Annotated in this window: 51 protein-coding genes and 1 pseudogene; 30 read left to right on the top strand and 22 right to left on the bottom strand. The window is 63.3% G+C overall.

Annotated features, from left to right (window positions below; all coding sequences use genetic code 11):
• Positions 1-119: 119 nt before the first annotated feature.
• Genes UF78_RS00820 through flhA form a run of 4 tightly spaced genes read left to right on the top strand, consistent with a single transcriptional unit; the run spans position 120 to position 4,417 of the window.
• On the top strand, positions 120-392 hold the full coding sequence (locus UF78_RS00820) for a flagellar biosynthetic protein FliQ (protein ID WP_045160116.1): 273 nt from the start codon (positions 120-122) through the stop codon (positions 390-392).
• 20 nt (positions 393-412) lie between these two features.
• Complete coding sequence (fliR, locus tag UF78_RS00815) at positions 413-1,192, top strand: flagellar biosynthetic protein FliR (RefSeq protein WP_045160115.1); 780 nt, start codon at positions 413-415, stop codon at positions 1,190-1,192.
• Positions 1,185-2,324: a flagellar biosynthesis protein FlhB gene (gene flhB, locus UF78_RS00810; RefSeq protein ID WP_045160114.1), complete on the top strand. Its 1,140-nt coding sequence runs from the start codon at positions 1,185-1,187 to the stop codon at positions 2,322-2,324. The genes fliR and flhB overlap by 8 nt, the downstream gene beginning before the upstream one ends.
• A complete protein-coding gene (flhA, locus tag UF78_RS00805) occupies positions 2,321-4,417 on the top strand; it encodes a flagellar biosynthesis protein FlhA (protein WP_045160113.1) in 2,097 nt (698 codons plus the stop codon). Before flhB ends, flhA begins: the two co-directional genes overlap by 4 nt.
• A gap of 48 nt (positions 4,418-4,465) precedes the next feature.
• Here flhA and UF78_RS00800 read toward each other — a convergent pair whose 3' ends face one another.
• From UF78_RS00800 to UF78_RS00790, 3 genes are all read right to left on the bottom strand, one after another.
• Complete coding sequence (locus UF78_RS00800) at positions 4,466-5,155, bottom strand: dienelactone hydrolase family protein (RefSeq protein WP_045160112.1); 690 nt, start codon at positions 5,153-5,155, stop codon at positions 4,466-4,468.
• Between the two features lie 131 nt (positions 5,156-5,286).
• On the bottom strand, positions 5,287-5,619 hold the full coding sequence (locus UF78_RS00795) for a PilZ domain-containing protein (RefSeq protein ID WP_045160111.1): 333 nt from the start codon (positions 5,617-5,619) through the stop codon (positions 5,287-5,289).
• Positions 5,620-5,787: 168 nt separating this feature from the next.
• Positions 5,788-6,006: a hypothetical protein gene (locus UF78_RS00790; RefSeq protein WP_045160110.1), complete on the bottom strand. Its 219-nt coding sequence runs from the start codon at positions 6,004-6,006 to the stop codon at positions 5,788-5,790.
• A gap of 190 nt (positions 6,007-6,196) precedes the next feature.
• On the opposite strand from UF78_RS00790, the gene UF78_RS00785 reads away from it, so the two are divergent.
• Entirely contained in the window at positions 6,197-7,648 is a 1,452-nt protein-coding gene (locus UF78_RS00785; protein WP_045160122.1) for an iron-containing redox enzyme family protein, read from the top strand.
• A gap of 25 nt (positions 7,649-7,673) precedes the next feature.
• Positions 7,674-8,621, top strand: a complete 948-nt coding sequence (locus UF78_RS00780) for a methyltransferase (protein WP_045160109.1) — start codon at positions 7,674-7,676, stop codon at positions 8,619-8,621.
• A gap of 56 nt (positions 8,622-8,677) precedes the next feature.
• Here the strand turns inward: UF78_RS00780 and UF78_RS00775 are convergent, their stop codons facing one another.
• The 4 genes from UF78_RS00775 to UF78_RS00760 form a co-directional block, all read right to left on the bottom strand.
• Positions 8,678-9,610 carry an AEC family transporter gene (locus UF78_RS00775; RefSeq protein ID WP_045160108.1) on the bottom strand — a complete coding sequence of 311 codons (933 nt, stop codon included), beginning with the start codon at positions 9,608-9,610 and terminating at the stop codon, positions 8,678-8,680.
• A gap of 327 nt (positions 9,611-9,937) precedes the next feature.
• Positions 9,938-10,462, bottom strand: coding sequence for a hypothetical protein (locus UF78_RS00770; protein ID WP_045160107.1), 525 nt, complete (start codon positions 10,460-10,462; stop codon positions 9,938-9,940).
• Positions 10,463-10,533: 71 nt separating this feature from the next.
• Positions 10,534-11,706 (bottom strand): zinc-dependent alcohol dehydrogenase, encoded by a 1,173-nt coding sequence (locus tag UF78_RS00765; RefSeq protein ID WP_045160106.1) that lies wholly within the window; start codon positions 11,704-11,706, stop codon positions 10,534-10,536.
• A gap of 303 nt (positions 11,707-12,009) precedes the next feature.
• Entirely contained in the window at positions 12,010-12,870 is an 861-nt protein-coding gene (locus UF78_RS00760) for an oxidoreductase (RefSeq protein ID WP_045160105.1), read from the bottom strand.
• Positions 12,871-13,038: 168 nt separating this feature from the next.
• Here UF78_RS00760 and UF78_RS00755 point away from each other — a divergent pair, with 168 nt between their 5' ends.
• From UF78_RS00755 to UF78_RS00745, 3 genes are all read left to right on the top strand, one after another.
• On the top strand, positions 13,039-13,959 hold the full coding sequence (locus UF78_RS00755; RefSeq protein WP_045160104.1) for a hydrogen peroxide-inducible genes activator: 921 nt from the start codon (positions 13,039-13,041) through the stop codon (positions 13,957-13,959).
• A gap of 3 nt (positions 13,960-13,962) precedes the next feature.
• Positions 13,963-16,038, top strand: a complete 2,076-nt coding sequence (recG, locus tag UF78_RS00750; RefSeq protein ID WP_045160103.1) for an ATP-dependent DNA helicase RecG — start codon at positions 13,963-13,965, stop codon at positions 16,036-16,038.
• Positions 16,039-16,115: 77 nt separating this feature from the next.
• The gene (locus UF78_RS00745; protein ID WP_045160102.1) at positions 16,116-17,519 is read left to right on the top strand and encodes an aminoacyl-tRNA deacylase and HDOD domain-containing protein; all 1,404 of its coding nucleotides are present in this window, start codon (positions 16,116-16,118) and stop codon (positions 17,517-17,519) included.
• A 55-nt stretch (positions 17,520-17,574) separates the two neighbouring features.
• On the opposite strand, the gene UF78_RS00740 is transcribed toward UF78_RS00745, so the two are convergent.
• The 9 genes from UF78_RS00740 to gspE form a co-directional block, all read right to left on the bottom strand.
• Positions 17,575-18,087, bottom strand: a complete 513-nt coding sequence (locus UF78_RS00740) for a type II secretion system protein M (RefSeq protein ID WP_045160101.1) — start codon at positions 18,085-18,087, stop codon at positions 17,575-17,577.
• Positions 18,084-19,226, bottom strand: coding sequence for a type II secretion system protein GspL (gspL, locus tag UF78_RS00735; RefSeq protein ID WP_045160100.1), 1,143 nt, complete (start codon positions 19,224-19,226; stop codon positions 18,084-18,086). Before gspL ends, UF78_RS00740 begins: the two co-directional genes overlap by 4 nt.
• A gap of 3 nt (positions 19,227-19,229) precedes the next feature.
• Entirely contained in the window at positions 19,230-20,213 is a 984-nt protein-coding gene (gene gspK, locus UF78_RS00730) for a type II secretion system minor pseudopilin GspK (RefSeq protein WP_045160099.1), read from the bottom strand.
• Positions 20,210-20,932 carry a type II secretion system minor pseudopilin GspJ gene (gene gspJ / locus UF78_RS00725; protein WP_045160097.1) on the bottom strand — a complete coding sequence of 241 codons (723 nt, stop codon included), beginning with the start codon at positions 20,930-20,932 and terminating at the stop codon, positions 20,210-20,212. Before gspJ ends, gspK begins: the two co-directional genes overlap by 4 nt.
• Positions 20,929-21,333 (bottom strand): type II secretion system minor pseudopilin GspI, encoded by a 405-nt coding sequence (gene gspI / locus UF78_RS00720; protein ID WP_045160096.1) that lies wholly within the window; start codon positions 21,331-21,333, stop codon positions 20,929-20,931. Before gspI ends, gspJ begins: the two co-directional genes overlap by 4 nt.
• Entirely contained in the window at positions 21,330-21,905 is a 576-nt protein-coding gene (gspH, locus tag UF78_RS00715; RefSeq protein ID WP_045160095.1) for a type II secretion system minor pseudopilin GspH, read from the bottom strand. Before gspH ends, gspI begins: the two co-directional genes overlap by 4 nt.
• A gap of 3 nt (positions 21,906-21,908) precedes the next feature.
• Complete coding sequence (gspG, locus tag UF78_RS00710) at positions 21,909-22,343, bottom strand: type II secretion system major pseudopilin GspG (protein ID WP_045160121.1); 435 nt, start codon at positions 22,341-22,343, stop codon at positions 21,909-21,911.
• 5 nt (positions 22,344-22,348) lie between these two features.
• Positions 22,349-23,563, bottom strand: coding sequence for a GspF family T2SS innner membrane protein variant XcpS (gene xcpS, locus UF78_RS00705; protein WP_045160094.1), 1,215 nt, complete (start codon positions 23,561-23,563; stop codon positions 22,349-22,351).
• Between the two features lie 71 nt (positions 23,564-23,634).
• Positions 23,635-25,149, bottom strand: coding sequence for a type II secretion system ATPase GspE (gspE, locus tag UF78_RS00700; RefSeq protein ID WP_045160093.1), 1,515 nt, complete (start codon positions 25,147-25,149; stop codon positions 23,635-23,637).
• A gap of 526 nt (positions 25,150-25,675) precedes the next feature.
• Here gspE and UF78_RS00695 point away from each other — a divergent pair.
• From UF78_RS00695 to UF78_RS00685, 3 genes are read left to right on the top strand one after another with little or no spacing between them, the layout of a single operon-like run.
• Positions 25,676-26,797, top strand: coding sequence for a Re/Si-specific NAD(P)(+) transhydrogenase subunit alpha (locus tag UF78_RS00695; protein ID WP_045160092.1), 1,122 nt, complete (start codon positions 25,676-25,678; stop codon positions 26,795-26,797).
• 14 nt (positions 26,798-26,811) lie between these two features.
• Positions 26,812-27,132: an NAD(P) transhydrogenase subunit alpha gene (locus UF78_RS00690; RefSeq protein ID WP_014851051.1), complete on the top strand. Its 321-nt coding sequence runs from the start codon at positions 26,812-26,814 to the stop codon at positions 27,130-27,132.
• Positions 27,129-28,580: an NAD(P)(+) transhydrogenase (Re/Si-specific) subunit beta gene (locus UF78_RS00685; RefSeq protein ID WP_045160090.1), complete on the top strand. Its 1,452-nt coding sequence runs from the start codon at positions 27,129-27,131 to the stop codon at positions 28,578-28,580. Before UF78_RS00690 ends, UF78_RS00685 begins: the two co-directional genes overlap by 4 nt.
• A gap of 60 nt (positions 28,581-28,640) precedes the next feature.
• Here UF78_RS00685 and UF78_RS00680 read toward each other — a convergent pair whose 3' ends face one another.
• On the bottom strand, positions 28,641-29,225 hold the full coding sequence (locus UF78_RS00680; protein WP_045160089.1) for an NAD(P)H-dependent oxidoreductase: 585 nt from the start codon (positions 29,223-29,225) through the stop codon (positions 28,641-28,643).
• A gap of 156 nt (positions 29,226-29,381) precedes the next feature.
• Here UF78_RS00680 and UF78_RS00675 point away from each other — a divergent pair, with 156 nt between their 5' ends.
• The 6 genes from UF78_RS00675 to UF78_RS00650 all read left to right on the top strand — a co-directional run bounded on the left by UF78_RS00675 (position 29,382) and on the right by UF78_RS00650 (position 33,162).
• Entirely contained in the window at positions 29,382-29,696 is a 315-nt protein-coding gene (locus tag UF78_RS00675; RefSeq protein ID WP_045160088.1) for a putative quinol monooxygenase, read from the top strand.
• A 163-nt stretch (positions 29,697-29,859) separates the two neighbouring features.
• The gene (locus UF78_RS00670; RefSeq protein WP_045160087.1) at positions 29,860-30,060 is read left to right on the top strand and encodes a DUF1127 domain-containing protein; all 201 of its coding nucleotides are present in this window, start codon (positions 29,860-29,862) and stop codon (positions 30,058-30,060) included.
• Between the two features lie 105 nt (positions 30,061-30,165).
• Positions 30,166-30,483, top strand: a complete 318-nt coding sequence (locus tag UF78_RS00665) for a DUF2388 domain-containing protein (protein ID WP_045160086.1) — start codon at positions 30,166-30,168, stop codon at positions 30,481-30,483.
• 88 nt (positions 30,484-30,571) lie between these two features.
• Positions 30,572-30,865: a DUF2388 domain-containing protein gene (locus UF78_RS00660; RefSeq protein ID WP_045160120.1), complete on the top strand. Its 294-nt coding sequence runs from the start codon at positions 30,572-30,574 to the stop codon at positions 30,863-30,865.
• Between the two features lie 24 nt (positions 30,866-30,889).
• Positions 30,890-31,210: a DUF2388 domain-containing protein gene (locus tag UF78_RS00655; protein ID WP_045160085.1), complete on the top strand. Its 321-nt coding sequence runs from the start codon at positions 30,890-30,892 to the stop codon at positions 31,208-31,210.
• Between the two features lie 35 nt (positions 31,211-31,245).
• Positions 31,246-33,162, top strand: a complete 1,917-nt coding sequence (locus UF78_RS00650; protein WP_045160119.1) for a DUF4105 domain-containing protein — start codon at positions 31,246-31,248, stop codon at positions 33,160-33,162.
• Positions 33,163-33,481: 319 nt separating this feature from the next.
• On the opposite strand, the gene polA is transcribed toward UF78_RS00650, so the two are convergent.
• The gene (gene polA / locus UF78_RS00645; RefSeq protein WP_045160084.1) at positions 33,482-36,226 is read right to left on the bottom strand and encodes a DNA polymerase I; all 2,745 of its coding nucleotides are present in this window, start codon (positions 36,224-36,226) and stop codon (positions 33,482-33,484) included.
• Between the two features lie 75 nt (positions 36,227-36,301).
• Between polA and UF78_RS00640 the strand changes: the two genes are divergently transcribed.
• The 3 genes from UF78_RS00640 to ppnN all read left to right on the top strand — a co-directional run bounded on the left by UF78_RS00640 (position 36,302) and on the right by ppnN (position 39,296).
• The gene (locus UF78_RS00640) at positions 36,302-36,583 is read left to right on the top strand and encodes a DUF2782 domain-containing protein (RefSeq protein WP_045160083.1); all 282 of its coding nucleotides are present in this window, start codon (positions 36,302-36,304) and stop codon (positions 36,581-36,583) included.
• A 31-nt stretch (positions 36,584-36,614) separates the two neighbouring features.
• Positions 36,615-37,565 (top strand): homoserine kinase, encoded by a 951-nt coding sequence (locus UF78_RS00635; RefSeq protein ID WP_045160082.1) that lies wholly within the window; start codon positions 36,615-36,617, stop codon positions 37,563-37,565.
• Between the two features lie 357 nt (positions 37,566-37,922).
• Entirely contained in the window at positions 37,923-39,296 is a 1,374-nt protein-coding gene (gene ppnN / locus UF78_RS00630) for a nucleotide 5'-monophosphate nucleosidase PpnN (RefSeq protein ID WP_045160081.1), read from the top strand.
• 60 nt (positions 39,297-39,356) lie between these two features.
• Here the strand turns inward: ppnN and UF78_RS00625 are convergent, their stop codons facing one another.
• The 3 genes from UF78_RS00625 to UF78_RS00615 all read right to left on the bottom strand — a co-directional run bounded on the left by UF78_RS00625 (position 39,357) and on the right by UF78_RS00615 (position 43,436).
• Positions 39,357-40,061: an NrdJb gene (locus UF78_RS00625; RefSeq protein WP_045160080.1), complete on the bottom strand. Its 705-nt coding sequence runs from the start codon at positions 40,059-40,061 to the stop codon at positions 39,357-39,359.
• 47 nt (positions 40,062-40,108) lie between these two features.
• Positions 40,109-42,259 carry an adenosylcobalamin-dependent ribonucleoside-diphosphate reductase gene (locus UF78_RS00620; RefSeq protein ID WP_045160079.1) on the bottom strand — a complete coding sequence of 717 codons (2,151 nt, stop codon included), beginning with the start codon at positions 42,257-42,259 and terminating at the stop codon, positions 40,109-40,111.
• A gap of 166 nt (positions 42,260-42,425) precedes the next feature.
• Entirely contained in the window at positions 42,426-43,436 is a 1,011-nt protein-coding gene (locus UF78_RS00615; RefSeq protein WP_045160118.1) for a zinc ABC transporter substrate-binding protein, read from the bottom strand.
• A 65-nt stretch (positions 43,437-43,501) separates the two neighbouring features.
• On the opposite strand from UF78_RS00615, the gene zur reads away from it, so the two are divergent.
• The 4 genes from zur to UF78_RS00595 all read left to right on the top strand — a co-directional run bounded on the left by zur (position 43,502) and on the right by UF78_RS00595 (position 46,127).
• Positions 43,502-43,987 (top strand): zinc uptake transcriptional repressor Zur, encoded by a 486-nt coding sequence (zur, locus tag UF78_RS00610; protein ID WP_045160078.1) that lies wholly within the window; start codon positions 43,502-43,504, stop codon positions 43,985-43,987.
• On the top strand, positions 43,984-44,754 hold the full coding sequence (znuC, locus tag UF78_RS00605; RefSeq protein WP_045160077.1) for a zinc ABC transporter ATP-binding protein ZnuC: 771 nt from the start codon (positions 43,984-43,986) through the stop codon (positions 44,752-44,754). Before zur ends, znuC begins: the two co-directional genes overlap by 4 nt.
• 6 nt (positions 44,755-44,760) lie before the next feature.
• On the top strand, positions 44,761-45,549 hold the full coding sequence (gene znuB / locus UF78_RS00600) for a zinc ABC transporter permease subunit ZnuB (protein ID WP_045160076.1): 789 nt from the start codon (positions 44,761-44,763) through the stop codon (positions 45,547-45,549).
• A 77-nt stretch (positions 45,550-45,626) separates the two neighbouring features.
• Positions 45,627-46,127, top strand: coding sequence for a M48 family metallopeptidase (locus tag UF78_RS00595; protein ID WP_045160075.1), 501 nt, complete (start codon positions 45,627-45,629; stop codon positions 46,125-46,127).
• 93 nt (positions 46,128-46,220) lie between these two features.
• Here the strand turns inward: UF78_RS00595 and katE are convergent, their stop codons facing one another.
• Complete coding sequence (katE, locus tag UF78_RS00590) at positions 46,221-48,416, bottom strand: catalase HPII (protein ID WP_268988799.1); 2,196 nt, start codon at positions 48,414-48,416, stop codon at positions 46,221-46,223.
• A 77-nt stretch (positions 48,417-48,493) separates the two neighbouring features.
• On the opposite strand from katE, the gene UF78_RS22790 reads away from it, so the two are divergent.
• The 5 genes and pseudogenes from UF78_RS22790 to UF78_RS00570 form a co-directional block, all read left to right on the top strand.
• Entirely contained in the window at positions 48,494-48,640 is a 147-nt protein-coding gene (locus tag UF78_RS22790) for a hypothetical protein (protein WP_155397578.1), read from the top strand.
• Positions 48,637-49,659: a methionine ABC transporter ATP-binding protein gene (locus UF78_RS00585; RefSeq protein WP_045160073.1), complete on the top strand. Its 1,023-nt coding sequence runs from the start codon at positions 48,637-48,639 to the stop codon at positions 49,657-49,659. The genes UF78_RS22790 and UF78_RS00585 overlap by 4 nt, the downstream gene beginning before the upstream one ends.
• Entirely contained in the window at positions 49,659-50,324 is a 666-nt protein-coding gene (locus UF78_RS00580; protein ID WP_045160072.1) for a methionine ABC transporter permease, read from the top strand. The genes UF78_RS00585 and UF78_RS00580 overlap by 1 nt, the downstream gene beginning before the upstream one ends.
• Positions 50,325-50,398: 74 nt before the next feature.
• Positions 50,399-51,172 carry a MetQ/NlpA family ABC transporter substrate-binding protein gene (locus UF78_RS00575; RefSeq protein WP_045160071.1) on the top strand — a complete coding sequence of 258 codons (774 nt, stop codon included), beginning with the start codon at positions 50,399-50,401 and terminating at the stop codon, positions 51,170-51,172.
• A 295-nt stretch (positions 51,173-51,467) separates the two neighbouring features.
• Positions 51,468-51,882, top strand: a pseudogene (locus tag UF78_RS00570) (hypothetical protein); the annotation flags it as partial.

Below are 51,882 nucleotides of genomic sequence, written 5' to 3'. Positions count from 1 at the left end.
TCGCCCAGCAGGGCGAAACCACTGCCTCAGCCAACCCGGCCAACGGCTGTAACCACACGAACCCAGAGCCTAAAAGCTTGGCGGCTAAGGCCGCTCCCACGAAAAGCGAAGGTGCTCCCATGCTAACCCCCGACACCGCCGTCAACATCATCTCCAACGCCATCCACGTCATCGTCCTGGTGGTCTGCGTGCTGGTGGTGCCGAGCCTGCTCGGCGGCCTGCTGATCAGCATTTTCCAGGCGGCCACCCAGATCAACGAACAAATGCTGAGCTTCCTGCCACGCCTGCTGATCACCCTCGGCATGCTGGTGTTCGCCGGCCACTGGATTCTGCGCACCTTCAGCGATCTATTCATCGAAACCTTCACCCAAGCCGGGCGGCTGGTCGGTTAGCCGTGGGCAACGAACCCATCATGCAGGTCGGTCAATACCTGCAATCGTTGCTGGGCTACTGGTGGCCGTTCTGCCGGATCATGGCCGTGTTCAGCCTGGCGCCGATGTTCAGCCACAAGTCTCTCAGCGTGCGGGTTCGCGTGCTGCTGGCGATTGCCCTGACCGTGGTGCTCACCGCCGCGCTTCCAGCCACGGCGCCCATCGACCCGCTATCCATGAAGGGCATTCTCACCGCTTTGGAGCAGATCGCCATGGGCCTGCTGCTGGGCGTGGCGCTGATGCTGGTGTTCACCGTGTTCACCCTGATCGGCGATATCGTCTCGACCCAGCTGGGTCTGTCCATGGCGGTGTTCAACGACCCCATGAACGGAGTGTCGTCGGCGTCGATCATCTATCAGCTGTATTTCATCCTGCTGGCGCTGCTGTTCTTCGCCACTGACGGCCACCTGGTGATCGTCACCATCATCTACCAGAGCTTCATTTTCTGGCCGGTCGGCAGCGGCATTCACTTCGACGGCCTGCAGACCATCGCCCTATCGCTGAGCTGGGTGATTTCCGCCGCGTTGCTGATCGCCCTGCCGATCGTCTTCTGCATGACCCTGGTTCAGTTCTGCTTCGGCCTGCTCAACCGCATCTCGCCGGCGATGAACCTGTTTTCCCTGGGCTTTCCCATGGCGATCATCGCCGGATTGGTATTGATCTTCCTAACGCTCCCCAACCTGTCGGAAGCCTACCTGCACCTGACCCGCGAGCTGCTGGGCAACATCGGCGAGATTCTGCGGAGCGGCCGCAATGTCTGAGCAGAACAGCAGCCAGGAAAAAACCGAAGAGGCCTCCGAGCAGAAACTCAAGAAGAGTCGCGACGATGGCCAAGTCACCCGCTCCAAGGACGTCGCTACCACCGTCTCGCTGCTGGCCACGTTGCTGGTACTCAAATTCAGCTTCGGCTTCTTTTTCGATGGCCTGCAGCAGACGTTCAGCTACTCGTACATCGACTTTCACAAGAGCGAAATCACCGTCGATGATCTGCAGCTGATCCTCACCCACAACCTGCTGGTGTTCATCAGCGTGTTGCTGCCGCTGCTGATCACGCCGATTCTGGTCATCGCCTTCGCCCTGGTGCCGGGTGGCTGGGTCTTCGCCTCAAAAAACTTCGCACCCAAATTCAGCAAGCTCAACCCCATTACCGGCCTGGGACGGATGGTGGGTGCGCAGAACTGGACCGAGCTGCTCAAGTCGCTGCTCAAGATCACCGCGCTGCTGGGCATCGCCGCCGGCCAGCTGTACTACGCCGCGCCCAAGCTGATCGCCCTGCAGCGCAGCGACATCACCAATGCCATCAGCAGTGCCTTTTCGCTGACCTTCGATCTGGCGATTTCGCTGCTGCTGGTGTTCGTGCTGTTCTCGTTCATCGATATCCCGCTGCAGCGCTTCTTCTTTCTGAAAAAGATGCGCATGACCAAGCAGGAGCGCAAGGAAGAGCACAAGAACCAGGAAGGCCGGCCGGAAGTGAAGGCGCGGATCAAGCAGCTGCAGCGCCAGCTGGCCCAACGGCAGATCAGCCGGGTGATCAAGGATGCCGATGTGGTGATCGTCAACCCGACCCACTACGCCGTGGCGCTCAAGTACGACCCGAAGAAGGCCGAAACACCCTTCGTCATCGCGCGCGGTGTGGATGAAACCGCGCTGTACATCCGCAAGCTGGCGCAGGCCAACGGGCTGGAAGTGGTCGAGCTGCCGCCGCTGGCGCGGGCCATCTACTTCAGTACCCAGGTCAACCAGCAGATTCCGGCGCCGCTCTACACCGCGGTCGCCCATGTGCTGACCTACATTCTCCAGCTCAAGGCCTGGAAACAGGGCCGGCGGAGCAAGCCGAAGCTGGCCAGCGACATCCACATTCCCGAAGAACTGTTCAACCGAGCCCGAGCATGAGCCTGATTCAGAAACTGACGCCGACCTTCAGCAGCGGAAGGATTGGGATCCCGCTGATCATCCTGTCGATTCTGGCGATGATCATTCTGCCGCTGCCGCCGCAGCTGCTGGACGTGCTGTTCACCTTCAACATCGCCATGTCGATTCTGGTGTTGCTGGTCAGCGTGTCGTCGAAAAGTCCGCTGGATTTCTCACTGTTCCCGACGGTAATCCTGATCACCACGCTAATGCGCCTGACGCTCAACGTCGCCTCCACACGGGTGGTGCTGCTCGAAGGTCATACTGGCACGGGCGCCGCGGGCAAGGTGATCGAAGCCTTCGGTGAGGTGGTGATCGGCGGCAACTTCATCGTCGGCCTGGTGGTGTTCATCATCCTGATGATCATCAACTTCATCGTGATCACCAAGGGCGGTGAGCGGATCTCGGAAGTAACCGCGCGCTTCACCCTGGACGCCCTGCCCGGCAAGCAGATGGCCATCGACGCTGACCTCAACGCGGGCCTGGTGAACAACGAAGAAGCCAAGGCACGGCGCCAGGAAGTGGCCAAGGAAGCCGACTTCTACGGCGCGATGGACGGCGCCTCGAAGTTCGTTCGCGGCGACGCCATCGCCGGCATCCTGATCCTCTTGATCAACCTCTTCGGCGGCTTTGCCATCGGCGTGTTCGTCCACGACCTGGCAGCCGGCGAAGCCTTCAAGCAGTACGCCCTGCTCACCATCGGTGACGGCCTGGTCGCGCAGATTCCGGCGCTGCTGCTGTCCACCGCGGCGGCGATCATCGTCACGCGGATCAACGAATCCAGCGACATCACCAGCCAGGTTCAGCGCCAGCTGCTGGCCAACCCGGCTTCGCTGTACACCGTGGCTGGCATCCTCTTCGTGCTCGGCCTGGTACCGGGCATGCCGCACCTGGCATTCATCGGCTTCGCCGCGCTGATTGGCTTCATCGGCTGGCGGGTATCACTGCATGAGCCACCGGCCGCTGGCGCCGATCTCAAGGAAATCCAGGCCATCGGGCAGGCGATGGACAAGGAAAAGGCCCAATCGCTAGCCTGGGAAGACATCCCGCTGGTCGAGCGGCTGTCCATTTCGCTGGGCTACAAGCTGGTCGGGCTGGTCAACGAAGCCTCCGGGGCGCCATTGCCGGCGCGGGTGCGCGGTGTGCGCCAAACCCTGTCCGAGCATCTAGGCTTTCTGCTGCCGGAAGTGCAGATCCGTGACAGCTTGCGGCTCAAAGCCTCGCAATACGACATCTACATCAACGGCGAGAAGATCGACGGCGCCGAGTTGCATGCCGACCGCCTGATGGCGATCCCCTCGCCGGAACTGTACGGCGAGATCGACGGCATCCTCGGCACCGACCCGGCCTACCGCATGCAGGTGGTGTGGATTCAGCCATCGGACAAATCACGCGCGCTGAATCTCGGCTATCAGGTGATCGACTGCGCCAGCGTGGTCGCCACGCACCTGAACAAGGTGGTGCGCGAGCATCTGCCGGACCTGTTCAAGCATGACGATGTCGAGCACCTCATGCAGCGCCTGACCCTACAGGCACCGAAGCTCGCTGAAAGCCTCAAGGCGGCACTGACCTATACCCAGCAGATGCGCGTCTACCGCCAGTTGTTGCAGGAAGAGGTGCCACTGCGCGACATCGAGACCATCGCCAGTACCCTGCTCGAATGCAGCGAAACCACCAAGGACCCAGTGCTGCTGGCTGCCGACGTGCGCTACGCGCTGCGCCGCAGCATCGTTTCGATGATCGCCGGTGATCGCCGCGAACTGGCGGTGTTCGTGCTGGAAAACGCGCTGGAAAACACGCTGCTCAATGCCCTGGCCATCGCCCAGCAGGCCGGCCAGGTGAGCCTGGACAACATTCCGGTGGAGCCGAGCCTGCTCAACCAGCTGCAGAACAGCATGCCGGTGGTGAAGGAGAAGCTGCGCAAGGATGGCCACCCGCCGATCCTCACCGTGATGCCGCAGCTGCGTCCACTGCTTTCGCGCTACGCACGGGTCTTCAGCCCGGGCCTGCACGTGCTGTCGCAGAACGAGATACCCGATCGCGTCGGGGTGAACATTCTCGGCACGCTCGGTTGAGCCACTCGCCCGATCGCGTCGGGCGCGACCGAGCGATGACCGGCGTGATTAGAGCGTATTGGCCAGAAACATCAACGACCGCCCGTGCGCCAGCGCGGCGGCGGTCTGGTTGTACATCGGCCGTTCCCAACAGTTGAAACCATGATCGACACCGGCATAGGTTTCGATCTGCGCCGATTTGCCAGCCATCGCCTGACGCACCGCGGCTACCGCATCGGCAGAGATGTAATGGTCCTTCTCAGCGAAGTGGAACAGCGTCGGGCAACGGATCTTCTCGGCCTGGGCCAGCCGGTTTTCAATACCGCCGGGGTAATAGCAGATCGCGGCGTCGACCCCGGCATTCGCGGCACAGAGAAACGACAGCAAGCCGCCCATGCAGTAGCCGATCGACGCCACTTCGCCGCTGCATTCGTCGCACTGACGCAGCGTTTCGACGCTGCGCCGCAGGTCGTCGATGGCCAAGTCGAAATCGAGTTGCTTCATCAGCTCGAACGCACGCTTCCAGTCCTGCTCGGTGTAGCCCAACTGGATGCCTGGTTGACTGCGCCAGAACAGGTCCGGCGCCAGCACCACGTAGCCATCGCGGGCGTACTGGTCGGCCACGGCCTGGATATGAGCGTTGACGCCGAAGATTTCTTGAATCAGCAGCAGGCCAGGCCCGGCGCCGGTAGGGGGAAGGGACAGGTAGCCCTTGAAGGTTCCGTCCTGAGCGGGAATATCGATCCATTGTGAAGCCATGTTCGTCTCCTCTCGCGTGCGGTGGGTTGAAGACCACGGTTACCGGCCACAGCAAAGAGGCCGCCGCAAGGAGTTGCGACAGAAGCTGCCAATCAGAGTTCGTTACGATCCGGCATTGAGCAGGCCGCTCGTCAGCGCCGCCGGGGCAGCAGCTGGGCGACCATCTGCACGAATGGCGGACAGGGCCGGTCGAGGGCAAAGCCCATTTCGAACGAATCGCGACGCGAGTCCTTGCGCACCCACTGGCAGATCACCACCACCTCGACCTCGCGCAAACGCTCGCCGTGATCCGGTACGTGCAGGCACATCTCGTAGCAGCCACCGATGGACAGCGGCTGTCTGGCGACCAACCGAAGGCCGGCGATGGACAGATCGCCGACATAGCCCATGGGCTCGCCGCTGAGACGGTTGGTCACCTGGATACGGCTGAGATGGCGGAAGGTAAGGCGGCTATGTTGTCGCATGGCGAGGCTCTGCAGTCCTTTGTTCGACCGCAGCCCGTGACCGAGAGCGTCGTCCCGGCCGCAGCGGCGGTGTGCTTAAAGGCAGCAGGCGACCCGAACGCGCCGGAAATTAAGGCGCGCTGGAAATATTTCCCGGCCGGCCGAGCGACCCCGCGCCGCGCAAGACGGCTAGCGCTCGGGGTTATGCGGCTTGCGACGCTTCAATGCGTCCTCTTCGCTGACCTCGTCCGCCATGCTCGGCGGGACGTTGTAGGCACCGCCCGGCACATCGTCGCGATCGCCGCCGGCCACTTCGCCGTTGCGCGGACTGCGCGCCTGATCACCGCGCTTTTCGTTACGGTCTTCGAGAGGATCGGGATTTTCCTTGCCGCGTTCGGATGGGTTCATGGGACCTCCGTCTGATTGATCGTCGGACACGCTCGGTGCCTCCGTAATTAGGAAGACGATCGGCACCGGAAGTTGCACCGTGACCGCCCGGCAGGACGACCGGCCATTCGGCAGACTTGCTGAACTTATCCCGCTGGGCAGCGGCCAAAAAACCATCTGGGGTCTTCCCCAACTGCCGCCGTGTGAAGCTATGCAATTGACTCGAAGCCTGCCCGTAGACGCTATCCCTGTTGCCCCCGAAACGGCGACGCCGTCCAAGACGCTTTATTTCGCCCTGCTCGACGCGCCCGACAACGACAGCGTCCGTGCCAACGCCGCGCAATACCTCAACGCCCAGCTGGATGCCGCGGCCTCCCTGCCCTGCGACTTGCCACCAGACCCGGCGGGGCTGGGCGAATGGCTGGAGAGCCATACGGCAAAAATCGGCGGCCAGTACCAGACTTATCTTGACGATCGTCGCGCCGGTGCACCGCGCCGGTACTTCTCCAGCAAGGCCCATGCGCTACATTTTCTGCAGGGCGTGGCACCGACCAAACTGGTCGACGGCGCCTGGCTCTACGGCCTGCTGCAGCGCTGGGACGATGCGCGATTCACGGCGCTGATCCAGACCTATCTCGAGGAGCTCGGCGAAGGGCTGCCGGAAAAGAACCATGTCGTGCTCTATCGCAAGCTGCTCGCCAGCCAGGGCTGCGACGATTGGCAGAACCTCGGCGACGACAACTTCGTCCAGGGCGCGATTCAACTGGCGCTGGCCGAGCACGCCGAACAGTTTCTGCCCGAAGTGATCGGCTTCAATCTGGGCTACGAGCAGCTGCCGCTGCATCTGCTGATCAGTTCCTACGAGCTCACCGAACTGGGCATCGACCCCTACTATTTCACCCTGCACGTGACGGTCGACAACGCCGACAACGGGCATGCGAAGAAGGCCATTCAGGGTCTGCTGGCCGCCTGGCCGCAGGTTGGCGACAGTCAGGAATTCTATCGCCGGGTCGTCAACGGCTATCGCCTCAACGACCTGGGCGCCAGCACGCTCTCGGTGATCGGCGGATTCGATCCCGAACAGGAGGTGCGGCGCGTGCTGGAAAAGAAGGCCGGCGTCGGACAGTTCGTGCATTCGGATTACTGCCGCTTCGATGGCTACACGGTGAACCAGTGGCTGGCCGAGCCGGAGCGGATTCCGCAGTTCCTCGACACCCTGCAGCGTCGCGGTTGGATCAAGCGCCACGAAGATCCGCAGAACAGCCGCTTCTGGCAGATGATCACCGGCGAACAGGCGCCGATGTTCGGCGTATTCAGCGCCCATGAACAGCAATTGCTCCATGACTGGATCGCCGGCGACTGGCTGGCGGAGCAGACTCCGACCCAAGGCAAACCGCATCCGTCACTGGCACAGCGCCAGGGTCAGTTCGGCGGCCGTCGGCGCGTCACCAGCGAGCGGCCGGCCAAGCCTGCGCTGGTGCACGATCAACGGCAGGCGGTCAGCGACTTCGATCAGGAGGCTCAGTTGCTGGAACAGCAAGTGGCGCAGCTGCCAACGCGCGAGGCGCGCATGCGCCATCTGCTGCCCTTGCTGGCCCCCTCCCGCCACCACAGTGCTGCCGGGCTGCTGGCCACCCGACTTTTCACCGGACTTTTCAACTGAAGGCGAAACCTCGCCAGGGAATCACATGATCTTGGAAAACGCACGGGACCGCGCGCTGCTGCACCTGGCTCAGGCGCTGCGTGAGCGCGGCTATCATTTCATCACCCCTACCCCGCTGACCCACGAGCGGGTCAATCAACGCATCGAGAATGCCCTGGCCAAGGACCTGACCGGGGTGTTCGGCTGGACCCGGCCGTTCCAGCACGAGCTGCTGCCACCGGCGCTGTTCAGCCTGATGGACCAGGCCGGCGTGCTAGAACCCTGCGGCTCGCGCTGGCGCAGCCGGGTGCGCCTGTCGAGTCTCGACGGTCAGCTGTTCGTGCATTCGGCGCACCCCACCGATGCGCCGGACGCGGTGTTTTTTGGACCGGACACCTACCGTTTCGCCAACGCCATCCTGGCGCACCTGAACAACCACAAAGGCAGCATCAGCCGCGCGGTGGACATCGGTTGCGGCTCTGGCGCCGGTGCCATTCTCACCGCGCTGGCGCGGCCGCAGGCCGAGGTGGTGGCGGTGGACATCAACCCCGAAGCTTTGCGCCTGACCCAGGTCAACGCGACGCTGGCCGGGGCTGACAACCTGACGGCTCGGCATAGCGACCTGCTCAGCGACGTCGAAGGCGAGTTCGATCTGATCCTGGCCAACCCGCCTTATCTGGTCGACCCGAAAGAACGGGCCTATCGTCACGGTGGCGGTCCGTTGGGCGCGGGCCTGTCACTGGCGATTTTCGATAGTGCCCTGGAGCGCCTCGCGCCCCGCGGTACTTTGCTGCTCTATACCGGCGTGGCGATGCCGGGCAGCCAGGACCCCTTCCTCAACGAAATCCGCCAACGTCTGGAAGGGCGCGGGTTGCAGTGGAACTACCGGGAAGTCGACCCGGATGTGTTCGGTGAAGAGCTGCTCGATGGCGCCTATACCGAGTGCGAGCGGATCGCCGCGGTCGTGCTGGAAGTGACTCGGCCGGCTGATTGAGCCGGCGTGCGGCGCCTTGCCAGTCACCGAGTGGAAAAATGCTTCGCGATTCCACGCTATGCCGGCAACAGAACCAGACACGCTGACAAGGTCAGCAGCGAGCCCAACGTGGAATACAGCACCACGCGCGAGACCCGCGAGGCCTCGCGGCCATAGAACTCGGCGAGCATGTAGGGCCCGGTACCGGTGGGCAGCGCGCTCAGCAGCAGCGCCGAGTAGGCCCAAAGCGTCGGCAGTTGGAAAACCTGGAACGCCAGATACCAAGTGATCAGCGGTTGTACCACCAGTTTCAATGCCACCAGCGGCCAGACGCCCGCGACCTTGCCGCCGGGCTGCGGTTGGGCGAGAAACAGTCCCAGCGACACCAGCGCGCACGGCGCCGCCGCCGCACCGAGCAATTTCAGCAGTGTCGCCAGGGGCACCGGCAGATCCATTCCGCTCGCAGCCCATGCGCCTCCGAGCAACGGCGCCACCACCAAGGGGTTGCGCAATAGCGCGCCGCTAACCTTGCCCAGCGTGCGGCTGAAACCCTGGCCGGCATGCAACCCGGTTTCCACGCAGGCCAGTGCGATAGCGAACAACACGCAGACGACGATGATCGACGCCACCATCGCCGGCTGCAGCGCTTCGTCGCCCAGCACCAGCATGCACAGCGGAATGCCGATATAGCCGGTATTGGCATAGGAAGCGCCCAACGCATCGAGACTGGCGTCGGCCAAGGGTTGTTTCTGCAACAACCGATAGCCAAGCGTGAAGCCGAACACGCCAAGACAGCCCACCGAGAACGCCGTGATAAAGCCCGGCTGCCAGAGCTGCTCCCAAGTTGAATTGGCGACCACGCTGAACAGCAGAGCGGGGAGCCCTAGCCAGACCACGAAACGGTTGAGCTCGGAGGCGCCCGTCGGACCCATGCGACCGGTGCGGCGGCACAGGTATCCCAGGAAAATCAGGGCGAAGACAGGAAGGACGACGTTGACGACGGCGGACATGGATTCTCATCGGGTGACGACCGCCAGGGGTAGCGGTACGGGGGCGGGCTGCAGACCTTAGCAAAAAATTGCTTATCGCATTGTTCGGGGCGAGTTGCTTTTTCAGTGCTAAAAACTAAGCAAAAACGCCTGCGTCTGCACATTGCGCTTTGTGGGAGCGGTCTTGACCGCGAAGCTTTTGGACTTTGACTTCCGAGCCCAGGGCCCGATGGCGGAGCTGGCTGGGGCACTGGTTTCGCCCTGCTGGGCGAAACCAGGCCATCAAGCGACTCGGACACAGGCCCGCAACACCCGTCGACCAGCAGCAGCGCTTCGCGCCCTGCCCCCCTAATGCACCATCGTCGAGGGCCTATACCCATTCGGCTCCGCCCGCGCCGCGGCAAACTCCGCCTCGACGCGCCCACGCATGGCGTCCGGCGACTGGGGAAAACCGCTGCGGTCGCTGTAATCCCATTCGACAACGGGCTCACTTTCGCTGGCCAAACCACGCGCGCAGGACACATCCAGCGCGGTGATGCCGGCCACAGCACCGGCGGCGATGGCTGCGTTGACCTGCTCGGTGCCGTTCTCGATGCTCAAGCCCAGACCGACTAGATCCAGCGCATCACCGCCGATGCGGCCGTAGATCCAGGGCTTGGGATCGTCGGCGAGCAGCAGGCCGACGCCGTTGGCGATTTCTCTCGCACCACAGGCACGGATCAGCCCCTCGTTGCCGGGCACGCCGAGAAAGCGTGCCAGCTTGCCGGGCATCAGCACTTCGGCCAGACCCAGCCCGATACTGAACCAGCCGAGGCCACGGGCCAGCGTGCGGGCGGAATGGTTGGTATGGGTGACACGATGTGGAACGCTCATGAATCAGTCCCTCCTCGGGGCTTGGAGAAGCAGCCGACCACGTCCCGCTAGCGAGACGCGAGGCCCGGCCCTTAGGGTTTGAGAACCACTTTGATACAGCCGTCATGCTTGTCGCGGAAGGTCTTGTACATCTCTGGCCCCTGCTCGAGGCTGACGCTGTGGGTGATAACGAAGCTCGGGTCGATCTGGCCCTCCTGGATGCGCCTGAGCAGGTCGTCGGTCCAGCGGTTGACGTGGGTCTGGCCCATGCGGAAGGTCAGACCCTTGTTCATCGCGGCACCGAACGGGATCTTGTCGATCAGCCCGCCGTAGACGCCGGGAATCGAGATGATCCCGGCCGGGCGGCAGACGTAGATCATTTCCCGCAGCACGTGCGGCCGGTCGCTCTCGAGCATCAGCGCCTGCTTGGCGCGGTCGTACATCGAATCGATCGAACGCGCCGCGTGCGCCTCCATGCCCACCGAGTCGATGCACTTCTCCGGGCCCTTGCCGCGGGTCAGCTCTTTGAGCCGCTCGAGCACGCTTTCTTCGTCGAAGTTGATGGTGATAGCGCCACCGGCGCGAGCCATGGACAGCCGCTCGGGCACGTTGTCGATGCAGATGACCTGCTCGGCGCCCATCATGACCGCGCTGCGGATGGCGAACTGGCCGACCGGGCCGGCGCCCCAGACGGCTACGGTGTCGGTGGGCTGAATGTCACATTGGGCGGCCGCCTGCCAGCCGGTGGGCAGGATGTCACCAAGGAACAGCACCTGCTCGTCAGTCATCCCGTCGGGAATCACCACCGGGCCGACGTCAGCGTAGGGCACTCGCACGTATTCGGCCTGGCCGCCCGCGTAACCGCCGGTGAGATGGGTATAGCCGTAGAGCCCGGCGGTGGTGTGACCGAAGACCTTGTCGGCCACATCCTTGTTGCGGTTGGTGCGCTCACAGACGGAAAAATTGCCGCGCCGGCACTGGTCGCATTCACCGCAGACGATGGTGAAGGGCACCACCACGCGGTCGCCGACCTTGAGCTTCTTGTTCGCCGAGCCAACCTCCATCACCTCGCCCATGAACTCGTGGCCCATGATGTCGCCGTGCTGCATGCCGGGCATGAAGCCGTCGTACAGATGCAGGTCTGAGCCGCAGATGGCGCAGGAACTGACCTTGATGATGGCGTCGCGCGGATCCTCGATGGCGGGGTCCGGGACGTGGTTGTCGCAGCGAATGTCGTGCTTGCCATGCCAGCGAAGAGCTCTCATGGAAAAATCTCCTGGTTCGGTGTTCGGAAACGCCGCCGTGGTGGTTCTTCCTGATCGATCGCCGCTTGGGCGGCAGCTGCTCCTGTCCCGATTGCTGCCATGCGGCAGGCTACGGCGCGCGTGCTATCAGATTTTTAGTAAGCGCGGCTGCGGCAGAGTTGCCGGAATATGGCCGTGACGGCGTAGTCACCGACGGACTGTCGTCACGCGACGCTTCGCACGCTTGTGCTCGGCGCGCGAAAGGGTCGGCTCGACGGGGTGCGTAGGCGGCGCGAGCCGCTGTAGCGGCTGCAGCCGTGTGGATCAGTTTTTGCCGGGCCGGATGGAAGCGTAGCCGTTGCGATAGCTCGAATATTGCGGCACCCAGCCCAACGCGCGGGCACGAGCATTGCTGCAACGCTTGCTACCGGCGCGACGCGTCATCGCCTGCTCGGCCCAATGGGTGACCCCGAGTCGCTCGCGCAGCCAGTCGATGACTTCGTGCAGCGGCGCCGGATCATCATCGACCCCAAGATAGCAATCTTCCAGGTCGCCGCCGTTCAGATCGGTCTGCAGCAGGCAGGCCAGCAGCGCCGCGGCGTCGTCACGGTGCACGCGGTTGCTGTACTGCGGTGGCTCGCGGTCGACCCGCAGCCCGGCACGGACCTGATTCTGCATCCAGGGACGAGCGGGATCGTAAAGCCCGGCCATGCGCACTCGGGTCGCCGGAATGCCACAATCCAGTGCCAGCCGCTCGGCTTCGAGCATGACCTGGCCGGTATAACCGGCGGGCTCGGTGGGAGAGGTTTCATCGATCCATTCACCGCTGCTCTGGGCATAGACGCCGGTGCTGGAGACAAAGAACAGCCGTTTGGGTCGCTGGCCGCGCTGCTGCAGCCAGCCGAGCACATTACGCAAGCCGTCGACATAGGCGGCCCGGTATCCCGCCTCGTCATGCTGGCTGGCCGATGCGGCGTACACCAGATAGTCCAGCGTACCGTTGGGCCAGCTGCGCGGTACCGCGCTGGCCGACAGATCGCCCTTGACCGGCAGGATCGGCACCGGCAGGCCGGCTGCCTGGCGGCGCAGGCCATAGACCGTCCAGCCCGCTCGGCTCAGCTGCAATCCGAGGCGGATACCGACATCGCCGCAGCCGGCGATCATTACAGAAGGACGAATAGCCATGGCGGTTGCTCCGTAACCGTTGCGGACCACTTGATCGGCCCGCCTTGCAGAAGTGTACCGCTGCCACATGAAATTTGCCGCTGATCAGCCAACGATGAACGGGTCGGGCATAGTTGGTTCGAACCCGAGCAAAGGCTATGCTAGCCAGCACTCTGATGGAAACTCGCTATGACACTGACCGAACTGCGCTACATCGTCACGCTTGCCCAGGAACAGCATTTTGGCCGCGCCGCCGAACGGTGCCATGTCAGCCAGCCCACGCTTTCGGTGGGGGTCAAGAAGCTCGAGGACGAGCTCGGCGTGCTGATCTTCGAGCGGACCAAGAGCGCGGTGCGGCTGACCCCGGTCGGTGAAGGCATCGTCACTCAGGCGCAGAAGGTACTCGAGCAGGCACAGAGCATCCGCGAGCTGGCCCAGGCCGGCAAGAATCAGCTGGCGGCGCCGCTCAAGGTCGGCGCTATCTACACCGTCGGTCCTTACATGTTCCCGCATCTGATCCCGCAGCTGCATCGCGTGGCGCCGGACATGCCGCTGTACATCGAAGAAAACTTCACCCACATCCTGCGCGACAAGCTGCGCACTGGCGAGCTGGACGCGATCATCATCGCGTTGCCATTCCAGGAAGCCGACGTGCTGACGCTGCCGCTGTATGACGAGCCCTTCTACGTGCTGATGCCGGCCAACCACCCATGGTCGAAGAAGGAAACCATCGACGCCGAGATGCTCAACGACAAGAGTCTGCTGCTACTCGGCGAAGGCCACTGCTTCCGCGATCAGGTGCTCGAAGCCTGCCCGACCGCCCGCAAGGGCGAGGCGCCGAGCCATACCACCGTGGAGTCCTCGTCGCTGGAAACCATCCGTCACATGGTCGCCTCCGGCCTCGGCGTGTCGATCCTGCCGTTGTCGGCGGTCGACAGCCATCACTACTCCCCCGGCGTGCTGGACATCCGTCCGATGACAGCGCCGGTGCCGTTCCGTACCGTGGCGATTGCCTGGCGCGCCAGCTTCCCGCGGCCGAAGGCCATCGAGGTACTGGCCGACTCCATTCGCCTGTGCTCGGTCGCCAAGCCGCCGGCCGCGAACGCCTGACCCATGAGCGAGCTCGCGGCCGTCCCGGTCACCGCACTCAAGGGCGTCGGCGCGGCATTGGCCGAAAAGCTCGCCAAGGTCGGTCTGGAAACCTTGCAGGATCTGCTGTTCCACCTGCCGCTGCGTTACCAGGACCGCACCCGTATCGTCCCGATCGGTGCGTTGCGGCCCGGCCAGGATGCGGTGGTCGAAGGCACGGTCACCGGTGCCGATGTAGTCATGGGTCGGCGGCGCAGCCTGCTGGTGCGCCTGCATGACGGCAGCGGCAGCCTCAGCCTGCGCTTCTATCATTTCAGCCAGGCTCAGAAGGAAGGTTTCAAACGCGGCACCCAGCTGCGCTGTTACGGCGAAGCCCGTCCCGGCGCCTCGGGCCTGGAAATCTATCACCCGGAATATCGCGCGCTCAGCGACAGCGAAGCGGTCGCTGTGGAGCAGACGCTTACACCCATCTATCCGACCACCGAGGGCCTGACCCAGCAGCGTCTCCGTCAGCTCACGCAGCAAGCACTGGCGCGGCTCGGCCCGCACAGCCTGCCCGACTGGCTGCCAGACGAACTCGCGCGTGACTATCGGCTGGCGCCCCTGGACGAAGCCATCCGCTACCTGCACCGGCCGCCGCCGGACGCCGATCTCGAAGAACTCGCCGAGGGCCGTCACTGGGCCCAGCATCGCCTGGCCTTCGAAGAACTGCTGACCCATCAGCTTTCGATGCAGCGTCTGCGTGAAAGCAGCCGCGCCCAGCACGCACCGCCACTGCCAGTGGCGCTTGAGCTGCCTAAGCGTTACCTGCGAAACCTCGGTTTCCAGCCCACCGGCGCCCAACAACGCGTGGGTGCCGAAATCGCCTATGACCTCGCCCAGGACGAACCGATGCTGCGCCTGGTACAGGGCGATGTCGGCGCCGGCAAGACGGTAGTCGCCGCATTGGCTGCCCTACAGGCACTGGAGGCCGGCTATCAGGTGGCGCTGATGGCGCCGACCGAGATTCTCGCCGAGCAGCATTTCATCACCTTTTGCAAATGGCTCGAACCACTGGGAATCGAGGTCGCCTGGCTGGCCGGCAAGCTCAAGGGCAAGGCGCGCACCGCGGCGCTGGATCGCATTGCCACGGGCTGCCCGATGGTGGTCGGCACCCACGCGCTGTTCCAGGACGAAGTGCAGTTCAAGCGTCTCGCCCTGGTGATCATCGACGAACAGCACCGCTTCGGCGTGCAACAGCGGCTGGCGCTGCGGCGCAAGGGCGTCGACGGCCGGCTCTGCCCGCACCAGCTGATCATGACGGCCACGCCGATCCCGCGGACGCTGGCGATGAGCGCCTACGCCGATCTGGACACCTCGATCCTCGACGAATTGCCGCCCGGTCGCACCCCGGTGAACACCGTGCTGGTGGCCGATAGCCGCCGCCTGGAAGTCATCGAGCGCGTGCGCTCGGCTTGCAACGAAGGCCGTCAGGCCTACTGGGTCTGCACCCTGATCGAGGAGTCCGAAGAGTTGACCTGCCAGGCCGCGGAAACCACCTTCGAAGATCTCTCGGCAGCGCTCGGCGGGCTCAACGTCGGGCTGATCCACGGCCGCATGAAGCCGGCCGAGAAAGCCGCGGTGATGGCTGAATTCAAGGAAGGGCGGCTGCAGCTGCTGGTGGCGACCACGGTGATCGAGGTGGGTGTCGACGTGCCCAACGCCAGCCTGATGATCATCGAGAACCCCGAACGCCTCGGGCTCGCGCAGCTACATCAGCTGCGCGGCCGGGTCGGTCGTGGTAGTGCCGCCAGCCATTGCGTACTGCTCTATCACCCGCCACTTTCGCAGATCGGTCGCGAACGGCTGGGAATCATGCGTGAAACCTGCGATGGCTTCATCATCGCGGAAAAGGATCTGGAACTGCGCGGCCCCGGGGAAATGCTCGGCACGCGGCAGACCGGTCTGCTGCAGTTCAAGGTCGCCGATCTGATGCGCGATGCCGATCTGCTGCCCGCCGTACGCGACGCAGCCCAAGCCTTACTGGCACACTGGCCCCAGCATGTCAGTCCTTTGCTGGAGCGCTGGCTGCGCCATGGCCAGCAATATGGCCAGGTCTGACGCTCGTCGGTAAATCCAAACCGCACTAATCATGAGGCTATACTGCGCCGCATGGGAATAAGACGGATCACTTGCTCATGAACTCGGCTGTCGACACAACAAAAGAAATCACGCTCGCGCCAATGATTGTCCAGCTGTTGGACAAGCTGGCACTGCCTTATCGCATCTGCGAGGACCACTCGGATCTGGACCCCGCCCGTCGCGTACAGGCGGTTCTGGTCGACGACGCCATCGGTGCGCTGTTGGTACTGTACCCCCGCGATCATCTACTCGATCTGCCCTCCCTGGTTGAATTGACCGGACGTCAGCTGGTGGCCGTCAAGCCCGATCGACTCATGCGCATGCTGGCCAAGCACGACCTGAAGGTACTGCCCGGCCTGCCGCCGCTGACCAGTTCGCCATGCCTATATGAAGAACGGCTGCTACAGCAACCGGAGCTGCTGGTCGAATCCGGCCAGCCGGGTCTGCTCCTGGCCCTGTCCAGCAATGACTTCAAGACGCTGCTCAGCAAGGCCAGCGCTGGCCGGTTCGCGGCGCCGCTGAGCCAGATCAAGCCCAACCTCGACCGTCCCGAAGAGGACCGCGCCGAAATTAGCCAAGCCGTGCAGAGCTTTACCGCACGACGGATTCAGAAGCGTCTGGAAGAAACCATCGAGATTCCACCGTTGGCACAGACGGCGCAGAAAATCATTAAGTTGCGCGTCGACCCGGACGCCACGGTGGATGACATCACCGGTGTGGTCGAGACCGATCCGGCGCTGGCCGCGCAGGTGGTCAGCTGGGCCGCTTCGCCGTACTACGCGGCCCCGGGCAAGATTCGCTCGGTGGAGGATGCCATCGTGCGGGTGCTCGGTTTCGATCTGGTGATCAACCTGGCGCTGGGTCTGGCGCTGGGTAAAACCCTGAGTCTGCCCAATGATCAACCGCAACAGGCAACGCCGTACTGGCAGCAGTCGATCTACACCGCGGCGGTGATCGAGGGCTTGAATCGGGCCATTCCACGCACCCAGCGCCCGGAGGCGGGGATCAGCTACCTGGCCGGTCTGCTACATAATTTTGGCTATCTGGTGCTCGCACACGTCTTTCCACCTCACTTCTCGCTGATCTGCCGGCACCTGGAGGTCAATCCGCATCTCAGCCACAGCGTGATCGAGCAGCACTTGCTGGGCATCACTCGCGAACAGATCGGCGCCTGGCTGATGCGCTACTGGGGCATGCCGGACGAGCTCTCCACGGCGTTGCGCTTCCAGCATGACCCCAACTATCAGGGCGAGCATGCCAGTCACGCCAATCTGGTCTGCCTCGCGGTACATCTGCTGCGCAATCGTGGCATCGGCTCCGGCCCTTACAGCGAAATCCCGCAGACACTGTTCGATCACCTCGGACTGAGCCGCGAGAAAGCCAACGACGTGGTAAACAAGGTGCTCGAGGCCGAAGCCGCGTTACGTGCCTTGGCGACGCAGGTCCAGTCGCCACACTGAAGGCTGGGCGGTGCCTACGGAACCGACCGAGCCCGCCCAAGCACTGCACGACAATCTAGCCGCCCGCGCGGAAACTCACCCGCGCATCCACCAACCCCTCGCCGACCTGACTGATGCTGACCTCGGCGAGGCTCGCACCCGCCGCCTGCAACTCATCGAACCAGCGCAACAAGGTGCCATAGGACGCTCCGGGCAAGGTCACCTGCAAGCTGCCGTCATTGCCGATATCGAAGCTTTCGAGGGTCAGACCGCTTTGCTGCGCGCTCTGCGTCACTAACCCCTGCAACTGTTCAGGTGCCAGCGAAACCGGTTTGCTGCGAGACATCTGCCGGGCCAGTTCGGTGTTCTGTTCCAGGTAGGCGTGCAACTCGCGTGTCTGCTGAAAGTACGCCTGGGCGTCACGCACGCGCTGCTGCGCCGGTTGCCAGAGCAGCAGATAGAACAGCACCACCGCCAGGAATGCCCCGAGCAGGGTCAGCGACAGGCGCTCGCGGGGCTGCAGTCGCTGCCAGCGTATCCACAGCGGGGATTCGGCCAGGCGCACGCGCATCTGTTGTTTCAGGTTCATCCTCGGCCTCCAATCACCACTCGCGCGCTGACGGCGTCGCCGTCACGGCTGGCCGAGCCCAGCTGCACGCTTTCGCCGGTCTCGCCCAGGCGCTGACGCAGCTGTTCCAGCGCCGCGAAGTCGCTGGCGCGAACCTGCAGGGCGAGGTCGCCGCGGGCCTGGTTGTAGTCCAGCTGACTGATCGTCACCGGAAAGCCTTCGGCCATCGCCTGCGCCACTTCGTCCAGCAATCGCATGAAGCCCGTTGAGGTACCAGCGCTCTGGCCGATGTGTTCGTCGAACTGCGCACGCAGGTTGACGATGCGCCGGTCCTCCGGAAACAGCTCGCTGTACAGCGCGCGGCTGGCTTCGGCGTAACGCTCCGCCTGCCGTTCCAATGTCCAGGCCTGGACCAGATTGAAGATCAGTTGCACCGCCAGCACCAACGCGAGCACCAGCAGCACTGGCTTCCACTGCCCCAGCCCGCTGCCGGCGGCCTGCACGGCGAAGTCACCCTGAGCCAGGTTCAGCGCGCCAGCGCGTCCCGATGCAAGGAAGCGATAGGGATCGTCCAATTGCTGGTAATCATCGAGCGATTCGGGCGGCTCGTTGAAGGTGCCATGGCCATGACGAGGTATCGGACACTGTGCGACCAAGTGCGGCCACTGACTGCTATCGAAGGCGAGCCGAGCTTCCGGAACGCCTCCCAGCAGCGCGCGCCCATCGATGAACAGCAGCTGGGTGCCGTCACGGGGCAGAAGGTCGGCATCGACGTGAATGGCAACGACTGTCAGCCCCAGCGCCTGCAAATCCTCCAGCCAATCGGCCAGCAGCTGTCGACGGATCGCGATGACCCGCCGCCGGCCGTCTTCCAGCGCATCGCCGTGGGTCAGATGCAGATCATCGACGTTCTCGGCCAGCAGCTCTTCGACGGCATAGGCCAGAGCCTGGTTGATCCAGCGCGCCTTACGCGTCGGCAGGTTGACTGCGAAGGCGCTGCAGACCTCGGCCGGCAGCACCAGCGTCACCGCGACCGGTGCCTGCTCGGCACAGCTGGCCAACGGCATCCAGCCACCTTCGCCCTCGCCCGGCAGCCAGTAGACTTGAGCGTCCGCGTCAAGCCGGGGGCCGCAATCGGCAGGCAGAAACAGGCAGTCCATCGGCTATCGTTCTCCATTGTTAGTTGGACGGAGCAGCCGTGGCGGTTGCCCCAGATTTCGCTGGAGGACACGGATTTCGCCGTCGTCCTCACGTCGCAGCCGGCTCACCAATGCCAACCGGCGGTCAGCCAGACGCACCTCGCTGGTGGCCTGAAAGAACTGGCTCGTCACCGCGACGCTGGTGCTTTCCAATTTGACACCGCCAAGCGCCGGTTGCGCCATGAAGCTCGCGACATCGCGAAAGCCACCGGCTTGACGCGCCTGCACCAGCGCTTCGGCGGCGCTCGGGCTGAGGCTGTCGGCAAGACTCGACAGCACCATGGCGCTGGCCGTGTTGACGTTCAACGGGGTATCCGCCGGCAGTGCGCTGACATAGGGCGCCAAGCGCTGGAAGTCCTCATCGCGCATGTCGAGCAGCAAGCGCAGCTCGGAGATATCTTCGAGACGCCGTCCCGCGGTGCGGTAGGGCGGATCGAGCAGCAGATAGGCATTGTCTTCGGCGCCCAACTCGCCACTGGGCTGCTGATCGCTGTCCAGCCAATCGAGCAGGCGCTCGGCGTAGGGTTCGCTGATCTGCAGGCGCAGCAGCAGCCGACGGAACTGCGCCAGCGCCGCGGCATTGGGCTGCTGTTCGCGCACCAGACTGTTGAGATTGAAGCGCCCCGTCAGATCTTCGATGCGGACCTGAACCTGACCCTGGCCTTCGTCGAGGTCGTAGGCCGGCTGCGGCAACGCCCAAGGCTCGAGCAGATGATCGATGGCGGGTCGTTCGGTGCCGTTGCCCGATGTCTGCGAATCGCGGCGCAGGATCGACCGCGCCAAGGCTTCTCCGCCAAGGGCGTAATGCCAGGCCTGGCGCGCCTGCGCCTGGTTGGCGGTGCCACGGATCGACAGCTGCTGGCGAGCGATCATGCCGGCGCAGACCACGGTGACGATGGCCACCACCAACAGCACGGTGATCAAGGCGACGCCGCGCTGGGTCTTCATTGCAGCTCATCCTCGGCTTCCGGTTCGGGCACTCCTTGGGAGTCCGGCTGAATGAACTGAGGCGCTGGCGCCGGGCCATCGGGCAGGCGCAGCAAGCGGGTAATGGTGCCGTAGCGCTGATGATCGAAGGACACCTCGACGGCCACTGGCAAGCGCCGGGCCTGCTCCTCCGGGTCACCACGACCGAACTCGAACGGCGGCCATTCATCGTGCCAGGCGCCTTCCGCGTCCAGATAACGCAGGCGCAGCTCGGTCACATCATCGAGCACTCGCTGCACCCGTGGCGCGCTATCCAGATCGCGGTCGAGCACGATCCAGTAGAGCCGTTCCAGGCTGTCACCGGCGAGGTGCCAGCGCACCCGCTGCAGATTGGATCGACGCATCCCGGTGGGGTTACGCCAGCCGCTACGGGTCAACTCCAGGGAAGCGCCGCCTTCGGAGCTCGACAGCTGACCGACGAAGGCGTTCTGCTCATCGCCGTAACCGTCGCGCACGGGACGCGGCACGGCCTGAACCAGATCCTGCTCGAGCCGCCACATCGCCCGACCGAGCTCACGCAGTTCGGTTTCCTGGGCGCGCACCACCTCGTCGCTGCGCAATACGGCTTCGAGCATGCGGTAGGTCGCCAGGCCCAGCAGCGCGAACAGGGCGATGGCGATCAGCAATTCCAGCAAGGTAAAACCCGCCACGCTTAGGCGCCTCCGCGCTCGGCTGGTCATGGCTCGGCCCCGACGAAACCGGTCAGGCTGGTGACGGCGCGCTGTTCGATCGACGCCGAATTGCTGCGGCGTGGCTCAGCGGCCGCCACCCAGACGCGGATGCGCAAAAGGCCTGGCGTTCCGCTGGTTTCCACCTCACTGAGCACCTGCCATTGGCGGCCGCCGAATTCCAATTGTTGGTCCTCGCGACCGATGCTCGGCGCCGGCTGTTGCAGTTGCAGCTCGGTGAGACGGTTGTCGGCTATCCAGCCAGCCAGCGTCAGCGCCTCCAGCCGCCCGGCATTGTTCACGCTGCGTCCGGCGGCGGTCAGCACCACCGCGGCGACGATGGCGAAGATCGCCAGCGCCACCATTACTTCCAGCAAGGTGAAGCCGCGCGAGCGCAGCAGTGTGCGACTCATCGGCGCGCGTCCTGCGGTTCGGCACGCGGCATACGAAAGCCATCGCTGGAGACGACCCAGCCGGTGCCGTCCGGTCGCTGATCGGAAAAGGTCAGGGTAAAGGGCGAAAGCTCGCCGCTGGACAGGATCAACAGTTGCGGCTGCACGCGAGGCGCACGGCGGCGCTCGCGGTCACCCTCCTTGGACAGGCCGATAGGGTCGTCCTCGTGCTTGACCGGTGCCACCAGCTTCAGGGGTGCGCCATCGAGCTCCAGCTCCAGCCGTATCCACTCCGGGGCCTTGTGCGCCTTGTCATCTCCGGCATCACGCCAACGTGCTTCAGCCTCGTCGTAATGCATGACCCGGTAGCCGTCATGGCTGATCAACAGGCCGTACTCACGGCTGTCGAGCACGGCCTCGTCGGCCATCAGACCGATCAGCGTCGCCAGTCGCTGCGCTTCGTCGCGGACCTCACGGGAAGAGCCGGTGTTGCCGATCGACAGCACCGCCAAGCCCACCAGACTGCCGAGGATGACGATCACCACCAGCAGCTCGATCAGCGTAAAGCCGCCGCTCCGGCGCGCCCGGCGCATCGATCAGAGATCCCAGCTACCGATGTCCGCGTTCAGCTCAGAACCGCCCTGTTTGCCATCGGCGCCGTAGGAATACAGATCGAATTGGCCATGGGTGCCCGGCGACAGGTATTGGTATTCATTGCCCCAAGGGTCCTTGGGCACGCGCTTGAGGTAGCCGTCGCGATTCCAATTCTTCGGCTGTGGATTGCCACCGGGCTTTTCCACCAGCGCGTCCAGCCCTTGCTGGGTGCTGGGATAGGAATAGTTATCCAGCTTGTACATGTCGAGGGCGGCGCTGATCGCCTTGATATCGCCTTTGGCCACGGTCACCTTGGCCTGGTCCGGGCGATTCATCACCTGCGGCACCACCAGTGCGGCGAGAATCCCGAGGATCACCACCACCACCATGATTTCAATGAGGGTGAAGCCCCTCTGTCTGCGGTCGTTCAACGTCATGCTCACTAGCCCACCAGTTGATTGAGAGAAAGAATCGGCAGCAGGATCGCCAGAACGATCACCAATACCACAGCCCCCATGAACACCAGCATGAAGGGCTCGAAAAGACCGACCAGCAACGAGATTTGCGCGGCCAGGTCGTTTTCCTGATTGCGCGCGGTGCGCGCGAGCATCTGATCGAGCTCGCCGGATTTCTCGCCGCTGGCGATCATGTGCAGCATCATCGGCGGGAACTCGCCGGTGGCATCCAGCGCGCGGGTCAGGCTGCCACCTTCACGCACCCGCTGCGCCGCCTCGATGACCTTGTCACGGATGCGCAGGTTGGCGATCACCGCCGCGGCGATGCCCAGCGCGTCCACCAGCGGTACGCCGCTGCGGGTGAGAATCGCCAGGGTCGAGGCGAAGCGCGCCGTATTGGTCGCCCGCGCCAGACGCCCCACCAATGGAATGCGCAAGATGAAAGCATGCCAGCGCCGCTTGATCTTTTCGTCACGCAGCGCCTGCCGCATCGCCAGGCCTCCCGCAACGATTCCGATGAGCATCAGCCAACCCCAGCGTTGCACCACTTCGCTCACGGCGATCAGCCCGGTCGTCAACGCCGGCAGCTGCTGTCCGGTATTGACGAAGACCTTCACCACGTCCGGCACCACATAGCCCAGCAGCAGCACCACGATGGCCAGCGAAGCCACCAGCAGAATCACCGGATACAGCAGCGCCAGCTGGATCTTCTGTCGCGACTGCTGGCGCTGGTCGGTGTAGTCGGCCAGCTGATCGAGCACCAGACCCAGATGTCCAGCATGCTCGCCCGCTGCAACAGTGGCTCGGTACAGCTCGGGAAAGGCCGAAGGATATTCGCGCAGCGAGCCCGCCAGACTGTGACCCTCCATTACTCGGGCGCGCACCGCCAGCAGCATCGATTTGATCTTCTGCGAGGTCGACTGCGCCGCCGTGGCGCGCAGGGCCTCCTCGATGGGCAGCGCGGCTTGGACCAGCGTGGCGAGCTGGCGGGTCACCAACGCCAGATCACGAGCCGAAAGCCCACGCCCAAAGCCGAAGCCACCGCCAGTGGTGTCTTCCTTGGCCTTGGCCTGTTTGACCTCCAACGGCGACCACTGCTTCTCGCGCAACAGCTGCCGAGCCTGCCGCGCGCTGTCCGCCTCGATCAGGCCCTTCTGCTCGCGGCCGCGCGGGTCGAGTGCGACATATTCGAACGCCGCCATCAGCCACGGCCTCCGCCGAGTCTGCAGGCCTGCATGGCCCTAACGGTCCCTGTAGCGGTACAGCTCATCCGTTACTCCTCTCGCGTGACGCGCAGCACTTCTTCGATGGTGGTCACGCCTTCGCGCACCTTGCGCAAGCCGTCCTCGCGAATACTTGGGCCCAGTCGGCGGGCGTGGCGGAGCATGTCCTGCTCGGGTGCGCGGGTGTGGATCATGCTGCGCAGGGCGTCGTCGAACATCACCAGTTCGTAGATGCCGGTCCGCCCACGGTAGCCCAGCTGCCGGCAGACGTCGCAACCCTCAGCGTGATAGAGCGTCGGCGCCTCGCTCGGATCGAGGCCGAACAGTGCACATTCGGCCTCGTCGGCGACGTAGGCGCGTTTGCAGTCATTACACAGCACGCGCACGAGGCGTTGGGCCAGCACGCCGAGCAGCGACGAGGAAATCAGGAAGGGTTCCACGCCCATGTCCACCAGGCGTGTCACCGCACCGATGGCGCTGTTGGTGTGCAGCGTCGACAGTACCAGGTGGCCGGTCAGCGACGCCTGCACAGCCATGTCAGCGGTCTCCTGGTCGCGGATCTCACCGACCATCACCACATCCGGATCCTGGCGCAAAATCGCGCGCAACCCGCGGGCGAAGGTCATGTCGACCTTGGTGTTGACCTGGGTCTGGCCGATGCCTTCGAGGTTGTATTCGATCGGGTCCTCGACGGTGAGGATGTTGCGCGAGCGGTCGTTGAGCGTGACCAGGCTGGCGTAAAGCGTGGTGGTCTTGCCCGAGCCGGTCGGGCCGGTGACGAGAATGATGCCGTGCGGCTTCTGCACGGCCTGCTCCATCACTTTACGGTCGCGATCGCTCATGCCCAGATGGCGCAACGTGAGGCGCCCTGCCTGCTTGTCGAGCAGACGTAATACCACCCGTTCACCATTGGCCGAAGGCAACGTCGAGACACGGATATCGACTTCGCGGCCTCCGACCCGCAGGGAAATCCGGCCGTCCTGAGGGATGCGCTTCTCGGCGATATCCAGCCGCGCCATGACCTTGATCCGTGAGACCAGCAGCGCCGCCAACTCGCGCTTGGGTTGCACCACTTCGCGAAGAATGCCGTCGATGCGGAAGCGGATCACCAGACGCTTCTCGAAGGTCTCGACATGGATGTCCGAGGCGTTTTCCTTGATCGCTTCGCCGAGAATGGCGTTGATCAGGCGGATGATCGGCGCATCGTCCTCCTGCTCCAGCAAGTCTTCGGTTTCCTGGATCTGATCGGCCAGGCTGTGCAGGTCCATCTCGTCACCCAGGCCCTCGACCATCAGCATCGCCGCCGAGGAGTCGTGCTGGTAGGCCGCGCTCAAGGCCTGCTCGAATTCATCCTGCGCCAACCACTGCATGGCCAGCGGGCCACCCGCGATGCGCTGCGCTTCCTGCAAGGCGGTCAACGGGGCGCCTTCACGTGCACACAGGCGCAAGCCTTCGGGGCGATCCAGCAAGATCACACCATGGCGCCGGGCGAAGGCAAATGGCAGGCGCCGCTGGACCGGCTCCTCCAGCAGCGCGGTCATCTCGTTCACGTCCAGTTCGGCCATGCAGTATCGATCCTCGGAAAAAGCTATGAGCAGGTCGCGCTGAAGCCAGCGCGACCAACCGCTTTGGACTACAAGGAATGCATGACATTGCAAACCTCTGACAGTTTTTCATCAGCGCATTACAGGCCCCTCGGCAAACCGGCACCAAGGTCGAATATAGCCAAGGCTGCGGGCGAATACCGCATCTATGGGCGGTCATTCATGATTGCGCCGTGCATATTCGCCATGGAACCTTATACGAAGGTCGAATCCAATACGGACGCTGCCTGCAGCGGTACAAAGCAACCTAACGGTCACGTCGTGAACGAAGCGGCGCATTGGCGTTCCGATTAAAACAGTTGTTTGATTTTTGCGGCGATTGCAGAATGCCGCGCCGCAACAGGCCCGACCAGCAGTGCAGGGGCCCGTTAGCCGATCCACACCCGGCCGCCACCCGTAGTGGCCGGGCGAAAAGTACCACCCGCGGTGCGAACAGCCGGATGACCGGACAGCCCGCAGGTAACGATCAAGCAGGAGAACAAGAACAATGCACATTGGTGTTCCTCTCGAAACCAGGCCCGGTGAGACGCGCGTCGCCGCGACACCGGAAACCATCAAGAAGCTGATCGGGCAAGGGCATCGGGTGACGGTGCAGAGCGGGGCTGGCGTACAGGCCAGCATCCCGGACAGTGCCTTCGAGGCGGCAGGCGCTACCATCGCCGATGCCGCTGCGGCGTTCGCAGCAGAGATCCTGCTGAAGGTGAACGCACCGAGCGAAACCGAACTGGCGCAGATGCAGCCGAGTACGGTTCTGGTCGGCATGCTCAATCCCTTCGACAATGAAAACATCGCGCGCATGGCCGCACGCGGCATCACCGCCTTCGCTCTGGAAGCGGCGCCGCGCACCTCGCGTGCACAGAGCCTCGACGTGCTTTCGTCGCAGGCCAACATCGCCGGTTACAAGGCCGTAATGGTCGCCGCCAACCAGTATCCGCGCTTCATGCCGATGCTGATGACCGCTGCTGGTACGGTGAAGGCCGCACGGGTGTTGATCCTTGGCGCCGGTGTGGCCGGTCTGCAGGCCATCGCCACGGCCAAGCGCCTGGGCGCGGTGATCGAAGCCTCGGACGTACGCCCGGCGGTGAAAGAGCAGATCGAATCGCTCGGCGCCAAGTTCGTCGACGTGCCGTTCGAGACCGACGAAGAGCGCGAATGCGCCGAAGGCGTTGGCGGCTATGCCCGTCCAATGCCCGCGTCCTGGATGACACGTCAGGCTCAAGCCGTGCACGAGCGTGCCAAGCAGGCCGACATCATTATCACCACCGCGCTGATCCCGGGCCGCAAGGCGCCGACGCTGTTGCAGGAAGAAACCGTGCAGCAGATGAAGCCCGGCTCGGTGGTAATCGACCTCGCCGCTTCTCAGGGCGGCAACTGTCCATTGACCGAAGCCGATCAGGTGGTGGTCAAGCACGGCGTGACCCTGGTTGGCTACACCAACCTGGCGACCCTCGTGCCGGCGGATGCATCGGCGCTATACGCACGCAACCTGCTGGACTTCCTCAAGCTGGTGATCGATGGCGAAGCCAAGTTCCAGCTCAATCTTGAAGACGACATCGTCGCCGCGTGCCTGATGTGCCGCGACGGCCAGGTCGTGCGCACCAACGGTTAAGGGAGCCCTAAAGAATGGACCTGATATCTGATGGCATCTACAACCTGATCATCTTCGTGCTGGCGATTTACGTCGGCTACCACGTGGTCTGGAACGTCACCCCCGCGCTGCATACCCCGCTGATGGCGGTCACCAACGCCATTTCGGCGATTGTCATCGTTGGCGCCATGCTCGCCGCCGCCCTGACCGTCACGCCGATGGGCAAGCTGATGGGCACCCTGGCGGTGACCCTGGCCGCGGTCAACGTCTTCGGTGGCTTCCTGGTCACCCGTCGCATGCTGGAAATGTTCAAGAAGAAGGAGCGCGCTGGCGCTAAGGCGGAGTCCAAGCCATGAGCATGAACCTGATCACCCTGCTCTACCTCATCGCCTCGGTGAGCTTCATCCAGGCCTTGAAAGGCCTGTCGCACCCGACCACCTCACGCCGCGGCAACCTGTTCGGCATGATCGGCATGGGCATCGCCGTGGTCACCACGGTGTTCCTGGTGTTCAAACTCGGCGCGCAGCTGGTCGAAAGCGCCAGCCCCTGGAGCGGTCTGGGCTTTATCGTCCTCGGCCTGCTGATCGGCGGCAGCATCGGTACACTGATGGCCAAGCGCGTCGAGATGACCAAGATGCCCGAGCTGGTTGCCTTCATGCACAGCATGATCGGTCTGGCCGCGGTATTCATCGCCATCGCTGCGGTGCTCGAACCGCAATCGCTGGGTATCGTCCAGGCCATCGGCTATCCGATCCCGGCCGGTAACCGCCTGGAGCTGTTCCTCGGCGCAGCCATCGGCGCCATCACCTTCTCCGGTTCGGTGATCGCCTTCGGCAAGCTGTCGGGCAAGTACAAATTCCGGCTGTTCCAAGGCGCGCCGGTGGTGTTCCCCAACCAGCACAAGATCAACCTCGCCGTGGGCGTGGCGATTCTGGTACTGGGTCTGATCTACACCTTCAGCGGCAACTTCACCGCGTTCATGATCCTGGTGGCGCTGGCCTTCGTGATCGGCGTGCTGATCATCATCCCCATCGGCGGCGCCGACATGCCAGTGGTGGTCTCGATGCTCAACAGCTACTCGGGCTGGGCGGCGGCCGGTATCGGCTTCTCGCTGAACAACTCGATGCTGATCATCGCCGGCTCCCTGGTGGGTTCGAGCGGCGCGATCCTCTCGTACATCATGTGCAAGGCGATGAACCGTTCGTTCTTCAACGTCATCCTCGGTGGCTTCGGCGCCGATGCCGATGCCGGCCCGGCCAAGGGCAGCCAGGAACAGCGTCCGGTCAAATCCGGTTCCAGCGATGACGCCGCCTTCCTGCTGTCGAACGCCGACACCGTGATCATCGTTCCTGGCTACGGCCTGGCGGTGGCTCGCGCGCAGCATGCACTGATGGAGCTGGCCGAGAAGCTGACCCATATGGGCGTGACCGTGAAGTACGCGATCCACCCGGTTGCCGGCCGTATGCCCGGCCACATGAACGTGCTGCTGGCCGAGGCCGAAGTGCCGTACGAGCAGGTCTTCGAGATGGAAGACATCAACTCCGAGTTCGGCCAGGCCGACGTGGTGCTGGTGCTCGGCGCCAACGACGTGGTCAACCCGGCGGCGAAGAACGATCCGAAGTCGCCCATCGCCGGGATGCCGATCCTCGAGGCCTACAAGGCCAAGACGGTCATCGTTAACAAGCGCTCCATGGCCAGCGGTTATGCGGGCCTCGACAACGAACTGTTCTACATGGACAAGACCATGATGGTCTTCGGCGATGCCAAGAAGGTCGTCGAGGACATGGTCAAGGCCGTGGAATAAGCGACACCGCTACACCAAAGCCCCTCCCGGCCCGGCCGCGAGGGGCTTTTTCTTGCCCGATCAGCCGCCGAATACCCGCGCCAGGTGCGCTTCGTAACGCTGGATGTCGGCCTCGATCGAGGGTCGCTTCATGACATCCACACAGAGGAAGGTCGGCAGGCCTGTCATGCCGAGAAATTCGTTGGCCTTGTGGAAGGGGAAGTAGACGGCATCCACCCCCTTGCCTTCGAAGAAGTCCGTCGGATCGTCGAAGGCCTGCTGCGGCGCGTTCCAGGTCGCCGAAATCATGTACTGCTTGCCCTGCAACAGCCCGCCGCTGCCGTACTTCTGCGAGGCATCGGAACGCGTGCGCCCGTCGTTGGCGTAGAGGCTGCCGTGGCCCTCGGTGAATACCTCGTCGAGGTATTGCTTCACCGTCCAGGGCGCGCCCATCCACCAGCCGGGCATCTGATAGATGATCACGTCCGCCCAGAGAAACTTGGCGACTTCTTCGGCCAGGTCGTAACCCGCGTCTATTTGGGTTTGCTTGACGTCGAAGCCGGCACGGTCGAGAAACCGCAAGGCGGTTTCGTGAAGCGTGGTGTTGTAGCGACCATCGGAATGGGCGAACTGTTTGGCACCGTTGAGGAGCAGGATTTTTTTCATGGAAGGCGTATCCAGCAAATGAGAATGGCGGGCAGCCTAACGACCGCCCGCGCGGCAAAACAGAGCGCTGCAAGCAAAAGCGTGTTGACTGAAAGTCACGAATCAGCGACCCGTTAATGCCTTAGGCTGTTTACACCCATCAGCGGAGCAAGCCCCATGAGCGAACGTTGCGCCTTTATCCTTCACGCCTACACCCGACCGGAAAAATCGGCCGAATTCGAAGCGCTGTTCAACCGCTACGTTGCCGCAAGCCGGGCCGAGGACGGCTGCGTCGAGTACCACATGCTGCGCGACGCGCAGGACCCGACCCTGTTCATTTTCTTCGAGGTCTGGCAGTCACCTGAGCATCTGGCGGCGCACAATGCGCTGCCGCATATGCGCAACTTCCGTGAGCAGCGTATGGATTTCCTTAGCCGCGATTTCGAGGTTCGTCCGATCGAAATGCTCAGCGCCTCGTCCGCCCAGCGCTGAGTCGGGCCAAACAGTTTCGTCGGCGAAACAGCGGTACAGTTGATCACCCCTGACAACTGAACCGGCACAATTCACAGTCCCTGTGACTGTTACGTAACAGCGCAGCACGCGACCCTATCTACCCATACCCCACCCCCGCGAATCGGCGGGAAGGAGAAGGCAGATGGAACGCGTACTGCCCCGCACGCTCAGGCTCGGTACTGGCTCGCTATCGCTGCGTCGACTGGTTGAATTGCTGCACCTGTGGCATCGACGGGCCCGCACCCGACGTCAGCTGGCCGCGCTGGATGAGCACCAGTTGTCGGACATCGGCATCAGCCGCAGTGAGCGCATGGCCGAGCTGGAAAAACCATTTTGGCGCTGACATCGCACTTCCCAGGCAAGATCCTGCAACCTAAGCTGAACGGCACCACCCGTCGGCGGTCCAAGCCGCTATCGGCGGGAAGCCGCGTCTAGCCTGGAGAAGTCTATGAACAAGTATCTATTGTCTGTCGCCGCCGTTGCTTGCCTGGTTGCGGGAACCGCCTCGGCCGGAAGTATCACGGGGACGGTCGATGCCATCGGTGCCTCGTTGGTCAATAGCGTCGAAGGCACCTCCGACTTCACCTCAAACCTGGGTGACGACAAGCTGGTGCTCGACGCCCGCGACGATGCGGCCCGCTTCGTTGCCAGCGATGGCAAAGCGCGTGGAGCCCAGCTCGAGGCCGCGCTGGGCCATATCCGCAGCCAGGCGCCAGGCCTGAGTGCCAGCGATCTGGAACTGGCCAACGCTATCCTGGCGCTCTGACCCACCCCATTAAACCCGGGCCGCAGCGCTGGCCGTCAGGCTGGCGTTTCGCTAGCCTATGCGGCTGTTTTTCGGCACCGGGATCAACATGCGTTCGTTCTATCTTGTATTGGCCAGCTGCGCCTTCTGCGGGACTGCGCAGGCATTCGACAGCACTATCGCTGGCACCGTCGCCTTCAGCTACGTTGCCAGCCAGGTAACCAGCGCCCCATTCGATAACAAGCTGATCCTCGACTCGCGCGATGACGCGGCCCGCTTCGTCGCCAGCCAGGGTGAGGTCCGCGGCGCGCGGCTGGAAGCGGCATTGCGTTGGCTCCACCGGCAACAGCCGCAGCTGGCAGCAAGCGATCTGGAACTGGCCGAAGCAATCCTCATCCAATAGCCACCCGCTTTCACGAGAACCTACATGAAATTGAAGCTGTTCGCCGCGCCCCTCGCACTGACCCTACTCGCCAGTGGCGTCCAGGCCCAAACGCTGGTCGCCACCAGCAACATCGTGATCAATGCGCTGGACCGCAGCATCAACTTCACCTCGGATGTCACCAGCCGCATCAGCGATATGAAAGTCGTCAGCGAAGCCCGTGACGAAGCCGCCGGCTTCGTCGCCAGTGCAGGTGAAATTCGTGGTGCACGCCTGGAAGCTGCTTTCGGTGGGCTGCGCAGTGCATTTCCGGAAGCCCGGCAAGCCAGCGATCAGGCCCTGGCTGAACTCATTCTCTCGCAGTGAAACCAGTTCGCGCCTGGCTGGCCTATGTTGCGCTCATGGCGCTAGCCAACCTGTGTCACGCCGATCTGCACCTGACCCTCGACGACAACGAGCTGCAGCCGGCCGAACGCGCAGCCAGCCAGCAATTACTCGACGAAGCCACGGCGGCGCTGCCGCCGAGGTTGGTCGAACGGCTTGATCGTGAGGTGCGTGTGCGTTGGCACGACGGTCTGACGCACCAGGTATATGGCAGCGCGGGAGGCGATCTGCTACTGCTCAACCGACGCCTGCTGCCCTCCCTGACCGATGGTTCCGCCGCCACACAACGTACCGACCGCCCCCACGGCACCGTTCGCAGAGAACTGTTGGCGACACTGATTCACGAAGTCGGGCACCTCTATGATCGTGCTCGGCTCTGGTCGTCCGAACGCCATGCGCAATTAGCCTTCTGCAGCCAACGCGCCGCCAGCCTCGGCCTGGTCGGGTTGCCGGACCGCTGCCGCGGGCAAACCGAACGCCGCTTCACCCTCAGCGATGATCCACGTCTGCTCGACCTCGCCGGCTGGCCCCAGCGTGTCGGCCAGCACGGCGAGCGCGAGCGGAAAAACGCCCAAATAGCGCGCAGCCCCGATGCTTACGAGCTGACCAACCCGCTTGAATTCGTCGCGGTGAACCTGGAGTACTTCCTGCTCGACCCCAGCTACGCCTGCCGACGGCCTTCCCTGCATCGCTATTTTCGCGAGCATTTCGGCTGGCAGCCGACCGATGTGCAGGCCTGCGACGGCGGCCTGCCGATTCTCAACGCCGGACATGATTTCGCGCGAGCTCCCTTGATCAAGCTCAATCCGGAGCGGGTCTACGCGGTCGACTACCTGTTCGCCGAGGCCAATGACGCCTGGGTAAGCCGTTGGGGCCACAGCATGCTGCGCCTGGTCATCTGCGCCCCCGGTCGTCCGCGCGGGCCGGCTTGCCGACTGGATCTGGATCATCACCTGGTGCTGTCCTTCCGCGCCTTTGTCGGCGACGTGCAGCTGTCCAGCTGGGATGGCCTGACGGGTGTCTATCCGTCACGCCTGTTCGTTCTTCCGCTGGGTCAGGTGATCGAGGAATACACCAAGGTCGAGCTACGCAGCCTCGCCTCGATCCCGCTCAAACTGGAGCGCGATGAGATCGACAGGCTGGTCGAACGCAGCGCCGAGATGCACTGGAGCTACGACGGCGATTATTACTTCCTGTCCAACAACTGCGCGGTGGAAACCCTCAAGCTGCTGCGCAGCGGCACCGCACGGCCGGAACTCACCGCGCTGGACAGCATCCTGCCCAGCGGGCTGTTGGAAATCCTGATCAATCGCGGCCTGGCCGACGCCAGCGTGCTCGACGATCCGTACGAAGCGCTGCGCCTGGGCTATCGCTTCGACTCCTACCGCGATCGCTACCAGGCGATGTTCGCCGTGCTTCGCGAACGTCTCGGACTGCCGCAAGAAGATGTCGAGCAATGGCTGGCGCTCCGTGCCGAGCAGCGTCGCCCATGGATCGCGAAGGCCGATCTGCGCGCCAGCGCGGCACTGCTGCTGGTCGAACAGGCGGCGCTGCGACAGCACCTGCTCCTGGCGCAGGAGGAACTCAAGAAGCGCTACCTGGGCGGCCGCGAGCAGGGTGATACAAGCCTCGCCAAGGCCGATGAAACCCTGCAAGGCATCCTCGCCAACAGCGGCTATCTGAGCCAACCGGCACAACTGCTCGACGGCGGTTACGGGCTGCCGCAGGCCAGCGAGTGGCAGCGACTGGAGCAGGAAAGCAGCCAGCGCCAGGCGCAGCTCATGCAACTCACCGAGACGCTGAACGAAGAAGTCCGCTTGTTGTTGGGCGAAGAACGTCGCATGGAGCTGGAGAACGTGGAGGCCAACCTGGTGCAGATCGGCGACCACTTGCGGCGCCTGCACAAAGCCGGTGGCGGCTTGCAACTGCCCTGACAGGATCGGCATACGCCTTCAAACCCTGTATGCATCCAGGCGACTCAACCTGTCCACGCGACTTTTCTCGGGACGAAAAAAAACCTCGAACTTCGTTGGGGGAGGGGGAAGTTCGAGGTCCAAATCCGGACCGCTAGGGCGAGGTCCAGAGATCTGCCAACACTTAACACAACAAGGAGCATCGAAGGGCTTTCACACCCTTCGTAGCCTCAGACCGGCTGTTTGCTTCCGAAGTTCAACCAGGACTGAAGAAAATATTCCGACTACCGGTCAGCCGCTCTAGTACGTCATACCCAGGCCCCATTGGTGCGCGAGTTGTTCAATGCGCCTCGTCCCAGTTGTTGCCCACACCTGCCTCGACCAATAACGGCACGTCCAGCTCGGCGGCCTGACTCATCAGCGGACAAATCTGCGCGCGCACCTGCTCGACCAAGTCCTCGCGCACTTCGAGCACCAGTTCATCGTGTACCTGCAAGATGACGCGCGCATCCAGCCCACTCTCCTGCAGCCAGCTGTCGACGCTGATCATGGCGCGCTTGATGATGTCGGCGGCCGTGCCCTGCATCGGCGCATTGATCGCGGTGCGCTCGGCGCCCTTGCGCATGGCGCCGTTCTTCGAATTGATCTCCGGCAGATACAGCCGACGGCCGAACAGGGTCTCGACATAGCCTTGCTCGGCCGCCTGGGCGCGGGTGCGCTCCATGTAAGCGAGCACGCCGGGATAGCGCGCAAAGTAGCGGTCGATATAGGCCTGCGCCTCGCCGCGGGCGACGTCGATCTGTTTGGCCAGGCCGAAGGCGCTCATGCCGTAGATCAGGCCGAAATTGATCGCCTTGGCACTGCGCCGCTGATCGTTGGTCACCTGTTCCAGCTCGACGCCGAAGACTTCTGCGGCGGTGGCGCGGTGCACGTCCAGGTCGTTCTGGAAGGCATACAACAAGCCGGCATCCTGGGCCAGATGGGCCATGATACGCAGCTCGATCTGCGAATAGTCGGCCGCCAGCAGCTTGTAGCCGGGCGCAGCGATGAAGGCCTGGCGGATGCGCCGGCCCTCGGCGGTGCGGATCGGGATGTTCTGCAGGTTCGGGTCCGATGAGGACAGCCGCCCGGTTGCCGCCACCGCCTGGTGATAGCTGGTGTGGATGCGGCCGGTGCGCGGGTTGATCTGCTGCGGCAGCTTGTCGGTGTAGGTGCCCTTGAGCTTGCTCAAGGAGCGGTGCTGCATGATGACCTTGGGCAGCGGATAGTCCCGCTCGGCCAGCTCGGCCAGCACACTTTCAGCGGTCGACGGCTGACCGCCGGCCGTTTTCGACAGCACCGGGCAGCCGAGCTTTTCATAAAGGATCGCGCAGAGCTGTTTGGGAGAACCGAGATTGAATTCCTCCCCGGCGATCTCGAAGGCTTCGCGCTCGAGCTGTACCAGGCGTTCGCCCAGCTCGACGCTTTGCTGGCCGAGCAACTGCGCGTCGACCAGCGCACCGTTACGCTCGATGCGCGCCAGCACCGGCACCAGCGGCATCTCGATCTCGTTGAGTACCTTGAGTAGCGACGGTGTGGCTTCCAGCTTGCCGAGCAGGTTCTGATGCAAGCGCAGAGTGACGTCGGCATCCTCGGCGGCATAGGGGCCCGCCTGCTCGATGGCGATCTGATCGAAGGTCAGCTGCTTGGCGCCCTTGCCGGCAATGTCCTCGAAACGGATGGTGCCGCGACCCAAATACTTCAGTGCCAGGCTGTCCATGTCGTGGCGCGTGGCCGTGGCATCGAGCACGTAGGATTCGAGCATGGTGTCGAAACACATGCCGCGCATCTCCACGCCGTAATGCATCAGTACATTCATGTCGTACTTGCCGTGCTGGCAAATCTTCAACTTGTGCGGATCTTCCAGCAGCGGCTTGAGCGCGGCGAGCACCGCATCGCGGTCGAGTTGCTGCGGTACGCCCATGTAGCTGTGGCAAAGCGGCACGTAGGCGGCCTCACCCGCCTCGATTGCGAAGGAGAGGCCGACCAGTTGCGCCCTCTGCGCATCGAGGCTGGTGGTTTCGGTGTCGAAGGCGAAGCACTCGGCGGCCTGCAGACGCGCCAGCCAGCCGTCGAATTCGACCTGATCGAGCACGGTGCTGTAGCGGGCCTCGGCCTGGATCGAACAATCCTCCGGCTGCTCCTCGCAGTTCTCGCCGGCGACCTTGGCCTCGCGCAGCAACTCATCGAGCCAGTTCTTGAATTCCAGCTCACGGTACAGCGCGATCAGCGCCTCGCGATGCGGCTCGCCCGGCATCAGATCGGCGACTTGTACGTCCAGCGGTACGTCGATCTTGATCGTCGCCAGTTCGTAGGACATGAACGCCGCGTCGCGATGCTCTGCGAGCTTGGCAGCCAAGGATTTGGCGCCGCGGATCGGCAGGTCGCAGACCTTGTCGAGGTTCGCGTACAAGCCGTTCAGACCACCCTCTATGCCATTAAGCAGCCCGCAAGCCGTCTTCTCGCCAACGCCGGGCACGCCCGGGATGTTGTCGACCTTGTCGCCCATCAGCGCGAGGAAATCGATGATCAGCTCCGGGCCGACGCCGAACTTGGTCCTCACACCCTCGATGTCATAGACGCTGCCGGTCATGGTATTGACCAGGGTGACGTGCGGGCAGACCAGCTGCGCCATGTCCTTGTCGCCGGTGGAGATGATCACGTCGCGTCCCAGCGCCGCACATTGGCGCGCCAGTGTTCCAATCACGTCGTCGGCCTCGACGCCGTCGACGCACAACAGCGGCATGCCCAGCGCACGCACGCTGGCATGCAGCGGCTCGACCTGACTGCGCAGGTCATCCGGCATCGGCGGGCGATGGGACTTGTATTCGGCGAACAGGGTGTCACGGAAGGTCGGCCCCTTGGCATCGAAGACCACCGCGAACGGGCTGTTCGGATACTGCCGGCGCAGCGCCAGCAACATGTTCAGCACGCCCTTCACCGCACCGGTGGGCTTGCCGGTGGATGTGGTCAACGGAGGCAGGGCGTGAAAGGCGCGATAGAGGTAGGACGAACCGTCCACCAGAACGAGGGGCGCTTGGCTCATGAGCAGGATCAACCTTTTCGGCGGGACCGCAGCTAGAATGCATCGGACCACTTGACGACAAAGGGCAAGGTTATCATGCGCGCGATCAAACCTCTGATGCTGGCCAGCCTGTTGGCGTTCATGCCGCTGACCGGCTTCGCCCAGGAGCCCGTCGAGGGCGAGCCCGATGTGACCATTCGCCAGGAAGGTGAGCGGACCGTCGAGGAATATCGGGTCAACGGCTTCCTCTATGCTGTGAAGATCATCCCCAAGACCGGCAAGCCGTACTTCTTGGTACGCGCCGATGGCGACAGCAATTTCATCCGCGCCGACAAGCCGGATATGCTGATCCCCGCTTGGGAAATATTCAGCTGGTAACGCTGCAAAGACGTTTAACGGAAGGCCATTCATGTCGGTATTCACTCCGCTGCAACGCGAAGAGCTGGAAGTCTTTCTGGCGCCTTATCAACTCGGGCGCCTGCGCGACTTCGAGGGCATCGCCGCGGGCAGCGAGAACAGCAATTTCTTCGTTAGCCTGGAACAGGGTGAATATGTCCTGACCCTGGTCGAACGCGGCCCAACCCAGGATTTGCCGTTCTTCATCGAACTACTCGACGTGCTGCATCGGGCACGCCTGCCGGTGCCTTACGCATTGCGCACGGCACGCGGCGAAGCCCTGCGCAGCCTGGCGGAGAAGCCGGCGATGCTGCAGCCGCGGCTGCCGGGCAAGCATGTCACCGCGCCCAACGCGCACCACTGCGCCGAAGTCGGTCGGCTGCTGGCGCGACTGCATTTGGCCACCCGCGAGCAGATCATCGAACGTCGCAGCGACCGCGGCCTGGACTGGATGCAAGCAGAGGGCCCCAGCCTCGCCATGACCCTGCCCGAGGAGCAACTGCCGCTGCTGCGCGACGGTCTGGCGGAAATCGCCGAGCTGAAACCGAAGATCCTCACCCTGCCCCGCGCCAACCTGCACGCCGACTTGTTCCGCGACAACGTACTGTTCGAGGGCAACCACCTGAGCGGCGTGATCGACTTCTACAATGCTTGCGCCGGCCCGATGCTCTATGACATCGCCATCACGGTGAACGACTGGTGCTCCCATCCCAACGGTGAACTCGACGAGGAGCGCAGCCTGGCGCTGTTGGCCGCCTACTCCAGCCTGCGCCGGTTCACCCCGGCCGAAGCCGAGTTATGGAAACCGATGCTGCGCGTGGCCTGCGTGCGCTTTTGGCTTTCGCGTCTGATCGCCGCACAGAACTTCGCCGGGCAGCCCGTGTTGATCAAGGATCCTGACGAATTTCGCCATCTGCTCGCTGCCCGCCAGCAGTGCCACAGCGTATTGCCGTTCGCACTCTAGAGGGTTCCGCCGGGCAGAGCGCCGCGCGACGCCCGAGTACGGTACAGTTCAAGCATCCCGCTCGAGCGAAGACGAACGACGCCGTTTGCGGTCGTAGTCTTCGGCAGCGGCGCTCGCCATGCAGGGGCAAGGAACATTTCCATATCCCTGACGTCAAGAAGTCCCCATGCTCGTCGACGCGGCCGAAGTAACATGACCGGCTTTCGCCCCAGCCTGCGGATGCAGACTTTCGATCAACACTGGCGTCGCGCTGTCGAACCAGAATAACTACGCGCTCCGGGCCCAACCCGGACACGTCACATCCTGATGCGCCTGACCTGCCTGGCTCGGTGGCATTGTTTTCAGGGAACAGAACGAATGACCTCACGCTACGTAATCAATGCCTCGGTAAGCCCCAAAGGCAGTCTGGAAACGCTGTCGCAACGGGAAGTCCAACAACTGAGCGAAGCCAGTTCCGGCACCACCTACGCCCTGTTCCGCCAGTGCGCCCTGGCCATCCTCAACACCGGCGCGCGTATCGATAACGCCAAAACTATCCTCGAGGCCTATGACGACTTCGAAGTGCGCATCCACCAGCAGGATCGCGGCGTCCGCCTGGAACTGCTCAACGCGCCCGCCGATGCCTTCGTCGATGGCGAGATGATCGCCAGTACCCGCGAAATGCTCTTCAGTGCGCTGCGCGACATCGTGTACACGGAAAGCGAGCTCGGCAGCCAACGTATCGACCTGAGCAGCTCCCAGGGCATCACCGATTACGTTTTTCACCTGCTACGCAACGCCCGCACGTTGCGCCCGGGCGTCGAGCCGAACATGGTGGTGTGTTGGGGCGGGCACTCGATCAGCACCGAGGAATACAAGTACAGCAAGCGTGTCGGCCATGAGCTGGGGCTGCGCAATCTGAACGTCTGCACCGGCTGCGGCCCGGGGGTCATGAAAGGCCCGATGAAGGGCGCGACCATTGCCCATGCCAAACAACGCATTCTGGCTGGCCGATACCTGGGGCTGACCGAACCGGGCATCATCGCCGCCGAGGCGCCGAACCCGATCGTCAATGAGCTGGTGATCCTGCCGGACATCGAAAAGCGTCTGGAAGCCTTCGTCCGTGTCGGGCACGGCATCATCATCTTTCCCGGCGGCGTCGGCACGGCGGAAGAATTCCTCTATCTGCTGGGCATTCTGTTGCACCCGGACAACCGTGAGGTGCCCTTCCCGGTCATCCTCACCGGCCCGGAAAGCGCGGCGCCCTATCTGCAACAGTTGCGTGATTTCGTCGGTGCGACCCTCGGAGAGGAGGCCCAGCGCCACTATCAGATCGTCATCGACGACCCCGCCGAAGTGGCTCGTCAGATGGTCGAGGGGTTGAAAACAGTCAAACAGTTCCGCCGCGAACGCAACGATGCATTCCACTTCAACTGGCTGCTGAAGATCGAGGAAGGCTTCCAACGTCCCTTCGACCCGACCCATGAAAACATGGCCAGCCTGCAGCTGACCCGAGACGTACCACCGCATGAACTGGCAGCGAACCTGCGCCGGGCGTTTTCCGGAATCGTCGCAGGAAACGTCAAAGACAATGGCATCCGCCGCATCGAGCAGTTCGGCCGCTATGAGATCCATGGCGATCCGGCGATCATGAAACCACTGGATGAGCTGTTACAGGCCTTCGTCCTGCAACACCGGATGAAGTTGCCCGGTGGCCGCCCATACGAGCCGTGCTACCGGGTAGTGACCTGAACTGGGCGGGCCGGTGGACGGTTCGCGCCGTCAGCCGGCTGGCAGCGGCTCAGTAACCGTTCAGCCGCACTTCGAATTGCCGCAGTTCAGACAGGTGGCGCAGCCATCCATCTGCACCACGGCCTGGGTGTTGCATTTGTTGCACAGCTGCGCACCCGCCGGGAAGCCTTCCCCCGGCTCTACGGCCACCGCGCCCTGGCTGGCTTCGTAAGCCGCGCGCTTCTCGGCCAAGTACTTGAGCTGGGTTTCGTCCAGCGCGTGGCCTTCGAGCATGCCGATGGCAATCAGGTGACGCTCCAGTACGCCGCCGATCTCGGCGACGATCGACGGCATGTAGACACCGCCCTTCTTCAGGTAGCCACCGCGCGGGTCGAACACGGCTTTCAGCTCCTCGACCAGGAAAGTGCAGTCACCGCCCTTGCGGAACACCGCGGACATGATCCGTGTGAGCGCGACGATCCACTGGAAATGGTCCATGTTCTTCGAATTGATGAAAATCTCGAACGGCCGGCGCTGCTCATGGGGCGTGCCGGCGTTGAGCACGACGTCGTTCACGGTGACGTAGAGCGCATGCTCGAACAGCGGCGATTTGATCTTGTAGGTCATGCCAACCAGCGTTTCCGGGCGTTGCAGACTTTCGTCCATTTCCACCACGGTGGCCTTGCTGGGCGTGCCGGTACTGCTGTCTGGCGTTGCAACGGGGCGCTCGAGGGTTTCGTCGACAACCTTGAAGCCCTTGATGCGCTGGGTGATCTTGACGGTCATTGCGAATTCTCCATCCGGGCGGCGCGCGCCGTCCGACTATCAATGGCTCAGTACTTACCGTAATAGCCTTCTTTCAAGGCATCGAACAGGTTGGCCGCGGTGTTCACTTCGCCGTCGTACTCGACTTCCTCGTTGCCCTTGAGCTCGACCACGCTGCCATCTTCGAGCACGAAGCGGTACAGGGTCTTCTCCAGATCGGCCTCCTTGACCAGCACCCCCTGAAAAGCGGCCGGATTGAAGCGAAAGGTGGTGCAGCCCTTGAGCCCCTGACGCCAGGCATAGCGGTAGATGTCCTTGAACGCCTCGAAGGGGTAGTCGGTGGGTACGTTGGCGGTCTTGGAAATCGACGAGTCGACCCATTTCTGCGCTGCGGCCTGAATATCGACGTGCTGCGTCGGGGTGACGTCGTCGGCGGTGATGAAGTAGTCGGGCAGCTGCTGCGCCGGATCACCGGAGCCTGGCTGCGCCTTGGGATTGATCAGCGTGCGGTAGGCCAGCAGCTCGTAGCTGAACACCTCGATCTTTTCCTTGGCCTTGCGACCGGCGCGGATCAGGTTGCGTGAATAGTGGTGGGCGAAGCTCGGCTCGATACCGTTGGAGGCGTTGTTGGCCAAGCTCAGGCTGATGGTACCGGTGGGCGCGATGGAACTGTGATGGGTGAAGCGCGCGCCCTGCTCGGCCAGTGCCTCGATCAGCTCGGGCGCGTATTCGGCGATCTTCTGCATGTAGCGCGAGTACCGCGCATGCAGGACGCGGCCCGGTACCTGGTCACCGACCTTGAAGCCGTCCTTTTTCATTTCCGGGCGCTTGCGCAGCATCTCGGCGGTCACGTCGAAGGTCTCAGTCAACAGCGGCGCCGGGCCCTTCTCTTTCGACAGTTCCAGCGCCTGTTCCCAACCAACCAACGCCATTTCACGCGCGACTTCTTCGGTGAACACGCAAGCTTCCGGACTGCCGTAGCGCAACTTGAGCAGGGTCAGGGCCGAGCCGAGGCCGAGGAAGCCCATACCATGACGACGCTTGCTTTCGATCTCATGGCGCTGCTGTTCCAGCGGCAGGCCATTGATCTCCACCACGTTGTCCAGCATGCGGGTGAACAGGCGCACCACTTCGCGGTACTTGTCCCAGTCGAAGCGTGCATCGATGCCGAACGGATCGATGACGAAATGAGTCAGGTTGATCGAGCCCAGCAGGCAGGAGCCATAGGGCGGCAGCGGTTGCTCGCCGCAGGGGTTGGTGGCGCGGATCGCTTCGCACCACCAGTTGTTGTTCAGCTGGTTGACCCGGTCGATGAGAATGAAGCCCGGCTCGGCGTAGTCGTAGGTGGACACCATGATCATGTCCCACAGGTGCCGCGCCTTGACCCGCCCGTAGATCTTGCAGGCCACCAGACCATCATCGCGCACGACGTAGCCGTCGTGGCTCGGCCACTCGCGCCAGACCACCTGCTCTGAGTCTTCGAGGTCCAGCTCGGCCTTTTCCTTGAGGTGCAGCGGGAAGATCAGCGGCCAGTCGGCATCGCTGTCTACCGCCTGCATGAACTCATCGGTGATCAGCAGACTCAGGTTGAACTGGCGCAGCCGACCGTCCTCACGCTTGGCGCGGATGAATTCGCGCACGTCCGGATGGCCGACATCGAAGGTACCCATCTGCGCGCCGCGCCGACCGCCGGCGGAGCTGACGGTGAAGCACATCTTGTCGAAGATATCCATGAACGACAACGGTCCGCTGGTATGTGCACCGGCCCCGGAAACGAATGAGCCGCGCGGGCGCAGCGTGCTGAACTCGTAGCCGATGCCGCAACCGGCCTTGAGCGTCAGTCCGGCCTCGTGAACCTTGCCGAGGATGTCGTCCATCGAATCGCTGATGGTGCCGGAGACGGTGCAGTTGATGGTCGAGGTGGCGGGTTTGTAGTCCTGCGCGCCAGCGTTGGAAATGATCCGTCCGGCGGGAATCGCGCCGTTGCGCAGCGCCCAAAGGAAGCGCTCGTACCAGTGTTCACGCTGCTCGGCCGGCTCAACGTCGGCCAACGCCCGCGCCACCCGCTGCCATGTGGCATCGACGCTGTCGTCGACCGGGCTGCCATCCTTGCGGGTCAGGCGGTACTTCTGCGCCCAGATATCTTCGGAGGCCGCCTGCAAGGCGATGCTGGAAGTGGTCTTGCTTTGTGCCGCGATGGGCCCGTCCGTCTTCGCCATGCGCTACGCATCCTCGTGTCGATGATGAAAAACCGAAGCAAGAAGCTTATGCCAGGTAGCGGGAAAGAACACCTGATCCCAGTCAACTCCATCGACGTGCGGAAGCTGCGCGGCGATGGCGGACTCGCCTCAACGCAGCCAAGCGCATCGGCGTCACATCGAGGCGCTAGAGCGATTCCACGCATTCGGCGAGCGAAGTTCCGAGGTTTTCGATCAACCTCGCATAGCCGTCAGCATTAGCATCGATACCATGGCCCATGGCATCCAGCTCGGCCACTTTTGCCGGCAGACCGCGGACCAGGGCGCTAGCCAGACGCGGACGGGCCGGTGGTTCGTGGAACACGCAGCTGGGGCCTGCCTGTTCGAGACGCTGGCGCATCTCCGCCACGTGACGCGCTCCGGGCTGGGCCTCGCCACCGGCGCTGAACACACCGGTGTGCTCGAGGCCGTAAGCCGCCTCGAAATAGTCGTAAGCCTCGTGGAATACAAAGAAGGGTTTATTGCCGATGCTGCTCAGCCGCGCCTGCAGACGCTTGTCGAGCTCACCCAGACGCTGCCTGAACGCCTCGAGATTCGCCTGATAGCGCGGCGCATTGGCCGGATCGACAGCCGCCAGGTCGCCAGCCATTCGCACGGCGATGACCTCGGCGTTGGCCGGCAGCAGCCAGAGGTGGGCATCGAGACTGCCCGGACGGTGCGCGTGATCATGCTCGTGGTGATCCGCCGTTGCAGGTTCGTCGTGGCTCTCGTGCGCGTCCTGCGACTCGTGCGCATGCTCATCGTGGTCGTCGTGACCCGCATGCTCGTCATGGCCGTGGGAGGCGTCATGCGCGTCGCCGAAATGACGCAGCGTCAGGCCCGGCAACGACTGGACGGCTAAGCTCGAGCCTTTGCGCCCTTTCAGCACCGGCTCCAGAAAGCCCTCCATGTCCGGGCCGATCCAGTAGAGCAGATCGGCACTGCGAACATGCCGTACGTCGGAAGGTCGCAGGGCATAGTGATGGGCCGAAGCGCCCGGTGGTAGCAAAACCGCCGGCTTGCCGACACCGTCCTGAACGGCAGCGGCGATCAGCTGCAGGGGCTTGATGCTGGTCAGCACCTCGATCTCGGCATGGGCTTGGGCGCTGCTGAAAAGGCTGGCGGTCACTAGAAGCGGTATCGAAAAAAGACGAAACACGGGCAACACTCGATTGAACTGAATGGGTAACATAATAACGTCTCTAAGCCACCTCGTCTCCGCTCATGCCCAAGTCCCCGCTGGCCTGCACGCCCCATGACCATGACCACTGCGTCAGCAGTGCCCTGGCCGAAGCCGACCTCCTCTGCGAGCGCTCCGGTGTGCGCCTGACCGCCCTGCGCAAGCGTGTACTGGAGCTGGTCTGGCAAAGCCACAAGCCGCTCGGTGCCTACGACATCCTTGCCGAACTGACGGCCCAGGATGGCCGCCGCGCGGCGCCGCCCACGGTTTATCGAGCATTGGATTTCCTGCTGGAGAACGGCCTGGTGCACCGCATCGCCTCGCTCAATGCGTTCATCGGATGCAACCACCCCGAGCACCCGCATCAGGGCCAGTTCCTGATCTGCCGCAACTGCCATACGGCCATCGAGCTGGAACAGCCGAGCATCAGCGAGGCCATCGATCAGTCCGCGCGCAGCGTGGGTTTCCAGGTCGAAGGCCAGACGGTGGAAGTAGTCGGCCTCTGTGCGCCGTGCCGGAGCACTGCATGAACGAGGCGCTGATCCGCCTGGATGATATCCATGTGCAGTTCGCCAAGCAGACTGTCTTGGAAGGCGCTGAACTACGGGTGCACCGTGGCGAGATCGTCACGCTGATCGGCCCTAACGGGGCCGGCAAGACCACGCTGGTACGCGCCGTGCTCGGCTTGCTGAAACCGGACAGCGGCGCGGTCTGGCGCAAGCCGAAACTGCGCGTCGGTTATATGCCACAGAAGCTGCACGTCGACCCGACCCTGCCGCTCTCTGTGCTGCGTTTTCTGCGTCTGGTGCCGGGTGTGGATCGCGCAGCGGCCTTGGCCGCGCTGAAGGAAGTCGGCGCCGAGCAGGTGATCGACAGTCCGCTGCAGTCCGTTTCCGGCGGTGAGATGCAACGGGTGCTGCTGGCGCGCGCACTGCTGCGCGAGCCGGAGCTGTTGGTGCTGGACGAGCCGGTGCAGGGCGTCGATGTCGCCGGCCAGGCCGAGCTTTACCGGCTGATCGGCCGGCTGCGCGAGCGTTACGGCTGCGGCGTTCTGATGGTTTCCCATGACCTGCATCTGGTGATGAGCGCGACGGATCAGGTGGTTTGCCTGAATCGTCATGTGTGCTGCTCGGGCCATCCAGAGCAGGTCAGCACCGACCCGGCCTTCGTCGAACTGTTCGGCCAGGACGCGCGCAGCCTCGCGGTCTATCACCACCAACACGACCACAGCCATGACCTGCACGGCAGCGTGGTCACTGGCAAACCCCATATTCACGGCCCGAATTGCAAGCACTGATCACCAATGCCTGACTTCCTTCTCAACGCACTACTCGCCGGCCTCGCGCTGGCGCTGGTGGCCGGCCCGCTCGGCTCCTTCGTGGTCTGGCGGCGCATGGCCTATTTCGGCGATACGCTCTCGCATTCCGCGCTGCTCGGCGTGGCGCTGGGGTTGATGCTGGAGGTCAACCTGACCCTGGCGGTCATCGTCTGCTGCGTGCTCCTGGCGGTTCTGCTGGTCACCCTGCAGCAGCGTCAGCCGCTGGCGTCGGACACGCTGCTGGGCATCCTCGCGCACAGCACCCTATCCCTCGGGCTCGTATCGCTGAGCTTCATGCAGGACGTGCGCATCGACCTGATGGGCTATCTGTTCGGCGACCTGCTGGCGGTTGGCCCAACGGATCTGGCCTGGATCGCCGGCGGCAGCGCGTTGGTGCTGCTGGCGCTGATCCCGTTGTGGCGACCATTGCTGGCGGTGACCGTGCATGAAGAACTGGCAAAAGTGGAAGGGCTGCCGGTAGCCGCCATACGGATGGCGCTGATGCTGCTGATAGCCATGGTGATCGCCGTGGCGATGAAGATCGTCGGCGTGCTGTTGATCACTTCGCTGTTGATCATTCCGGCCGCGGCGGCCCAGCGCCACGCCCGCACCCCGGAGCAGATGGCCCTGGGCGCGAGTCTGATCGGCCTGCTCGCGGTCTGCATGGGTCTGTCGCTGTCATGGTACGAGGACACTCCGGCCGGACCGTCGATCGTGGTGTCGGCGGCGGCGCTGTTCCTGCTGAGCTTCGCCTGGCGGCGCCGCCCGGGTTAGTCCATCTAATCGAGGGCGACCGCACAGTCCTCAACGGTTCCCGCCACACGACACTGACCACCGCTTACGGCACAGACATGAACCCCACCGCCTCCCTGCGCTATCTGCAAGGCTATCCGGACGCCTTGCAACAACAGGTCCGTCAGTTGATCGCCGAAGATCGGCTGGGGGATTACCTCGAAAGACGCTACCCGCAGCGCCATCAGGTGCAAAGCGACAAGGCGCTGTATGGCTACGTCCAGCAATTGCGGCAAACCCATCTGAAAAGCGCACCGGGTATCGACAAGATGCTCTATGACAATCGCCTGGACCTGACGCACCGCGCCCTCGGCCTGCATACCGCGGTATCGCGGGTTCAGGGCGGCAAACTCAAGGCGAAGAAGGAGATCCGTGTTGCCGCGTTGTTCAAGGAAGCGGCACCGGAGTTCCTACAGATGATCGTCGTCCATGAGCTGGCGCACCTGCGCGAAAGCGACCACAACCGAGCTTTCTACAAGCTCTGCGAACACATGATGCCCGGCTACGCACAGACCGAATTCGATCTGCGCTGTTACCTGCATTGGCGTGAGCTTTCCTAGCCGGACGCCTTCGCCCGTTGACCTGAACGACAGGCATAAGGAAGCCCGGCACTCGTCGCTACACGAGTGCCGGGCCGTTCTGTCGAATGACGCTTACGCCGGCACTTGCTCTGCCAGCGGCTCGCGCGCCCAGATCCGATGTTGCGCCAAGGCTTGGGCGAACGCGCTGAACACAGTGCCGACATCTCCATCGTCACCACTCACCAGACCAGCGTCTTCCGGCAGATTCAGCGCCGCCAGCAACTGCCGGGCATCGCCCAGTACCGCGATCGGCTTGAGGTGCTTGTAGGCTTCGAGCAGGTAATGCTTGGCCACGCCGGACTTGGCCATGGCCTGCACGCTCTGCGCACCGCCGGGAATAAACACCGCATCGAAGGCGATCGAGGGCATGCCATCCATCGCCGCGTCGGGCGTGAGCATCTTTCCATCGGCGGTCTTCACCGGCGCGGGTGACGGGCCGATCAGCTTGGCCAGCGCGCCCTCGTCCGCCAGCTTCTTCTTGAACGCCTCGATAGCCTTGCCGTCCACGCCGTTGGCGATGAGGATGGCCACCTTGCGCGACTTGATGTTGCCCGACAGGTGATTGGTCAGGCTCAGCGCCGGCGAGCTGGCCGGTGTCGGCTGCTTGAGGCTCACGGTTGGCGCAGACGGCGGCGTCACGCCGATGTTCTCGGCAACCCGGCGCGCCAGCTCAAGATCGATGTTGGCAAGAATCTCATTGACCTGGCGCTCGCGAATGAACACCCGCTCGACCTTGCCCAGCTCGAAACTGTAGGCCCCGATGATGTGCTCCTTCTCCGGCGCACTCATGCTGTTCCAGAACAACGTGGCCTGGGAGAAGTGATCACCGAAAGACGGACTGCGCACGCGCACCTTGTGCCCTTCCATGCGCTCGGGGTAGCTCTCGAATCCGCCGCCGCTGGCCGCCGGCGGCGTTTCCTTCGGCCAGCCGCTGTCGATGGAGTTGGGCTCGTAGTTGGCGCGGCCCTTATTGATGGTCTGCCGATGGAAAGCATCGCGCTGGTTGTTGTGCACCGGCGCAATCGAACGGTTGATCGGGATCTCGTGGAAGTTCGGCCCGCCGAGGCGCAGCAGCTGGGTGTCGGTGTAGGAAAACAGCCGGCCCTGCAGCAGCGGATCATTGGTGAAGTCGATGCCGGGCACGATGTGGCCGATATGAAACGCCGCCTGCTCGGTCTCGGCAAAGAAGTTGTCCGGGTTGCGGTTGAGGGTCATCTTGCCGAGCTTTTGCACCGGCACCAGCTCCTCGGGAATGATCTTAGTCGGATCGAGCAGGTCGAAATCGAATTTGTGCTCGTCGGCCTCTTCAACCACCTGCACGCCCAGCTCCCATTCGAAGTAGTCGCCCATCTCGATGGATTCCCACATGTCGCGGCGGTTGAAGTCCGGATCCTTGCCGGCCAGCTTCAGGGTTTCGTCCCAGATCAGCGAGTAAGCGCCGGCCACCGGCTTCCAGTGGAACTTGACGAAGCGACTGGTGCCCTCGGCATTGATCAGACGGAAAGTGTGCACGCCAAACCCTTCCATCGCCCGATAGCTGCGTGGGATGGCACGGTCGGACATGGTCCACAGCACCATATGCGCCGATTCGGGCGTCAGCGAGACGAAATCCCAAAAGTTGTCGTGGGCCGACTGGCCCTGCGGAATCTCGTTGTGCGGCTCGGGTTTGACCGCATGCACGAAGTCGGGAAACTTGATCGCGTCCTGGATGAAGAACACCGGCATGTTGTTGCCGACCAGATCGAAGTTGCCTTCATCGGTGTAGAACTTAGTGGCAAAACCACGCACATCGCGCACGGTGTCGGCCGACCCGCGCGAGCCCTGCACGGTAGAGAAACGCACGAACACCGGTGTCTCTTTCCCCTTGCCGGCGAGGAAGGAGGCCTTGGTCAGCGCGCTGTGGTCGTCGTAGCTGACGAATACGCCATGCGCCGCGGCCCCGCGAGCATGGACGATTCGCTCGGGAATGCGCTCGTGATCGAAGTGCGTCAGCTTCTCGCGCATGATGAAGTCTTCGAGCAGCGATGGACCTCGCTCCCCTGCCCTCAGGGTGTTCTGATTGTCGGCGATCTTCACGCCCTGATTGGTTGTCAGCGCTTCGCCGGTGGCGCCGCTGCGGGATGCGCCAAGGTCGTCGAGCTTGGCGTTGTGATTCTGGCGATCGACGGTATCGCTACCGGCCAGTTCGCTGTGCTTTGGATCTTTCTTGTCCGTCATCATGGGCCTCGGTAGAGCGATAGGGACTAATCCGCGAAGGAACCTGGCCATGCTGATGGTGGCCTGATACCTGCTCCGATTCACGGCGTACCGGTTAGTGACCCACTTGACCCGCTCAAGGTTGCGTCATGCGGCGTTTCGATGTGCTTATCGGGGTGCTGGCGGGTCTCAATGTCTGCAGGTTCGCTACGCCGAAGCACCGCAAACGCGTAGAATGCACGCCTTTCGCCGACTATCCCGGCACTGACGACCGCACCCACAAGGTTCGCCCGTGATCGAATTTCACCAAGTCCATAAAACTTACCGGAGCACCAACGGCCGCGGCGCCAGCCGCGAGATCCCTGCGCTCAAGCCGACCCAGTTGGAAATCGGTGCCGGGGAAGTGTTCGGCCTGATCGGCCATTCCGGCGCCGGCAAGAGCACCCTGTTGCGCCTGATCAATCGCCTGGAAGAGCCCTCCGGCGGCCGCATCCTGGTCAGTGGGGAAGACGTCACCGCACTGGATGCCGACGGCCTGCGACGCTTCCGCCAGCGCGTCGGCATGATCTTCCAGCACTTCAACCTGCTGATGTCCAAGACGGTGGCCGACAACGTCGCCATGCCGCTGCGCCTGGCCGGCATTCGCTCGCGCAGCGAGATCGACGCCCGCGTCGCCGCCCTGCTCGACCGCGTCGGCCTGAAAGACCATGCGCGCAAATATCCGGCCCAGCTCTCCGGCGGGCAGAAGCAGCGCGTCGGTATCGCCCGCGCGCTGGCCACCGAGCCGGACATCCTGCTCTGCGACGAGGCCACCAGCGCGCTGGATCCGCAGACCACCGCCTCGGTGCTGCAGCTGTTGGCGGAGATCAACCGCGAGCTGAAGCTGACCATTGTGCTGATCACGCATGAGATGGACGTGATCCGCCGTGTCTGTGACCGCGTCGCGGTGATGGATGGCGGCGAAATCGTCGAGCAGGGGCCGGTCACCGAGGTATTCCTGCACCCCCGACACCCCACCACCCAGCGTTTCGTGCTGGAAGACGAGGCGGTCGACGAAGGTGAGCAACGAGACGATTTCGCTCACGTACCCGGCCGTATCCTGCGCCTGACGTTCCAAGGCGATGCGACCTACAAGCCGTTGCTAGGCACCGTCGCGCGGGAAACCGGGGTCGACTTCAGCATCCTTTCGGGGCGCATCGACCGCATCAAGGACACGCCCTATGGCCAGCTGACCCTGGCCCTGGTCGGCGGCGACATGGCTGCCGCGCTGGATCGCCTGGATGCCGCAGACGTGCATGTGGAGGTATTGCGCTGATGGATGCTCTACTGGCAAACGTCGACTGGTATGAGATCTGGCTGGCCACGCTGGACACCCTGCTGATGCTCGGCGGCTCGCTGCTCTTCACCATTCTGCTGGGCCTGCCGCTGGGCGTGTTGCTGTTCCTCGCCGGCCCGCGGCAACTGTTCGAGAACGGTCCGCTGTATGCCTTCCTCTCGTTCGTGGTCAACGTGCTGCGCTCGCTGCCGTTCATCATTCTGCTGATCGTTATGATCCCCTTCACGGTGCTGATCACCGGTACGTCGCTGGGTGTCGCTGGCGCGATCCCGCCGCTGGTGGTGGGCGCAGCGCCGTTCTTCGCACGGTTGGTGGAGACGGCCCTGCGCGAAGTCGATCGCGGCATCATCGAGGCGACACAGGCGATGGGCGCCACCACCCGGCAAATCATCTTCAGCGCATTGCTGCCCGAGGCTCGTCCCGGCATCATCGCCGCCATTACCGTGACGGCCATTACCCTGGTCTCCTACACCGCGATGGCCGGCGTGGTCGGCGCCGGCGGGCTCGGCGATTTGGCCATCCGCTTCGGCTATCAGCGCTTCCAGACCGACGTCATGGTGGTCACCGTAGTGCTGCTATTGGTGCTGGTGCAGGTGCTGCAGAGCGTTGGCGACAAGCTGGTCACGCATTTTTCCCGTAAGTAAATAGTTGCCCTAGATAACCTATGTTCAACCACAGATGCCGGCGCCCCGCGCGCCGCATCGAAAAGGAGTCTTCCATGAAAAAACTGCTTGCCGCCTTTGCCGCTGTCGCGGCCTTCTCCGCCCAGGCTGCCGACGAGCTGAACGTTGCCGCAACCGCCGTCCCGCACGCGGAGATCCTCGAATTCGTCAAACCCCAGCTGGCCGAGCAGGGCGTCGATCTGAAAGTGAAGGTATTCACTGACTACGTGCAGCCGAACATCCAGGTGGCCGAGAAACGTCTGGACGCCAACTTCTTTCAGCACCAGCCGTATCTCGATGAATTCAACAAGGGCAAGGGCACCGAGCTGGTCAGCGTCGCTGGCGTACACATCGAACCCTTCGGCGCCTATTCGAGCAAGCTAAAGTCCCTCGACGAGCTGCCCAGTGGCGCGACCGTGGTGATTCCCAACGACGCCACCAACGGCGGCCGTGCGTTGCTGCTGCTGGCCAAGGCCGGCGTGATCATCCTGCAGGAAGGTGCCGGCATTACCGCCACGCCAAAGGACATCGCCGAGAACCCGAAGAACATCAAGATTCGCGAACTGGAAGCCGCGACCCTGCCGCGCGTGCTGACCCAGGTCGACCTGGCGCTGATCAACACCAACTACGCGCTGGAAGCCAAGCTGAACCCCACCGAAGACGCCCTGTTCATCGAAGGCAGCGACTCGCCCTACGTGAACATCCTGGTCGCCCGTCCGGACAACAAGGACAGCGCCGCCATGCAGAAGCTGGCCCAGGCCCTGCACAGCGACGAGGTCAAGCAGTTCATCAACGAGAAGTACCAGGGTGCCGTAGTTCCAGCGTTCTGATCGCCTGTGAGCTAGCCCAACGAACCCCGCCCTGTGCGGGGTTTTTTATGCGCGGCCCACCGCACAAAAAAGCAGCCAGGGCATAGCGAGCAACCTTTAAGTGAATTGATTCATGTCGCGGACCGCCTGCTGTTGAGCCGACCGGCCCAGTGCGTCAGTCTTCAGCGGCGAACTACCTCCATGGACGGAACCAACATGCACACGCAAGCGACCCAGATTTACCTCGCCATCAAGGGGATCAAACAGCCCTACCTCTTCGACATCCAGCTGACCCAACTCTAGGGAGTTAAACAGGATGCGAAATATCCTCGCTCAACGGTTCAGCGTTTGCTTGCTCGCGACAGCACTGAGCGCCTGCAGCTCTATGGCCACGCTCACTGGTGACAGTTTTACCTTTGAAGGCCAGCTACCGGCCAACTTCTCCATGCGAGCCCAAGCGCATTACGGCGTCGCCAACGACTGTAAGGGTCGCAGCCAGGCACGCTCATTCGAGAGCGGCTTTCGGAGCACATCTCAGCAGTATCGCTTCAGCATTCCCGTCAGCTACCGCGACGGCCTCTGCGAAATGCGTTTGGCCCGTGTTGGGCTGTACATCCATGGTCGCTACGGCGACAAGGAATGGCAACGCACCTATGACAATGGCGGACTGGTGCTGGTCGATACACTGCCGCAAGGCGCGCCTGCTTTTGATAGCGATGGCCACCTGAGCA

Source organism: Stutzerimonas stutzeri (assembly GCF_000952685.1).
GTDB lineage: Bacteria > Pseudomonadota > Gammaproteobacteria > Pseudomonadales > Pseudomonadaceae > Stutzerimonas > Stutzerimonas stutzeri_E.
The sequence above is the reverse complement of the archived record's forward strand: the minus strand, read 5'-3'. Positions and strand labels throughout refer to the sequence as shown.

What these genes read in the sequence shown, in the direction of transcription:
- UF78_RS00820 (WP_045160116.1), top strand. Translation starts at nt 120, where the DNA reads ATGCTAACCCCCGACACCGCCGTCAACATCATCTCCAACGCCATCCAC.
- fliR (WP_045160115.1), top strand. Translation starts at nt 413, where the DNA reads ATGCAGGTCGGTCAATACCTGCAATCGTTGCTGGGCTACTGGTGGCCG.
- flhB (WP_045160114.1), top strand. Translation starts at nt 1,185, where the DNA reads ATGTCTGAGCAGAACAGCAGCCAGGAAAAAACCGAAGAGGCCTCCGAG.
- flhA (WP_045160113.1), top strand. Translation starts at nt 2,321, where the DNA reads ATGAGCCTGATTCAGAAACTGACGCCGACCTTCAGCAGCGGAAGGATT.
- UF78_RS00800 (WP_045160112.1), bottom strand. Translation starts at nt 5,155, where the DNA reads ATGGCTTCACAATGGATCGATATTCCCGCTCAGGACGGAACCTTCAAG.
- UF78_RS00795 (WP_045160111.1), bottom strand. Translation starts at nt 5,619, where the DNA reads ATGCGACAACATAGCCGCCTTACCTTCCGCCATCTCAGCCGTATCCAG.
- UF78_RS00790 (WP_045160110.1), bottom strand. Translation starts at nt 6,006, where the DNA reads ATGAACCCATCCGAACGCGGCAAGGAAAATCCCGATCCTCTCGAAGAC.
- UF78_RS00785 (WP_045160122.1), top strand. Translation starts at nt 6,197, where the DNA reads ATGCAATTGACTCGAAGCCTGCCCGTAGACGCTATCCCTGTTGCCCCC.
- UF78_RS00780 (WP_045160109.1), top strand. Translation starts at nt 7,674, where the DNA reads ATGATCTTGGAAAACGCACGGGACCGCGCGCTGCTGCACCTGGCTCAG.
- UF78_RS00775 (WP_045160108.1), bottom strand. Translation starts at nt 9,610, where the DNA reads ATGTCCGCCGTCGTCAACGTCGTCCTTCCTGTCTTCGCCCTGATTTTC.
- UF78_RS00770 (WP_045160107.1), bottom strand. Translation starts at nt 10,462, where the DNA reads ATGAGCGTTCCACATCGTGTCACCCATACCAACCATTCCGCCCGCACG.
- UF78_RS00765 (WP_045160106.1), bottom strand. Translation starts at nt 11,706, where the DNA reads ATGAGAGCTCTTCGCTGGCATGGCAAGCACGACATTCGCTGCGACAAC.
- UF78_RS00760 (WP_045160105.1), bottom strand. Translation starts at nt 12,870, where the DNA reads ATGGCTATTCGTCCTTCTGTAATGATCGCCGGCTGCGGCGATGTCGGT.
- UF78_RS00755 (WP_045160104.1), top strand. Translation starts at nt 13,039, where the DNA reads ATGACACTGACCGAACTGCGCTACATCGTCACGCTTGCCCAGGAACAG.
- recG (WP_045160103.1), top strand. Translation starts at nt 13,963, where the DNA reads ATGAGCGAGCTCGCGGCCGTCCCGGTCACCGCACTCAAGGGCGTCGGC.
- UF78_RS00745 (WP_045160102.1), top strand. Translation starts at nt 16,116, where the DNA reads ATGAACTCGGCTGTCGACACAACAAAAGAAATCACGCTCGCGCCAATG.
- UF78_RS00740 (WP_045160101.1), bottom strand. Translation starts at nt 18,087, where the DNA reads ATGAACCTGAAACAACAGATGCGCGTGCGCCTGGCCGAATCCCCGCTG.
- gspL (WP_045160100.1), bottom strand. Translation starts at nt 19,226, where the DNA reads ATGGACTGCCTGTTTCTGCCTGCCGATTGCGGCCCCCGGCTTGACGCG.
- gspK (WP_045160099.1), bottom strand. Translation starts at nt 20,213, where the DNA reads ATGAAGACCCAGCGCGGCGTCGCCTTGATCACCGTGCTGTTGGTGGTG.
- gspJ (WP_045160097.1), bottom strand. Translation starts at nt 20,932, where the DNA reads ATGACCAGCCGAGCGCGGAGGCGCCTAAGCGTGGCGGGTTTTACCTTG.
- gspI (WP_045160096.1), bottom strand. Translation starts at nt 21,333, where the DNA reads ATGAGTCGCACACTGCTGCGCTCGCGCGGCTTCACCTTGCTGGAAGTA.
- gspH (WP_045160095.1), bottom strand. Translation starts at nt 21,905, where the DNA reads ATGCGCCGGGCGCGCCGGAGCGGCGGCTTTACGCTGATCGAGCTGCTG.
- gspG (WP_045160121.1), bottom strand. Translation starts at nt 22,343, where the DNA reads ATGACGTTGAACGACCGCAGACAGAGGGGCTTCACCCTCATTGAAATC.
- xcpS (WP_045160094.1), bottom strand. Translation starts at nt 23,563, where the DNA reads ATGGCGGCGTTCGAATATGTCGCACTCGACCCGCGCGGCCGCGAGCAG.
- gspE (WP_045160093.1), bottom strand. Translation starts at nt 25,149, where the DNA reads ATGGCCGAACTGGACGTGAACGAGATGACCGCGCTGCTGGAGGAGCCG.
- UF78_RS00695 (WP_045160092.1), top strand. Translation starts at nt 25,676, where the DNA reads ATGCACATTGGTGTTCCTCTCGAAACCAGGCCCGGTGAGACGCGCGTC.
- UF78_RS00690 (WP_014851051.1), top strand. Translation starts at nt 26,812, where the DNA reads ATGGACCTGATATCTGATGGCATCTACAACCTGATCATCTTCGTGCTG.
- UF78_RS00685 (WP_045160090.1), top strand. Translation starts at nt 27,129, where the DNA reads ATGAGCATGAACCTGATCACCCTGCTCTACCTCATCGCCTCGGTGAGC.
- UF78_RS00680 (WP_045160089.1), bottom strand. Translation starts at nt 29,225, where the DNA reads ATGAAAAAAATCCTGCTCCTCAACGGTGCCAAACAGTTCGCCCATTCC.
- UF78_RS00675 (WP_045160088.1), top strand. Translation starts at nt 29,382, where the DNA reads ATGAGCGAACGTTGCGCCTTTATCCTTCACGCCTACACCCGACCGGAA.
- UF78_RS00670 (WP_045160087.1), top strand. Translation starts at nt 29,860, where the DNA reads ATGGAACGCGTACTGCCCCGCACGCTCAGGCTCGGTACTGGCTCGCTA.
- UF78_RS00665 (WP_045160086.1), top strand. Translation starts at nt 30,166, where the DNA reads ATGAACAAGTATCTATTGTCTGTCGCCGCCGTTGCTTGCCTGGTTGCG.
- UF78_RS00660 (WP_045160120.1), top strand. Translation starts at nt 30,572, where the DNA reads ATGCGTTCGTTCTATCTTGTATTGGCCAGCTGCGCCTTCTGCGGGACT.
- UF78_RS00655 (WP_045160085.1), top strand. Translation starts at nt 30,890, where the DNA reads ATGAAATTGAAGCTGTTCGCCGCGCCCCTCGCACTGACCCTACTCGCC.
- UF78_RS00650 (WP_045160119.1), top strand. Translation starts at nt 31,246, where the DNA reads ATGGCGCTAGCCAACCTGTGTCACGCCGATCTGCACCTGACCCTCGAC.
- polA (WP_045160084.1), bottom strand. Translation starts at nt 36,226, where the DNA reads ATGAGCCAAGCGCCCCTCGTTCTGGTGGACGGTTCGTCCTACCTCTAT.
- UF78_RS00640 (WP_045160083.1), top strand. Translation starts at nt 36,302, where the DNA reads ATGCGCGCGATCAAACCTCTGATGCTGGCCAGCCTGTTGGCGTTCATG.
- UF78_RS00635 (WP_045160082.1), top strand. Translation starts at nt 36,615, where the DNA reads ATGTCGGTATTCACTCCGCTGCAACGCGAAGAGCTGGAAGTCTTTCTG.
- ppnN (WP_045160081.1), top strand. Translation starts at nt 37,923, where the DNA reads ATGACCTCACGCTACGTAATCAATGCCTCGGTAAGCCCCAAAGGCAGT.
- UF78_RS00625 (WP_045160080.1), bottom strand. Translation starts at nt 40,061, where the DNA reads ATGACCGTCAAGATCACCCAGCGCATCAAGGGCTTCAAGGTTGTCGAC.
- UF78_RS00620 (WP_045160079.1), bottom strand. Translation starts at nt 42,259, where the DNA reads ATGGCGAAGACGGACGGGCCCATCGCGGCACAAAGCAAGACCACTTCC.
- zur (WP_045160078.1), top strand. Translation starts at nt 43,502, where the DNA reads ATGCCCAAGTCCCCGCTGGCCTGCACGCCCCATGACCATGACCACTGC.
- znuC (WP_045160077.1), top strand. Translation starts at nt 43,984, where the DNA reads ATGAACGAGGCGCTGATCCGCCTGGATGATATCCATGTGCAGTTCGCC.
- znuB (WP_045160076.1), top strand. Translation starts at nt 44,761, where the DNA reads ATGCCTGACTTCCTTCTCAACGCACTACTCGCCGGCCTCGCGCTGGCG.
- UF78_RS00595 (WP_045160075.1), top strand. Translation starts at nt 45,627, where the DNA reads ATGAACCCCACCGCCTCCCTGCGCTATCTGCAAGGCTATCCGGACGCC.
- katE (WP_268988799.1), bottom strand. Translation starts at nt 48,416, where the DNA reads ATGGCCAGGTTCCTTCGCGGATTAGTCCCTATCGCTCTACCGAGGCCC.
- UF78_RS22790 (WP_155397578.1), top strand. Translation starts at nt 48,494, where the DNA reads ATGCGGCGTTTCGATGTGCTTATCGGGGTGCTGGCGGGTCTCAATGTC.
- UF78_RS00580 (WP_045160072.1), top strand. Translation starts at nt 49,659, where the DNA reads ATGGATGCTCTACTGGCAAACGTCGACTGGTATGAGATCTGGCTGGCC.
- UF78_RS00575 (WP_045160071.1), top strand. Translation starts at nt 50,399, where the DNA reads ATGAAAAAACTGCTTGCCGCCTTTGCCGCTGTCGCGGCCTTCTCCGCC.